This window comes from Pseudomonas sp. R28(2017), from assembly GCF_002112505.1.
GTDB lineage: Bacteria > Pseudomonadota > Gammaproteobacteria > Pseudomonadales > Pseudomonadaceae > Aquipseudomonas.
On the sequence record NZ_NEHW01000008.1, the window covers coordinates 1 to 56,730 of the forward strand.

Annotated in this window: 54 protein-coding genes and 1 tRNA gene; 16 read left to right on the top strand and 39 right to left on the bottom strand. The window is 63.7% G+C overall.

The features are described from left to right. From CAF78_RS15095 to CAF78_RS15110, 4 genes are all read left to right on the top strand, one after another. Positions 1-795 (top strand): nuclear transport factor 2 family protein (locus tag CAF78_RS15095; RefSeq protein WP_256576937.1); only part of this gene is annotated, 795 nt, incomplete at its 5' end. 64 nt (positions 796-859) lie between these two features. Further along, complete coding sequence (locus CAF78_RS15100) at positions 860-2,266, top strand: FAD-binding oxidoreductase (RefSeq protein WP_085673659.1); 1,407 nt, start codon at positions 860-862, stop codon at positions 2,264-2,266. Positions 2,267-2,298: 32 nt separating this feature from the next. Next, positions 2,299-2,640 carry a cupin domain-containing protein gene (locus CAF78_RS15105; RefSeq protein ID WP_085673661.1) on the top strand — a complete coding sequence of 114 codons (342 nt, stop codon included), beginning with the start codon at positions 2,299-2,301 and terminating at the stop codon, positions 2,638-2,640. A 52-nt stretch (positions 2,641-2,692) separates the two neighbouring features. Then, positions 2,693-3,772, top strand: a complete 1,080-nt coding sequence (locus CAF78_RS15110; protein ID WP_085673663.1) for a polyamine ABC transporter substrate-binding protein — start codon at positions 2,693-2,695, stop codon at positions 3,770-3,772. A gap of 130 nt (positions 3,773-3,902) precedes the next feature. On the opposite strand, the gene CAF78_RS15115 is transcribed toward CAF78_RS15110, so the two are convergent. Beyond that, a complete protein-coding gene (locus CAF78_RS15115) occupies positions 3,903-5,486 on the bottom strand; it encodes a peptide chain release factor 3 (protein ID WP_085673665.1) in 1,584 nt (527 codons plus the stop codon). A 556-nt stretch (positions 5,487-6,042) separates the two neighbouring features. Between CAF78_RS15115 and CAF78_RS15120 the strand changes: the two genes are divergently transcribed. From CAF78_RS15120 to CAF78_RS15135, 4 genes are read left to right on the top strand one after another with little or no spacing between them, the layout of a single operon-like run. Next, positions 6,043-6,756 carry an ABC transporter permease gene (locus CAF78_RS15120; RefSeq protein WP_085673667.1) on the top strand — a complete coding sequence of 238 codons (714 nt, stop codon included), beginning with the start codon at positions 6,043-6,045 and terminating at the stop codon, positions 6,754-6,756. A 13-nt stretch (positions 6,757-6,769) separates the two neighbouring features. Continuing rightward, entirely contained in the window at positions 6,770-7,684 is a 915-nt protein-coding gene (locus tag CAF78_RS15125; RefSeq protein WP_085673669.1) for a glycine betaine ABC transporter substrate-binding protein, read from the top strand. Further along, positions 7,681-8,334, top strand: coding sequence for an ABC transporter permease (locus CAF78_RS15130; protein ID WP_054901077.1), 654 nt, complete (start codon positions 7,681-7,683; stop codon positions 8,332-8,334). Before CAF78_RS15125 ends, CAF78_RS15130 begins: the two co-directional genes overlap by 4 nt. Next, positions 8,331-9,488: a betaine/proline/choline family ABC transporter ATP-binding protein gene (locus CAF78_RS15135; protein WP_085673672.1), complete on the top strand. Its 1,158-nt coding sequence runs from the start codon at positions 8,331-8,333 to the stop codon at positions 9,486-9,488. Before CAF78_RS15130 ends, CAF78_RS15135 begins: the two co-directional genes overlap by 4 nt. Positions 9,489-9,601: 113 nt before the next feature. On the opposite strand, the gene CAF78_RS15140 is transcribed toward CAF78_RS15135, so the two are convergent. The 3 genes from CAF78_RS15140 to CAF78_RS15150 form a co-directional block, all read right to left on the bottom strand. Continuing rightward, on the bottom strand, positions 9,602-12,031 hold the full coding sequence (locus tag CAF78_RS15140) for a TonB-dependent receptor (protein ID WP_085673674.1): 2,430 nt from the start codon (positions 12,029-12,031) through the stop codon (positions 9,602-9,604). Positions 12,032-12,138: 107 nt separating this feature from the next. Then, on the bottom strand, positions 12,139-13,101 hold the full coding sequence (locus CAF78_RS15145; protein ID WP_085673676.1) for a FecR family protein: 963 nt from the start codon (positions 13,099-13,101) through the stop codon (positions 12,139-12,141). A 17-nt stretch (positions 13,102-13,118) separates the two neighbouring features. Continuing rightward, complete coding sequence (locus CAF78_RS15150; RefSeq protein ID WP_085673678.1) at positions 13,119-13,607, bottom strand: sigma-70 family RNA polymerase sigma factor; 489 nt, start codon at positions 13,605-13,607, stop codon at positions 13,119-13,121. A 505-nt stretch (positions 13,608-14,112) separates the two neighbouring features. On the opposite strand from CAF78_RS15150, the gene CAF78_RS15155 reads away from it, so the two are divergent. Next, positions 14,113-15,276: a type III PLP-dependent enzyme gene (locus CAF78_RS15155; protein WP_025337787.1), complete on the top strand. Its 1,164-nt coding sequence runs from the start codon at positions 14,113-14,115 to the stop codon at positions 15,274-15,276. A gap of 28 nt (positions 15,277-15,304) precedes the next feature. Here CAF78_RS15155 and CAF78_RS15160 read toward each other — a convergent pair whose 3' ends face one another. Beyond that, the gene (locus CAF78_RS15160) at positions 15,305-16,075 is read right to left on the bottom strand and encodes a tetratricopeptide repeat protein (protein ID WP_085673680.1); all 771 of its coding nucleotides are present in this window, start codon (positions 16,073-16,075) and stop codon (positions 15,305-15,307) included. Between the two features lie 3 nt (positions 16,076-16,078). Next, positions 16,079-16,759 carry a Fe2+-dependent dioxygenase gene (locus CAF78_RS15165; protein WP_085673682.1) on the bottom strand — a complete coding sequence of 227 codons (681 nt, stop codon included), beginning with the start codon at positions 16,757-16,759 and terminating at the stop codon, positions 16,079-16,081. A 220-nt stretch (positions 16,760-16,979) separates the two neighbouring features. On the opposite strand from CAF78_RS15165, the gene CAF78_RS15170 reads away from it, so the two are divergent. Both CAF78_RS15170 and CAF78_RS15175 read left to right on the top strand, forming a co-directional pair. Beyond that, entirely contained in the window at positions 16,980-19,289 is a 2,310-nt protein-coding gene (locus CAF78_RS15170) for a TonB-dependent siderophore receptor (RefSeq protein ID WP_085673684.1), read from the top strand. A 102-nt stretch (positions 19,290-19,391) separates the two neighbouring features. Then, positions 19,392-21,947, top strand: coding sequence for a sulfite reductase flavoprotein subunit alpha (locus CAF78_RS15175; protein ID WP_085673686.1), 2,556 nt, complete (start codon positions 19,392-19,394; stop codon positions 21,945-21,947). A 128-nt stretch (positions 21,948-22,075) separates the two neighbouring features. Here the strand turns inward: CAF78_RS15175 and CAF78_RS15180 are convergent, their stop codons facing one another. From CAF78_RS15180 to trmJ, 21 genes are all read right to left on the bottom strand, one after another. Next, positions 22,076-22,867, bottom strand: coding sequence for an amidohydrolase (locus CAF78_RS15180; RefSeq protein WP_085673688.1), 792 nt, complete (start codon positions 22,865-22,867; stop codon positions 22,076-22,078). Beyond that, entirely contained in the window at positions 22,855-24,003 is a 1,149-nt protein-coding gene (locus CAF78_RS15185; protein ID WP_085673690.1) for a pyridoxal phosphate-dependent aminotransferase, read from the bottom strand. Before CAF78_RS15185 ends, CAF78_RS15180 begins: the two co-directional genes overlap by 13 nt. Positions 24,004-24,214: 211 nt before the next feature. After that, complete coding sequence (gene der / locus CAF78_RS15190) at positions 24,215-25,678, bottom strand: ribosome biogenesis GTPase Der (RefSeq protein WP_085673692.1); 1,464 nt, start codon at positions 25,676-25,678, stop codon at positions 24,215-24,217. 115 nt (positions 25,679-25,793) lie between these two features. Beyond that, complete coding sequence (gene bamB, locus CAF78_RS15195) at positions 25,794-26,936, bottom strand: outer membrane protein assembly factor BamB (RefSeq protein ID WP_085673694.1); 1,143 nt, start codon at positions 26,934-26,936, stop codon at positions 25,794-25,796. Continuing rightward, the gene (locus tag CAF78_RS15200; RefSeq protein ID WP_085673696.1) at positions 26,937-27,575 is read right to left on the bottom strand and encodes a tetratricopeptide repeat protein; all 639 of its coding nucleotides are present in this window, start codon (positions 27,573-27,575) and stop codon (positions 26,937-26,939) included. 39 nt (positions 27,576-27,614) lie between these two features. Next, positions 27,615-28,904 carry a histidine--tRNA ligase gene (gene hisS / locus CAF78_RS15205; protein ID WP_085673698.1) on the bottom strand — a complete coding sequence of 430 codons (1,290 nt, stop codon included), beginning with the start codon at positions 28,902-28,904 and terminating at the stop codon, positions 27,615-27,617. A gap of 24 nt (positions 28,905-28,928) precedes the next feature. Then, entirely contained in the window at positions 28,929-30,038 is a 1,110-nt protein-coding gene (gene ispG, locus CAF78_RS15210) for a flavodoxin-dependent (E)-4-hydroxy-3-methylbut-2-enyl-diphosphate synthase (RefSeq protein ID WP_027920273.1), read from the bottom strand. Positions 30,039-30,041: 3 nt separating this feature from the next. Further along, a complete protein-coding gene (locus tag CAF78_RS15215) occupies positions 30,042-31,070 on the bottom strand; it encodes a RodZ domain-containing protein (RefSeq protein WP_085673700.1) in 1,029 nt (342 codons plus the stop codon). After that, entirely contained in the window at positions 31,067-31,828 is a 762-nt protein-coding gene (gene pilW, locus CAF78_RS15220) for a type IV pilus biogenesis/stability protein PilW (RefSeq protein ID WP_085673702.1), read from the bottom strand. Before pilW ends, CAF78_RS15215 begins: the two co-directional genes overlap by 4 nt. Positions 31,829-31,841: 13 nt before the next feature. Then, positions 31,842-32,987 carry a 23S rRNA (adenine(2503)-C(2))-methyltransferase RlmN gene (gene rlmN / locus CAF78_RS15225; protein WP_027920276.1) on the bottom strand — a complete coding sequence of 382 codons (1,146 nt, stop codon included), beginning with the start codon at positions 32,985-32,987 and terminating at the stop codon, positions 31,842-31,844. Positions 32,988-33,015: 28 nt separating this feature from the next. Next, the gene (gene ndk / locus CAF78_RS15230) at positions 33,016-33,441 is read right to left on the bottom strand and encodes a nucleoside-diphosphate kinase (RefSeq protein ID WP_011532343.1); all 426 of its coding nucleotides are present in this window, start codon (positions 33,439-33,441) and stop codon (positions 33,016-33,018) included. Positions 33,442-33,530: 89 nt separating this feature from the next. Further along, on the bottom strand, positions 33,531-33,731 hold the full coding sequence (gene iscX, locus CAF78_RS15235; protein WP_027920277.1) for a Fe-S cluster assembly protein IscX: 201 nt from the start codon (positions 33,729-33,731) through the stop codon (positions 33,531-33,533). Positions 33,732-33,741: 10 nt separating this feature from the next. Continuing rightward, positions 33,742-34,083 carry an ISC system 2Fe-2S type ferredoxin gene (gene fdx / locus CAF78_RS15240; protein WP_054887566.1) on the bottom strand — a complete coding sequence of 114 codons (342 nt, stop codon included), beginning with the start codon at positions 34,081-34,083 and terminating at the stop codon, positions 33,742-33,744. A 3-nt stretch (positions 34,084-34,086) separates the two neighbouring features. Beyond that, positions 34,087-35,949: a Fe-S protein assembly chaperone HscA gene (gene hscA / locus CAF78_RS15245; RefSeq protein WP_085673704.1), complete on the bottom strand. Its 1,863-nt coding sequence runs from the start codon at positions 35,947-35,949 to the stop codon at positions 34,087-34,089. A 42-nt stretch (positions 35,950-35,991) separates the two neighbouring features. Beyond that, on the bottom strand, positions 35,992-36,513 hold the full coding sequence (hscB, locus tag CAF78_RS15250; protein WP_027920280.1) for a co-chaperone HscB: 522 nt from the start codon (positions 36,511-36,513) through the stop codon (positions 35,992-35,994). Positions 36,514-36,521: 8 nt separating this feature from the next. Next, the gene (gene iscA / locus CAF78_RS15255; RefSeq protein WP_023630636.1) at positions 36,522-36,845 is read right to left on the bottom strand and encodes an iron-sulfur cluster assembly protein IscA; all 324 of its coding nucleotides are present in this window, start codon (positions 36,843-36,845) and stop codon (positions 36,522-36,524) included. A gap of 35 nt (positions 36,846-36,880) precedes the next feature. Then, positions 36,881-37,267 carry a Fe-S cluster assembly scaffold IscU gene (gene iscU, locus CAF78_RS15260; protein WP_007929523.1) on the bottom strand — a complete coding sequence of 129 codons (387 nt, stop codon included), beginning with the start codon at positions 37,265-37,267 and terminating at the stop codon, positions 36,881-36,883. A 46-nt stretch (positions 37,268-37,313) separates the two neighbouring features. Continuing rightward, positions 37,314-38,528: an IscS subfamily cysteine desulfurase gene (locus tag CAF78_RS15265; protein WP_027920282.1), complete on the bottom strand. Its 1,215-nt coding sequence runs from the start codon at positions 38,526-38,528 to the stop codon at positions 37,314-37,316. Positions 38,529-38,573: 45 nt separating this feature from the next. Then, on the bottom strand, positions 38,574-39,065 hold the full coding sequence (iscR, locus tag CAF78_RS15270) for a Fe-S cluster assembly transcriptional regulator IscR (protein WP_008092572.1): 492 nt from the start codon (positions 39,063-39,065) through the stop codon (positions 38,574-38,576). A gap of 180 nt (positions 39,066-39,245) precedes the next feature. Then, complete coding sequence (gene cysE, locus CAF78_RS15275; protein WP_027920283.1) at positions 39,246-40,031, bottom strand: serine O-acetyltransferase; 786 nt, start codon at positions 40,029-40,031, stop codon at positions 39,246-39,248. A gap of 3 nt (positions 40,032-40,034) precedes the next feature. Then, positions 40,035-40,805: a tRNA (cytosine(32)/uridine(32)-2'-O)-methyltransferase TrmJ gene (gene trmJ / locus CAF78_RS15280; RefSeq protein WP_085673706.1), complete on the bottom strand. Its 771-nt coding sequence runs from the start codon at positions 40,803-40,805 to the stop codon at positions 40,035-40,037. A 151-nt stretch (positions 40,806-40,956) separates the two neighbouring features. On the opposite strand from trmJ, the gene suhB reads away from it, so the two are divergent. Continuing rightward, entirely contained in the window at positions 40,957-41,775 is an 819-nt protein-coding gene (gene suhB / locus CAF78_RS15285; protein ID WP_085673708.1) for an inositol-phosphate phosphatase, read from the top strand. A gap of 186 nt (positions 41,776-41,961) precedes the next feature. Here the strand turns inward: suhB and CAF78_RS15290 are convergent, their stop codons facing one another. The 6 genes from CAF78_RS15290 to queA all read right to left on the bottom strand — a co-directional run bounded on the left by CAF78_RS15290 (position 41,962) and on the right by queA (position 48,026). Beyond that, positions 41,962-42,504: a glycine zipper 2TM domain-containing protein gene (locus CAF78_RS15290; protein ID WP_085673710.1), complete on the bottom strand. Its 543-nt coding sequence runs from the start codon at positions 42,502-42,504 to the stop codon at positions 41,962-41,964. 118 nt (positions 42,505-42,622) lie between these two features. Continuing rightward, the gene (gene secF, locus CAF78_RS15295; RefSeq protein ID WP_085673712.1) at positions 42,623-43,531 is read right to left on the bottom strand and encodes a protein translocase subunit SecF; all 909 of its coding nucleotides are present in this window, start codon (positions 43,529-43,531) and stop codon (positions 42,623-42,625) included. 10 nt (positions 43,532-43,541) lie between these two features. Continuing rightward, a complete protein-coding gene (gene secD / locus CAF78_RS15300; RefSeq protein ID WP_085673714.1) occupies positions 43,542-45,404 on the bottom strand; it encodes a protein translocase subunit SecD in 1,863 nt (620 codons plus the stop codon). 64 nt (positions 45,405-45,468) lie between these two features. Further along, positions 45,469-45,804, bottom strand: a complete 336-nt coding sequence (gene yajC / locus CAF78_RS15305; RefSeq protein ID WP_008092587.1) for a preprotein translocase subunit YajC — start codon at positions 45,802-45,804, stop codon at positions 45,469-45,471. 42 nt (positions 45,805-45,846) lie between these two features. Beyond that, positions 45,847-46,962, bottom strand: a complete 1,116-nt coding sequence (tgt, locus tag CAF78_RS15310; protein WP_177408547.1) for a tRNA guanosine(34) transglycosylase Tgt — start codon at positions 46,960-46,962, stop codon at positions 45,847-45,849. A 14-nt stretch (positions 46,963-46,976) separates the two neighbouring features. Next, a complete protein-coding gene (queA, locus tag CAF78_RS15315; RefSeq protein WP_085673718.1) occupies positions 46,977-48,026 on the bottom strand; it encodes a tRNA preQ1(34) S-adenosylmethionine ribosyltransferase-isomerase QueA in 1,050 nt (349 codons plus the stop codon). A 108-nt stretch (positions 48,027-48,134) separates the two neighbouring features. Between queA and CAF78_RS15320 the strand changes: the two genes are divergently transcribed. Further along, positions 48,135-48,219 (top strand) — tRNA-Leu (locus tag CAF78_RS15320). A gap of 147 nt (positions 48,220-48,366) precedes the next feature. Here the strand turns inward: CAF78_RS15320 and CAF78_RS15325 are convergent. Continuing rightward, complete coding sequence (locus CAF78_RS15325) at positions 48,367-49,698, bottom strand: Fic family protein (protein WP_085673720.1); 1,332 nt, start codon at positions 49,696-49,698, stop codon at positions 48,367-48,369. 348 nt (positions 49,699-50,046) lie between these two features. Between CAF78_RS15325 and CAF78_RS15330 the strand changes: the two genes are divergently transcribed. Further along, the gene (locus CAF78_RS15330) at positions 50,047-50,694 is read left to right on the top strand and encodes a trypsin-like peptidase domain-containing protein (RefSeq protein WP_085674109.1); all 648 of its coding nucleotides are present in this window, start codon (positions 50,047-50,049) and stop codon (positions 50,692-50,694) included. Here CAF78_RS15330 and CAF78_RS15335 read toward each other — a convergent pair. Then, positions 50,667-51,737, bottom strand: a complete 1,071-nt coding sequence (locus tag CAF78_RS15335) for a diguanylate cyclase (RefSeq protein WP_085673722.1) — start codon at positions 51,735-51,737, stop codon at positions 50,667-50,669. The genes CAF78_RS15330 and CAF78_RS15335 overlap by 28 nt on opposite strands. Before the next feature lie 178 nt (positions 51,738-51,915). Here CAF78_RS15335 and CAF78_RS15340 point away from each other — a divergent pair, with 178 nt between their 5' ends. Beyond that, positions 51,916-52,395, top strand: coding sequence for a GNAT family N-acetyltransferase (locus CAF78_RS15340; protein WP_085673724.1), 480 nt, complete (start codon positions 51,916-51,918; stop codon positions 52,393-52,395). 80 nt (positions 52,396-52,475) lie between these two features. Beyond that, positions 52,476-53,366 carry a bestrophin family protein gene (locus tag CAF78_RS15345; RefSeq protein ID WP_085673726.1) on the top strand — a complete coding sequence of 297 codons (891 nt, stop codon included), beginning with the start codon at positions 52,476-52,478 and terminating at the stop codon, positions 53,364-53,366. Positions 53,367-53,396: 30 nt separating this feature from the next. Here CAF78_RS15345 and phnE read toward each other — a convergent pair whose 3' ends face one another. From phnE to CAF78_RS15365, 4 genes are read right to left on the bottom strand one after another with little or no spacing between them, the layout of a single operon-like run. Further along, on the bottom strand, positions 53,397-54,164 hold the full coding sequence (gene phnE / locus CAF78_RS15350) for a phosphonate ABC transporter, permease protein PhnE (RefSeq protein ID WP_085673729.1): 768 nt from the start codon (positions 54,162-54,164) through the stop codon (positions 53,397-53,399). Then, the gene (locus CAF78_RS15355) at positions 54,161-54,988 is read right to left on the bottom strand and encodes an ABC transporter permease (protein WP_085673731.1); all 828 of its coding nucleotides are present in this window, start codon (positions 54,986-54,988) and stop codon (positions 54,161-54,163) included. Before CAF78_RS15355 ends, phnE begins: the two co-directional genes overlap by 4 nt. Beyond that, a complete protein-coding gene (locus CAF78_RS15360) occupies positions 54,982-55,779 on the bottom strand; it encodes a phosphonate ABC transporter ATP-binding protein (RefSeq protein ID WP_085673733.1) in 798 nt (265 codons plus the stop codon). The genes CAF78_RS15355 and CAF78_RS15360 overlap by 7 nt, the downstream gene beginning before the upstream one ends. Beyond that, complete coding sequence (locus CAF78_RS15365) at positions 55,776-56,630, bottom strand: putative selenate ABC transporter substrate-binding protein (protein WP_085673734.1); 855 nt, start codon at positions 56,628-56,630, stop codon at positions 55,776-55,778. Before CAF78_RS15365 ends, CAF78_RS15360 begins: the two co-directional genes overlap by 4 nt. Between the last annotated feature and the right edge of the window lie 100 nt (positions 56,631-56,730).

The window sequence follows — 56,730 nt, forward strand, 5'->3', positions numbered from 1 at the left end:
CTCCCCGACGGCCCCGAGCAGACCCCGCTCACCGCCGACACCGTGCTGCGCTACCACCTGTGCTGGAAGCACCGTGACCTCGACGGCGTGATCGCGCTCTACCACCCCGACATCCAGTACCACGACTTCTTCCAGAACCGCGTGCTCGGCTATCAGGAGCTTCGCGACTACGTGCGCGCCTGCCTGCCCCATGAAGCCGGCGAGGACATCGTCCACAGCGACCGCATCCGCGTCGACGGGTGCACCGCCTTCATCCAGTATCAGGTCACGGTGCAAGGTGGCGACGGGCTGGTGGCGTTCCAGTCCAGCGAAGCGATCACCGTCAAGGACGGGCTGATCTGGCGGGTCAACGAATATGCCACCCTGGTTCGCCAGAACGGCAACGGCCTGGCCAGCAGCGGCCCGCGCCCGGCCACCAGCCGCCTGGGCCTGTCGCCCAGGCAGCTGTCGACCATGGCCCAGGACCTGGAGCACTACTTCCAGCGCCAGCGCCCCTACCTCGACCCGGAACTGGACCTGCAGCAGGTGGCCGACGCCAGCGGCTACAGCCGCAACCAGATCTCCTACTTGCTCAACCAGGTGCTCGGGCAAAGCTTCTACCGCTACGTCAACCAGGCGCGCCTGCATCACCTGATGGCCAGCCTTGACGATGACAGCGTCGAGGCGCCGATCGACGAGCTGGCGTTCAACGCCGGCTTCAACTCGCTCTCGGCGTTCTACAAGTGCTTCCGCGAGCACACCGGCCTCACCCCCAAGGCCTACCTGAAGCAAATTTCCCTGCGTGCACGCACGTAAGACAGGCACTGGCCGACACCACTAGCATCGCCCACAGACCTTGACGGATGTGGAGCAAAACCCGATGCAACCCCTGCGCACGCTCAGCCTGTGGATGGACCAGCTCGACGAGCCGCTGTGCGCGCGCCCGGCCCTGCGCCAGGACCTCGAGGTCGATGTGTGCATCATCGGCGCCGGCTACACCGGCCTGTGGACCGCCTACTACCTCAAGCGCCAGGCGCCGCAACTGAACATCGCGGTGATCGAGGCCAACATCGCCGGCTTCGGCGCCTCCGGGCGCAATGGCGGCTGGCTGATGGGCAATTTGCTCGGCGAAGACCGCCTGCTCGCCACCCTGTCGCCGCAGCAGCGCCGCGCCAGCATCGACCTGCTGCACGGCATTCCCGATGAAGTGCACAGCGTGCTGCAGCGCGAGGGCATCGACTGCGACTACCGCAAAGGTGGCGTGCTGTATTGCGCCGCGCGTTACCCGGAGCAGGAACGCAGCCTGCGTGCTTACCTGGACGACCTGTACCGCCAGGGCATGACCGAGGACGACTACCGCTGGCTGCGCCCCGAGCAACTGGATGCGCAACTGCGGGTCAGCAATGCCTACGGCGCCATCTACAGCCCGCACACCGCGACCATCCACCCGGCCAAGCTGGCCCGTGGCCTGGCCCGGGCGGTGGAGGCGCTGGGGGTGACGATCTACGAGAACACCCCGGCCATCGACTGGCAACCCGGTGAAGTGCGCTCGCCCCTGGCGCGCATCCGCTGCCAATGGATGGTACCCGCCGTCGAAGGGTACGCCGCCAGCCTGCCGCCGCTGGGCAAGCACCAGTTGCCGGTGCAGAGCCTGCTGGTGGCCACCGAGCCGCTGCCGGAGTCGACCTGGGAGCAGATCGGCCTCAGCCAGGGCCAGGCCTTCAGCGAAAGCAGCCGCCAGGTCACCTACGGCCAGCGCACCGCCGACAACCGCCTGGTGTTCGGCGCCCGCGGCGGCTACCGCTTCGGCGGCCGCCTGCGCGAGAACTTCAACCTCGACGAGCACGAAATCGAGCTGCGTCGCTACCTGTTCAGCGAACTGTTCCCGCAGCTCAGGCACGTGCGCATCACGCATTCCTGGGGCGGCAACCTGGGCATGGCGCGGCGCTTCCGCCCGCACATGCTGTGCGACCGCCAGCGCGGCATCGCCCTGGCCGGTGGCTATGGCGGTGAAGGTGTCGGTGCCACCAACCTCGGCGGCCGAACCCTCGCGGCGCTGATCCTGAACCAGCACAACGCACTGACCGCGCAACCCTGGGTGCTCGACAACCGCCCGGTTTCGAGCCTGGCCAGCTGGCCGCCCGAGCCCTGCCGCTGGCTTGGCTACAACGCGATCATCCAGAGCTTCGTCCACGAGGACCGGACCCTCGCCAACCCCGCCAGCGCGCCCTGGAGGCGGCGCCTGGCCAGCTCCCTTGCGGACTTCATGGAAGGCTTCATGCACTGACTTCCCTTTCCCTGACACAGGATCCACCGGTCATGAGCATCACCCAGTTCAAACACACAGGCACTGCCTTGCTCGACAGCTCCAACCCGGTCGCGGTGCCGCTTGGCGACCCCGTTGCAGTGACTTCGGTCACCTGCGTGGAACGCAGCGACGGTGTCGAAACCGGCATCTGGGAGTGCACCCCCGGGCGCTGGCGGCGGCAGATCGTGCAGCAGGAGTTCTGCCATTTCATCAAGGGCCGCTGCACCTTCACCCCCGACGGTGGCGAGCCCCTGTTCATAGAAGCCGGAGACGCACTGATGCTACCGGCCAACAGCACCGGCACCTGGGACATCCAGGAGACCGTGCGCAAGACCTACGTTCTGATTTTCTGATCCGCTGATCGCCTGCCTTCGATAACAACAGACAAAGCAAGGTAAACCCGACATGCGCACGCTCCTTCTCGCTCCCCTGATGCTGGCCGCAAGCTTCGCCAGCGCCGCCGAAACGGTGAAGATCTACAACTGGTCCAGCTACGTCGCGCCCGACACGCTGAAGAACTTCCAGCAGGCCAGCGGCATCGTGCCGACCTACGACGTGTACGACAGCAACGAGACCCTCGACGGCAAGCTGATGACCGGCAACTCCGGCTACGACGTGGTGTTCCCGTCCAACCACTTCATGGCCCGGCAGATCCAGGGCAAGGCCCTGAAGCCGCTGGACAAGTCACAGCTGCCCAACTGGCACAACCTCAACCCGGTGTTGCTCAAGGCACTGGAGGTCAACGACCCAGGCAACCAGTACGGTTTCCCGTACCTGTGGGGCAGTACCGGCATCGGCTACAACATCGACAAGGTCAAGGCAGTGCTGGGCGACAATGCCCCGGTGGACTCCTGGGACCTGATCTTCAAGCCCGAGTACATGAGCAAGTTGAAAAGCTGCGGCGTCGCGGTGCTGGACAACGGCCCGGAACTGCTGCCAATCGCCCTGCACTACCTGGGCCTGCCGCATCACAGCCAGGACCCGAAGGACTACGAGAAGGCCAAGGACTTGTTGATGAAGGTGCGCCCGTATATCAGCTACTTCCACTCGTCCAAGTACACGGGTGACCTGGCCAATGGCGACATCTGCGTGGTGGTGGGCTTCTCGGGGGATGTGCTGCAGGCGAAGAACCGCGCCGAAGAAGCGAAGAACGGGGTGAAGGTGGGGTATTCGATACCCAAGGAAGGCGCGCCGATGTGGTTCGACATGGTCGCCATGCCGGCCGATGCGCCGGATGAGAAGGCCGGGTATGCCTACATGAACTACCTGCTGCAGCCGGAGGTGATGGCCAACATCAGCAACCATGTGCAGTACGCCAACGGCAACCTCAAGGCTGACGGGCTGGTGGAGCCGGCGATGAAGGGCAATACGATGATTTACCCGAGCGAGGACGTGATGGGCAAGCTGTATGCGCTGGAGGCGATGCCGGCAAAGATCGACCGCATCAGAACCCGGATCTGGACCAGTATCAAAGCCGGTAACTGAATTGGGGCCGCTTTGCGGCCCTTCGCGGGCAAGCCCGCTCCCACAGGTATCTCACAACCTTCAGGTGCAGTGATTTCCTGTGGGAGCGGGCTTGCCCGCGAAGGGCTGCAAAGCAGCCCCAACTCAGTAGTCAGTGGTGCTCGCGGGTCGCGCGGAACTTGATGTCCGGCCAGCGCTCTTCCATCAGCGCCAGGTTGACCCGGGTCGGCGCCAGGTAGGTCAGGTGACCGCCACCGTCGATGGCCAGGTTTTCCATGGCCTTGTTCTGGAATTCCTCGAGCTTCTTCTTGTCGTCGCAACCGATCCAACGGGCCGACCACACGGTGATCGGCTCGTAGGCGCACTCGACCTTGTACTCTTCCTTCAGGCGGCTGGCGACCACGTCGAACTGCAGCACACCGACCGCGCCGAGGATGATGTCGTTGCTGCGCTCGGGGAAGAACACCTGGGTCGCACCTTCTTCGGCCAACTGCTGCAGGCCCTGACGCAGCTGCTTGGATTTCAGCGGGTCTTTCAGGCGCACGCGGCGGAACAGCTCCGGGGCGAAGTGCGGGATACCGGTGAAGCCCAGCGCCTCGCCTTCGGTGAAGGTGTCGCCGATCTGGATGGTGCCGTGGTTGTGCAGGCCGATGATGTCGCCGGCATAGGCTTCTTCCAGCTGCTCACGCTCGGAGGAGAAGAAGGTCAGCGCGTCGCCGACACGCAGGTCCTTGTTGATACGCACATGGCGCATCTTCATGCCCTTCTCGTACTTGCCCGAGCAGATGCGCATGAAGGCGATGCGGTCGCGGTGTTTCGGGTCCATGTTCGCCTGGATCTTGAACACGAAGCCGGTGAATTTCTCTTCCACAGGCTCGACGGTACGCTCGTGGGCCACGCGGCCCAGCGGGCGCGGTGCCCAGTCGACGACGGCGTCGAGCACGTGGTCGACACCGAAGTTGCCCAGCGCGGTACCGAAGAACACCGGGGTCAGCTGGCCGTTGATGAACTCTTCCTGGTTGAACTCGTGGCAGGCGCCCTGCACCAGCTCCAGTTGCTCGACGAACGAATCGTACTGGTCACCCAGGTGAGCACGGGCTTCGTCCGAGTCCAGCTTCTGGATGATCTTGGCTTCGGTACGCTCGTGGCCGTGGCCCGGGGTGTACACCACGATGTAGTCGCCGGTCAGGTGGTACACGCCCTTGAAGTCGCGGTAGCAACCAATCGGCCAGGTGATCGGCGCGGCCTTGATCTTCAGCACCGCTTCGATCTCGTCGAGCAGTTCGATCGGGTCGCGGATATCACGGTCGAGTTTGTTGATGAAGCTGACGATCGGCGTGTCGCGCAGGCGGCACACGTCCATCAGGGCGATGGTCCGTGGCTCAACGCCTTTACCGCCGTCGAGCACCATCAGCGCCGAGTCCACCGCGGTCAGGGTGCGGTAGGTGTCTTCCGAGAAGTCTTCGTGGCCGGGGGTGTCGAGCAGGTTGATCATGTGCTCGCGGTACGGGAACTGCATCACCGAGGTGGTGATGGAGATGCCGCGCTGCTTCTCCATTTCCATCCAGTCGGAGGTGGCGTGGCGGTCGGACTTGCGCGACTTCACGGTACCGGCGACGGCAATGGCCTTGCCCATCAGCAGGAGCTTCTCGGTGATGGTGGTCTTACCGGCGTCGGGGTGGGAAATGATTGCGAAAGTGCGGCGCTTCGCGACTTCGGCGGCCTGGTTGGTCATGGGAAATCGCCTGACTGGGGATCGAAAAAGGGGCGATATCATACCTGAAGTTGGGCCTGGACCAAAATCTGCTGAATGAGTGGTTGCAGGTCCGCCCTCTTCGCGGGCAAGCCCGCTCCCACAGGTGTTGCACAGCTTTCACATGCGGTGAGATTTCTGTGGGAGCGGGCTTGCCCGCGAAGAGGGCGGCTCAGGCAAGACAAATTCACCAGACAATCGCTTTATCACGACAAATGGCCACAGGGCAGTTATTTCAACGCCTGCAGAGAATTAACCCGATGTTTTTTCTCGCCATTTTTCAATCCACCCAGTGATTAACGCTGGCCAAATGCCGCCCCGGATGGGAACCTTTACGCCCACGGAGACGTCCACTCCCCTGCAACCCGCTTCGGTTGGGGACTGGTTTCATCAGCATTTTCGGGCCCGACGGGGTTCGGCTCATGGCCTGATCGCAGCCTTCGGTTGCCTCACGCTGCTACTCGCGAACACACCACCCGCCGCCAGGACTGGCCGGCTACCAAGAAGTGTGCTCGCCGACAACACAAGGAGTCCGCCTGTGGCTACACGCTACGGAAAAGGGCTGTTGGGATGCGCCACCGTGCTCGTCATCCTGGCCCTGCTGATCCACTGGATCGGCACCGACACGATCGCGCGTTATCGCGACGATCTTGGGTTCTACCTGCAAGCGCACCTGGTACTGGTGCTGGCTTCGATGGCGGCGGCGCTGGCCGTGGGCATCCCCGCCGGCATTGCCTTGAGTCGACCGCACCGGGTCGACAAAGCCGAGCGCTTCATGCAGTTCTTCAACGTTGGCAACACCATTCCCCCGCTGGCCGTTCTGGCCATCGCCCTGAGTATCCTCGGCATCGGCGCCGGACCGGCGATCTTCGCGCTGTTCCTCGCCTCCCTCCTGCCCATCGTGCGCAACACCTACGAGGGCCTGAAAAACGTCCCCGCCTCGCTCAAGGAAGCCGCCACCGGCATCGGCATGACCCCGCGCCAGCAACTCTGGCAGGTGGAACTGCCCAACGCCGTGCCGATCATCGTCGGCGGCGTGCGCGTTGCCCTGGCGCTGAACGTCGGCACCGCACCGCTGGCCTTCCTGATCGGCGCCAACAGCCTGGGCAGCCTGATTTTCCCCGGCATCGCCCTGAACAACCAGCCACAGCTGCTGCTGGGTGCCGCCTGCACCGCGTTGCTGGCGCTGGTGCTCGACGCAGCGGTGAGTTTCTCCAGCAAGCGCTGGCTGGAACGTGGCCTGGCTGGATAACGAGAGGGAACGTATGAACAAGAGAATCGCCTTGCTGCTGGGCGCGGCCCTGCTGTTCGCAGGATTTGCCCAGGCAGCGGAAAAACCGCTTATCCGCATCGGCGCGCGGGTGTTCACCGAACAGACCGTGCTCGCCGAAATCACCGCGCAATACCTGCGCGCCAACGGCTTCGACGTGCGCGTCACCAGTGGGCTTGGCAGCAGCATCGCGCGCCAGGCCCAGGAAACCGGCCAGCTCGACCTGATGTGGGAATACACCGGCGTGTCGCTGGTGTCGTACAACCATATCGAGGAGCGCATGCCCAGTGCCGAGGCCACCTACGCCAAGGTCAAGGCATTGGACGCGAAGAAGGGCCTGATCTGGCTGACCCCGTCGAAGTTCAGCAACACCTACGCGCTGGGCTTGCCCAAGCAGGTCGCCGAGGCTTATCCACAGGTCAACTCGATCAGCGACCTCAACCAGGTGCTGCGTGACGAAAGCCAGCGCAACCACCTGGTGGCACTGGACACCGAGTTCGCCAACCGCCCGGACGGCCTGGTCGGCCTGAAGCAGATGTACGACCTGCAAGTGGGCCGCGCCAACATCCGCCAGATGGATGCAGGCCTGGTCTACACCGCCATGCACAACAACCAGGTGTTCGCGGGCCTTGTGTACACCACCGATGGCCGCCTGAGCGCGTTCAACCTCAAGCTGCTGGCGGACGACAAGCACTACTTCCCCGACTACACCGCCGCCCCGGTGGTGCGCAAGCAGGTGCTGGACGCCAACCCGAAACTGGCCGGCCTGCTCAAGCCACTGGCCGAGCAACTGGATGACGAAACCATGCGCCAGCTCAATGCCAAGGTCGACGTCGAACACCAGAACCCGACCACGGTGGCCGCCGCTTTCCTGCGTGAGCACCCTATGCCTAGCGAGGTACAGCCATGAGCCTGCTCGACACGTTCGCCCACCTCGACTGGGCCCAGGTGCTGCAGCTGACCTGGCAGCACATCATGCTGGTCGGCGTGGCCGTGGGCCTGGCGATCATCGTCGGCGTGCCGCTGGGCATCCTGATGACCCGCTTCCCGGCCGTCGCCGGCCCATTGCAGGCCAGCGCCACAGTGTTGCTGACCATCCCCTCGATCGCCCTGTTCGGCCTGCTGCTGCCGTTCTACTCCAAGTTCGGCCAGGGCCTTGGGCCACTGCCGGCGATCACCGCGGTGTTCCTTTACTCGCTGCTGCCGATCCTGCGCAACACCTACCTGGCCCTGACCAACGTCGAGCCCGGCATCCGTGAAGCGGCCCGCGGTATCGGCATGACCTTCGGCCAGCGCCTGCGCATGGTCGAGCTGCCCATCGCGGTGCCGGTGATCCTCGCCGGCGTGCGCACCGCCGTGGTGATGAACATCGGCGTCATGACCATCGCCGCCACCATCGGCGCCGGCGGCCTGGGTGTGCTCATCCTCACCTCCATCAGCCGCAGCGACATGTCGATGCTGCTGGTCGGCGCCGTACTGGTCAGCCTGCTGGCGATCATCGCCGACCTGCTCCTGCAAACCCTGCAACGTGCCCTGACTCCAGAAGGACTGCGCTCATGATCGAACTCAAGAACCTCAGCAAGACCTTCAACGTCAACGGCAAGGACGTCAAAGCCGTCGACGCGGTCAGCCTCACTGTCAACGAAGGCGAAATCTGCGTGTTCCTCGGCCCGTCGGGCTGCGGCAAGAGCACCACGCTGAAGATGATCAACCGCCTGATCACGCCGACCTCCGGCCAGGTGTTCATCAATGGCGAAGACACCAGCGCGCTGGACGAAGTGACCCTGCGCCGGCACATCGGCTACGTGATCCAGCAGATCGGCCTGTTCCCCAACATGACCATCGAGGAGAACATCACCGTGGTCCCGCGCCTGCTCGGCTGGGACAAGCAGAAGTGTCACGAGCGCGCCCGCGAACTGATGCACATGATCAAGCTCGAACCCAAGCAGTACCTGCAGCGCTACCCACGTGAGCTGTCCGGCGGCCAGCAGCAGCGCATCGGGGTGATCCGTGCGCTGGCGGCGGACGCGCCGGTGCTGCTGATGGACGAGCCGTTCGGCGCGGTCGACCCGATCAACCGCGAGATGATCCAGAACGAGTTCTTCGAGATGCAACGGGCGCTGAACAAGACCGTGATCATGGTCAGCCACGACATTGACGAGGCGATCAAGCTGGGCGACAAGATCGCCATCTTCCGCGCCGGCAAGCTGCTCCAGCTGGACCACCCGGACACCCTGCTGGCGCACCCGGTGGATGACTTCGTGAGCAACTTCGTCGGCCAGGACAGCACCCTCAAGCGCCTGCTGCTGGTGCGTGCCGAGGATGCGGCGGACAACGCGCCGTCGGTGAGCCCCGGGACGCCGGTGAGCGATGCCTTGGAACTGCTCGATGAGCACGACCGCCGTTATGTGGTGGTGACCGACGGGCAGAACAAGGCGCTGGGCTATGTGCGCCGGCGCGACATGCACCGCCAGCAAGGCACCTGTGGCGACTTCCTGCGGCCGTTCAATGCCACGGCGTCGCATGACGAGCACCTGCGCATCCTGCTGTCGCGGATGTACGAGTTCAACCGGGCGTGGTTGCCGGTGCTGGATGCCGAGCAGGTGTTCCTGGGGGAGGTTACCCAGGAGTCGATAGCCGCTTACCTGAGCTCGGGGCGTTCGCGCGGGGCCAAGACCAGCATTGTCTCGCCGGCCGAGGCGGTGGTTTCCTGAAGGACCGAGTATGTCTTTTCGCGGGCAAGCCCGCTCCCACAGGTTCGGCGCTGCGTCCTGGCTTGCGCAGAAATCTGTGGGAGCGGGCTTGCCCGCGAGCAACCGACGCGGTATCAGAACCCTACACTGGCCTGCACATAGAAGGTCCGCGGCTCACCCACATAAATGCCGGCATTGTTGTCGCTGGAGCGGGTGAAGTATTGCTTGTCGAACAGGTTCTTCACCCCCGCCGCGAGCTTCAGGTTGGACATGTCCGGCCCGAACTCGTACCCGCCACGGGCATGCCAGGTCACGTAGCCCGGAATGTCGCCATACTGTCCATCAGCGCTCGGCTCGGTGATGTAGTCACCATTGAAGCTGCCATCGGCGTTGATCCCGGTCCCCGGCGCGCGCTGCTTGGACTGGGCGTAGGCATCCAGATTCCAGGTCCAGCGGTTGATCGCATAGCGCACCCCGGCGGTGGCCACCTGACGTGAATAAAACGGCAGGTCACGGCCCTTGAAGCCCGGGATATCCCCTTCATAGGTTGCGCGGGTATAGGTGTAGCCACCATTCACCGACAACCCTTCCAGACGCGGGTCGAGCCCCGCCAGGTCGTAGCGCACCGAAGCCTCGATACCCTGGTGCTTGGTCGCGCCGAGGTTGGTCCAGCCCACATCGTTGCTGATGTACTGCAACTCGTCATCGAAGTCGATGTAGAACGCGGTCAGCTCACCGGCGAAACCACCGTTGTCATAACGCGTACCGAGCTCGTAGGTCTTGGCCTTCTCCGGCTCCAGGCCGTTGGCGGTGCTGTTGCCGGTACCGCCCTGGCCCAGCTGGAAGTACTGCAGGCTGCCGAACGAGGTCTCGTAGTTGGCGAACAGCTTCCAGGCATCGGAGATGTGGTACATCACGCTCAGCGCCGGCAGTGGCTCGTTGCTGGTGATGCTGCGCTTCTTCTCCGGCACCGGCTGGCCATTGGTACCGAGCACCGGGCGGTCGCGCCAGTCGGTATTGATGTGCTCGAAGCGGATGCCCGGGGTGATGGTCCAGTTGCCGACATCGATCTTGTCGTCGATGTAGTAGGCGCTGGCCTCGGTGCCGCCGCTGCGGTCCTGGAACACGTGGCCGTCGGAGGTCGGGGTGGGCGTCGGTACATTGTCGATCAGCGCCAGGCGGGTCGACTGCTCGCGCATGGCTTCCTTCAGGTAGCGATAACCGACGCTGACTTCCTGGGTGGTGGGGCCGGCGAAGAAGATCCGCGACACCCGCGGCTCGATGGCGAAGGTGTGGTAGTTGCGCGGGTACGACGACAGGGTCTTCATGTCGCGCGCGGCGATGGCGCTGCCACGGAAGCTGTCGGTGTAGTAGGTCAGCACTTCGAACTGGGTGGCATCGTCGAGCTGGCGCTGCCACTTGAACGACACGTCCTTGCGCCGGCCGGCGAAGTAGTCGTAATCGCGCAGCGACTGGTACGGGTTGCTGTCGTACTGGGCCTGGGTCAGGCCGCCGGGCATGTCGGCACGGCCATCGTAGTAGTGGAAGTTGAGCCAGAACTCGTCAACGTCGGTCGGCGCCCAGTGGGTCTTGAGGATGACGTCGTCGATGTCGTTGCCGTTGTTGCTCTCGCGGTAACCATTGCCGTTCACGCCGGTGTACAGCAAGGCCACGCCCATGCCGTTGTCGGCGGTGCCACCGGCGAACGCCGACTCGGTGTGCTTCCAGCCGCCGTGCTGGGAGGTTTCCAAGGTGGTGGACAGCTCCGCCGAGGCCTTCTCGGGGATCGCGCGGGTGACGAAGTTGATCACACCGCCGACGTTCTGCGGGCCATAGCGCACCGAGCCGGCTCCGCGCACCACGTCGATGCTGTCGAGGTTGCCCGAAGAGATCGGTGCCATCGACAGCTGCGGCTGGCCGTAGGGCGCAAAGGCTGCCGGAATGCCGTCGATCAGCACGGTCGAGCGCGGCGACAGGCGCGAGGTCAGGCCACGCACGCCAACGTTCAACGACAGGTCACTGCCACCGGTGCCGTTGCTGTCCTGCACCTGCACGCCAGGGATGCCACGCAGCACATCGCGCACGTTCATCGCGCCCTTCTCCACCATCGCCTCGCGGCGCACCACGGTGCGCGCGCCGGGGTGGTTCTGCACCACGGCCTGGTCAGCATCGCCCAGCCAGTCACCGACCACCTTCACGTCGGTGGGCGCCAGCTCCAGGCTGCCGGTGCTGAGCGTGCCGGCAGGCTGGGCCGGCTTCACCACCACCGTGTCTTGCGACTTCTCGTAGGTCAGCCCGCTACCTTGCAGCAGTTGCTGCAGTGCCTGCTCGGGTGCCAGGTTGCCGGACACCGCCGGGGCCTGCTTGCCAGCCACCAGTTCAGGGCTGAAGAACAGCTGCAGGTTGGTCTGCTGACCCAACTGGCTCAGCGCCGAAGCCAAAGGCTGTGCCTGGATCTGGATCGCGGTGCCGGCCTGCTCGGCCTGGGCGTTGACGGCTGCGGTGCTGACCGCCAGGGCCAGTGCCAGGGCGCTCAGGCGTGGAAAAGGTTTGTTGTTGTTCACGTCGTCGAAACATCCGGAAGAAGGAATGAACGCCAACTGCATGCAAATGAAAATGCTTGGCAGTTGCAGCTGGCGGGGAAGACGAACGAGCGGAAAAAAACCTGAATCTATTTCGCGATTATTTCGCGGGAGCCGTCTTCATGGGCCTTGATCGCCACCGGCAGGATGCTCGGCAAGGCGCGCAACAGCGCGTCGGTGTCATCGGTGCTGAAGGTGCTGGAGATACGCATCTGGGCAACCTTGCCAGGCGCCACGCGCAGTGGCTGGGCGCGGTAGCGCGACACTTCGGCCACCACGTCGGCGAGGGTGGCGTTGTCGAACACCAGCTTGCCCTGGCGCCAGGCCGTCAGGGCTGCGGCATTGACGGCATAAGGTGCAGCGACCTGGCCGTGCGCGTCGATGTAAGCGCCCTGGCCGGCGCCCAGTTGCGCCAGCGAGGCGTCGCTGCCCTGCACCCGCACAGAACCCTGCTCGACCGCCACCCGGGTAGTGGCCGGGTCCAGACGCACATCGAAACGGGTGCCGGTCACGGTCACGCTGCCCTGGGCGGTATCGACCACGAACGGGCGGCTGCTGTCGTGGGCGACGATGAACATCGCCTCACCGGCGTTCAGTTGAATGTGACGGCGGCCCGGGCTGTAATCGACGTGCAGCTCGGTAGCGCCGTTGAGTTCAAGGCGCGATCCATCTGGCAGCTCGACCTGGCGGCGCTCGCCAAAGGCAGTGTGCAGCTGATCCTGGTGATTGAGCTGTTGGTAGTGCCAGCCCGTCCAGCCGAGCCCCAGCGCCACCACCGCCACACTCGCCGCCAAAGCCTGGCGCAGCAGGCGCCGCTCCGGCAGTTGGCGTACCGGGTCGGGCTCGCACAGCGCTTCGAGGCGCTGGCGCGGGATCAGCTCCGCCGCGCTCCAGACCGTGGCCAGTGCATCGTACTCGGCACGGTGGCTGGGGTCGGCGGCCAGCCAGGCACGTAGCTGCTTGTGCAGCGCGGCATCGTGCGGCGCATCCTGGATGCGGACGAACCATGCGGCCGCCTGCTCACGGACGGTCTCGGAACCGTGCTGTTTCATGGGAAAGGTCTCCTGACTCATCGTGCCGACACATCCAGGTGCTCACGCAGATGCCGGAGCGTGCGAATCATATACTTTTCGACCATGTTCTTGGTCAAACCCATGCGCTCGGCGATCTCGGCCTGGCTCAGGCCTTCGAGCTTCTGCCAGATGAACACCCGGCGGCAGTTCAGCGGCAACTCGGCCAGCGCCCGCTCGACGCTGTCGGCCAGCTCCAGGGCATGCACATAGGCTTCCGGGTCGTCGCTGGTAGCCACGCCTTCGTCAAAGGCTTCCAGCGCCAGTGCCTGGCGTCGGTCCTCGCGGCGGAAACCATCCACGGCGATGTTGCGGGCCGTCTGGTGCAGGTAGGCGCGCGGCTGCTCGACCTGCTCGCGCGGGTTTTCCAGCACCCTGACAAAGGCATCGTGGGTGAGGTCCTCGGCCTGCTGACGACTGCGCAGCTTGCGCGTCCAGGTGCCGATCAGCTCATGGTAGTGGTCGAGGAAGCCTTTGTGTCCGGACACGTTCGGGGTCGTCAGGGAGGCGGATGAGGGTGCGAATAGTAATGTTTCTCATCAAAACCAGCAAATCCGCCAGTCGGTAACAAAAAATTTATGACTGATTTCATGTACGTGAGTACCAGTAAGCGTGGCCATAAATATGAACACCTCTGGCCCTTTCGCGGGCAAGCCCGCGCCCAGAAAAACCGCGTGATGCCTATAGAAACGGGCTTGCCTGTGAAGGGGTCAGCGGGGTCCATTCCACAATTTTTTACGGTTGAAACATGGCGGGGAACATCAGGCGGTCACGTGAGTCGGTTATTCAACGGGTAGGGCGCCAATCCACGACGATCGCACCCGGATTGCCTGTTGATTCTGCATTCTTCACGCCCTAAAGTGCGCGCCGAACGTCCATGCTGGAAACGATCCATCCGGCTCAAGTACTGAGTAGGCGAACCAAAGTGGGGATACGGAGGACGTTCAGTTTGCAGCCACTTATTCTTTCAGTTTGCCCATGGAGTCCCTGAGCATGTCGATCCAGGTCGAAGACTATTTCGCGCGTGATACCTTCCAGAAAATGAAGGCGTTCGCCGACAAGCAGGAAACCCCGTTCGTACTCATCGACACCCAGATGATCAGCCAGGCCTATGACGACCTGCGTGCGGGTTTCGAGTTCGCCAAGGTGTACTACGCGGTCAAGGCCAACCCGGCCGTCGAGATCATCGACCTGCTCAAAGAGAAAGGTTCGAGCTTCGACATCGCCTCGATCTACGAGCTGGACAAGGTCCTGGGCCGTGGTGTCAGCGCCGACCGCATCAGCTACGGCAACACCATCAAGAAGTCCAAGGACATCCGCTACTTCTACGAGAAGGGCGTGCGCCTGTACGCCACCGACTCGGAAGCCGACCTGCGCAACATCGCCAAGGCCGCGCCGGGCTCGAAGGTCTACGTGCGTATCCTCACCGAAGGCTCGACCACTGCCGACTGGCCACTGTCGCGCAAGTTCGGCTGCCAGACCGACATGGCCATGGACCTGCTGATCCTTGCCCGTGACCTGGGCCTGGTGCCTTACGGCATCTCCTTCCACGTCGGCTCCCAGCAGCGCGACATCAGCGTGTGGGACGCGGCCATCGCCAAGGTCAAGGTGATCTTCGAGCGCCTGAAGGAAGAAGACGGCATCGAGCTGAAGCTGATCAACATGGGTGGCGGCTTCCCGGCCAACTACATCACCCGTACCAACAGCCTCGAGACCTACGCCGAAGAGATCATCCGCTTCCTGAAGGAAGACTTCGGTGACGACCTGCCGGAAATCATCCTCGAGCCAGGCCGTTCGCTGATCGCCAACGCCGGTATCCTGGTCAGCGAAGTGGTGCTGGTCGCACGCAAGTCGCGCACTGCCGTCGAGCGCTGGATCTACACCGACGTGGGCAAGTTCTCCGGCCTGATCGAAACCATGGACGAAGCCATCAAGTTCCCGATCTGGACCGAGAAGAAAGGCGAGGCCGAAGAAGTGGTCATCGCCGGCCCGACCTGCGACAGCGCCGACATCATGTACGAAAACTACAAGTATGGCCTGCCGCTGAACCTGGCCATCGGTGACCGCCTGTACTGGCTGTCGACCGGTGCCTACACCACCAGCTACAGCGCTGTGGAGTTCAACGGCTTCCCGCCGCTGAAGGCTTACTACCTGTAATGCGAAACGGGGCCGAAAGGCCCCGTTTTCATTTGTGCTTTCCGGTACTGGCCTCTTCGCGCCGAGCCAGCTCTTCAGCATAGCTCCCGGCAAAGGCCATCAACGCCGGCCCCGCCCCCTGCAGGGTCACCAAGGCACTGCGCAGGAAATTCAGGTTCCCCTCGACCTTGGCTTTCTCCAGCCAGGTCCCGGCCTCCGCTAGCTCCCCCCGCTCGGTCAATACCATCGCAAGGCTGAACATCCCGCGAAAATCCCCCGCCTCGGCCGAGCGCCGATACCAGCGCACCGCCCGCACCGGGCTCGGTGCGGTGGCGATGCCATGCTCCAGGTAGCGCCCATAGAGGTTCATCGACTTGGCATGGCCCATCTGCGCGGCCTTCTCGTAACAGGTCAGCGCCTGGGCCTGATTGGCCGGCAGGCCGCGCCCGGTGGCCAGCAGGTTGCCCAGGTTGTACAACCCCCAGTCCAGCCCGGCATCGGCCGCCCGTGCGTAGTGGATGGCCGACTGCGCCAGGTTCACCTCGCCCCCCCAGCCATGTTCCAGGCAACGCCCGAGCATGTTGTGCGCCATGGCACTGCCGCCCTGCGCCGCAATGCCGAACCAGCGCCGGGCGACACCGGCATCCTGCTCGATGCCACGGCCATCGAGCAGGATCTGCCCGAGCAGCAACTGGGCCTCGACCATACCCTCCCCCGCCGCTGCCAGGATCGCCTGGGCCGCCTTGCCGGGGCTGTGCTCGAGCATGGCCTGCAGGCCGGCAGCATCCACCACTTCTTCACGACGCAGCTGATAGGACATGGCTCAGACCTCGGCCCAGCGGCGCAGCAGGTTGTGGTAGGTGCCGGTCAGTTGCAGCAACGACGGGTGGTCCGGCACATCGGCGGTGAGCTGCTGGATGGCATTGTCCATCTCGAACAGCAACGCCCGCTGGCTGTCCTCGCGCACCAGGCTCTGGGTCCAGAAGAACGCCGCGTAGCGCACACCACGGGTCACCGGGTTGACCTTGTGCAGGCTGGTGCCGGGGTACAGCACCAGGTCGCCGGCCGCCAGCTTGACCTGCTGCACGCCGTAGGTGTCCTGGATCACCAGTTCACCGCCGTCGTAGCTGTCCGGGTCGCTGAGGAACAGGGTCGAGGACAGGTCGGTGCGCACCCGTTCCGGGCTGCCCTTGGGCTGGCGCAGGGCATTGTCGATGTGGAAGCCGAAGTTGCCGCCCTCGCGGTAGCAGTTGATCAATGGCGGGAACACCTTGTGCGGCAAGGCCGCCGACATGAACCGCGGGGTCTGCCACAAGCGCTCGATCAATGCGCTGCCGAGCTCCTTGGCCAGCGGGTGCCCTTCCGGCAGCTGCAGGTTGTGCTTGGCCTTGGCCGACTGGTAACCGGCCGTGACTTTGCCATCGGCCCAGTCGGTCTGCTCCAGCGCCTCGCGGATACGGGCCAGTTCATCGGCGTCGAACAACCCTGGGATATGAAGCAGCATGGCGGCGGCACCGTTAAGATCTGTAAAGCGTCAATGATATTGATTCCCTTTTACGCTGTACAAGCCCTGGCTGCGCCTTAGACGATTCAGCGTCCACAAAACGTAAAGAGAATTTGTAAAGATTGTAAATTTCTAGCGAATGGTAACGAGTCTCAATTGTGCCTTACAAATCCTTACATTAACATCCGCGGCCTTAACACCTTGGGGAAGGCCTACAACAATGCGTCACGTACCATCTGCAGTGAGCTCACCACGCCTGATCGTCTCGGCCATCGGGGTCGCGCTGAGCGCTAGCGGCGCCTACGCCGCCGACCCGGCTGCCAGCAATGCCGTCACCCTCGACGCCACCAGCGTCAATGGCAAGGCTGAGCAGGCCAGCACCGACTACAAGGTCGAGAAGGCCTCCTCGCAGAAGTACACCGCACCGCTGGTGGACACCCCGCGCTCGGTCACCGTGATCCCGCAGCAAGTGATCAAGGACACCAACGCCCTGACCCTGCAGGATGCCCTGCGCACCGTGCCCGGCATCACCTTCGGTGCCGGCGAAGGCGGCAACCCGCAAGGCGACCGCCCGTTCATCCGCGGCTTCGACGCCCAGGGTGACACCTACCTGGACGGCGTGCGCGACACCGGCGCCCAGACCCGCGAAATCTTCGCCATCGAATCGGTCGAAGTGGCCAAGGGCCCGAACTCGGCCATCGGCGGCCGCGGCGCCGCCGGCGGTACCATCAACCTGGTGAGCAAGCGCGCGCACCTGGGCAACTCGCTCGACGGCGCCTGGACCTGGGGCAGCGACCAGACCCAGCGCTACACCTTCGATGGCAACTACCAGTTCAGCGACACCGTTGCCGGCCGCCTGAACCTGATGACCCACGAAAGCAACGTCGCCGGCCGTGACAAGGTCAACTACGACCGCTGGGGTATCGCCCCGTCGCTGGCCTTCGGCCTGGGCACCGCGACCCGCGTCAACCTCGACTACTACCACCTGGAAAGCGACGACCTGCCAGATTCGGGCATTCCGTACACCATTCCGACCGCTGGCAGTGCCGCGCGCACCTCGGCTCACCCGAGCAAGCCGAACGACGGCGGTGACAGCGACAACTTCTACGGCCTGACCGACCGCGACTTCCGCAAGACCCGCGTCGACATCGCCACCTTCGCCATCGAGCACGACCTGAGCGAAGCGCTGACCATCAAGAACACCTTCCGTCACGGCAACAGCATGCAGGACTACATCCTGACCCAGCCCGACGACAGCAAAGGCAACGTCAACAACGGCAGCGTCTGGCGCCGTGCCAACACCCGTGTGGGCAACACCGCCACCACCACCAACCAGACCGACCTGTTCGGCGAGTTCTACCTGGGCGGCCTGAAGAACAGCTTCTCCACCGGTATCGAATTGAGCCGTGAAGAAAGCGACCGCGAAACCTACAACGTCGACACCGACACCGTCCCCGGTGGCACAGCGAACACCAACTGCACCCCAGGCATGATCGGTGCCACCAGCGGCTACAACTGCACCTCGCTGAGCAACCCGAACCCGGATGACCCATGGAACGGTGCGATCTCGCGCAACTATGCCGGCATCAACACCAAGAGCAACACCCGGGCCATCTACGTATTCGATACCCTCGAACTGTCGCCACAGTGGCTGCTGAACATGGGCCTGCGTTACGACCATTTCGACACCCAGTACCGTGGCTACAACGCCAACGGCAGCACTGCCGTCAGTACCAAGGGCATCGTCTCCAAGGGCAAAGACACCAGCGAGTTCGTCACCGGCCAGCTGGGCCTGGTGTGGAAGCCGGCCGACAACGGCAGCATCTACGTATCCTACGCCACCTCCGCAACCCCACCAGGTGCGATGCTCGGTGAAGGCACTGAAGGCAACCCGCTGGGCAACACCACCGATCGCAGCGGCAACCTGCTGAGCAGCGACATGGAGCCGGAAGAAACCACCAACTACGAAATCGGCACCAAATGGGACCTGCTCGACGAGCGCCTGTCCCTGGCCGCCGCGCTGTTCCGCACCGAGAAGGAAAACGCCCGCGTCCAGGTGAACACCACCACCTACGAAAACGTCGGCGAAACCCGCGTGCAAGGCATCGAGCTGTCGGCCAGCGGCAAGATCACCGACAAGTGGCAGGTGTTCGCCGGCTACACCTACATGGAAGCGCGCCAGATCGACGGCGGCCCGCTGGGCAAGGCCAACGACGGCAACCAGCTGCCGAACACGCCGAACAACAGCGCCAGCCTGTGGACAACCTACTCGATCACGCCGAAGCTGACCGTCGGTGGCGGTGCGTTCTACGTGGATGACGTGTACGGCAGCGTGGCCAACACCACCATGGTCGACCGCTATGTACGCTACGACGCCATGGCCGCCTACAAGCTGACCAAGAACGTCGACCTGCAGCTGAACGTGCAGAACCTGACCAACGAGGTGTACTACGACAAGGCCTTCTCCACCCACTTCGCCAACCAGGCGGCCGGGCGGACGGCATTGCTGACCACCAGCGTCCACTTCTAAGGAAACACCGCCGAGCCCCGTTCATACCTGTGAGCGGGGCTTTTGCGTATCAAGGCATAATGCACGCCGCGCGGTCTGTGGCAGCAACACAAGGTGAGAGATGTGGTGAAGAAGACGCTGTTCCAGCTGCACTGGTTCTTTGGCATTACCGCCGGCCTGGTGCTGGCCTTGATGGGCATCACCGGGGCGCTGTACTCGTTCCAGGAGGAGCTGCTGCGCGCCTTCAACGCCGATGTGCTCAAGGTCGAGGTGCGCGCCGAAGGCGTGCTGCCACCGGCCGAGCTGGTGCGCCGGGTCGAGGCCGAGCAAGGCGACAAGGTGTCGATGCTGTGGGTGGACGTGCGCGAAGGCAACGCCGCGCGGGTGTTCTTCACCCCGCCACCGGGTGAGCGCCGCGGCGCGCTGCGCTATGCCGACCCGTATACCGGCGAGTTCAAGGGCGAGGCCAGTGGGCAAGGCTTCTTCAACCTGATGCTGACCCTGCACCGCTTCCTCGCCATGGGCGACACTGGCCGCCAGATCACCGGTGCCTGCACCCTGATGCTGGTGTTCTTCTGCCTGTCCGGCCTGTACCTGCGCTGGCCGCGCAAGGCGCTGAACTGGCGCACCTGGCTGACCTTCGACTGGGCCAAGAAAGGCCGCGCCTTCAACTGGGAGCTGCACGCGGTGGCCGGTACCTGGTGCCTACTGTTCTATCTTCTGTTCGCGCTGACCGGGCTGTTCTGGTCCTACGAATGGTACCGCTCGGGCCTGAACAAACTGCTGGCTGACGAACCCGCCGCCGGCCAGCAGCAGAAGCGCGGCGAAGGACGTGGCCGCCATGGGCCGCCCAAGGTCGACAAGAACGCGCCGCCGCTGGTGGTCGACTACGACGCCATCTGGGCCAACCTCAAGGACGCTGCCGGCCCGGGCCTGGCGATTTACAACCTGCGCCTGCCGCCGGCCGGCGGCCAGCCGGCCAACCTGTTCTACCTGCTGGAAGACGCCGCCCACCCGCGCGCGTTCAACACCCTGGTGCTCGACCCGGCCACCGGCCAGGTCAAGAGCCACGACCGCTACACCGACAAGTCCTTCAAGGCGCAGTTGCTGCAGAGCGTCTACGCCCTGCACGTCGGTGAATACTTCGGCCTGCCGGGTCGCATCATCGTCACCATTGCCAGCCTGACCATGCCACTGTTCTTCGTCACCGGCTGGCTGCTGTACCTCGACCGCCGACGCAAGAAGCGCCAGGTACGCGCCGCCCGTGGCACTGTCGACAGCAACCAGGCCAGCGGCGACAGCTGGCTGATCGGCTTCGCCAGCCAGAGCGGCTTTGCCGAGCAGCTGGCCTGGCAAAGTGCCGGGCAGTTGCAGGCCGCCGGCTTGCCGGTACAGGTACGCGCCCTGGCCGATCTAGGTGAGGAAGACTTGCGCCAGGCGCGCCGTGCCCTGTTCGTGGTCAGCACCTTCGGCGACGGCGAAGCGCCCGACAGCGCCCGCGGCTTCCAACGCAAGATCCTTGGCCAACCCTGGGCCCTGAACAACCTCAACTATGCCCTGCTCGCCCTAGGCGACCGCCAGTATCCGCACTTCTGCGGCTTCGCCCGGCGCCTGCAGGCGTGGCTTGGCGAGCGTGGCGCCAGCAGCGCATTCAGCCCGGTGGAAGTGGACAACGCTGACCAGGCCGCCTTGCAACAGTGGCAGCAGGAACTGGCGCAACTGACCGGAGCCCAGCCCGTCAGCGCCTGGCAGCCGCCGAGTTTCGGCAACTGGACCCTGGTGCAACGCGACCTGCTCAATCCAGGCAGCCAAGGCCAACCGGTCTACCTGCTGGGCCTGCGGTCCGAGCAACCGGCCAGCTGGGAAGCCGGTGACCTGGTGGAAATCCTGCCACTCAATGGCCAGCCACGGATCGATGCGTTCCTCCACGGCATGGCACTGGACGCCAAGGCCATCGTCCACGTCGAAGGCCTGCAGCAAACCTTGGGCCAGGCATTGGCTGGCCGCCAGTTGCCAGGCCGTCGCGATCACCTGCTCGGCCTGCACCCGCAAGCGTTGGTCGATGCATTGGTGCCCATCGGCAGCCGCGAGTACTCGATCGCCTCGATCACCAGCGATGGCGTGCTGGAGCTGATCGTGCGCCAGGAGCGCCATGCCGACGGCAACCTTGGCCTGGGTTCTGGCTGGCTGACCGAGCACCTGCCACGGGGTGGTACCTTGAGCCTGCGCCTGCGCCGCAACAGTGGTTTCCACCTACCCGAAGCCGCTGCACCCATGATCCTTATCGGTAACGGCACTGGCCTGGCTGGCCTGCGCAGCCTGATCCGGGCGCGGATCAATGCTGGCGAACAGCGCAACTGGCTGCTGTTCGGTGAACGCAACCGGGCGCATGACCTGCTGTGTGGCGCAGAGCTGGAGGGCTGGCTCGACAGCGGCGACCTGGCGCGGCTGGAGCTGGCGTTTTCGCGGGATCAGGCCGAGAAAGTGTATGTGCAGGATGTGCTGCTGCAGCACGCCGAGGCATTCAAGCGCTGGATGGCTGACGGGGCTTGCGTGTATGTCTGCGGTAGCCTGCAAGGCATGGCAGCAGGCGTGGATGCGGCGCTCAAGGGCTTGCTGGGGGAAGACGCTGTGCAGCAGCTGATCGAGGATGGGCGGTATCGGCGGGATGTGTACTGATCGGAAGTTGATGTAACCAAGGGCCGGCCTCTTCGCGGGCAAGCCCGCTCCCACAGGTGACTCACAGATCTCGAAGGCTGTGCATCACCTGTGGGAGCGGGCTCGCCCGCGAAGAGGCCGGCCCTGCCTTAGTGCAGCTCGAAGGTATCAGCATCCAGGTTGGCCGGGAACTTGGTGCGGTAGGCCGCCAGCTCCGTCGCGCTCAACACCGCGGTGAACACCCCGTCCGCCTCCCCTGCACTGAGCAGGCTCTCGCCCTGGTAGTCCAGCACCTGGCTGTCGCCGGAATAGGCAAAGCCTTTGCCGTCCGTCCCCACCCGGTTCACTGCGGCCACATAGCACAGGTTCTCGATACCCCGCGCCGGCAACAGCCGGTTCCAGTGCTGGCGCCGTGCCGCGGGCCAGTTGGCGGTGTACAGCAGCAGGTCGGTGTCCTGGGCATCACAGCTCCACACCGGGAAGCGCAGGTCATAGCAGATCAGCGGGCGCACGCGCCACCCCTTGACCTCGAACTGCACCTGGCGCTCACCGGGGGTGTAATGCTTGTGCTCGCCCGCCATGCGGAACAGGTGACGCTTGTCGTAATGCAGGATCTCGCCATCCGGCCGTGCCCACAGCAAACGGTTGCGGTGGCTGCCATCGGCGGCCTGGATGATCACACTGCCGGTGATTACCGCGTCGATACGTTTGGCCTGGGCCTTGAGCCACTTGTAGGTCGGGCCGTTCTCCGGCTCGCACAGGGTTTCCGACTGCATCGAAAACCCCGTGGTGAACATCTCCGGCAGAACCACCAGGTCGCTGCCGCGAGCCTGGTCCAGCAGCACCTCGAAATGCGCGTAGTTGGCCTCACGGTCATGCCAGGCCAGGGTGGTCTGGACCAGGGCGACTTTCAGGTTGGGCAGTGCACTCAGATCGCGCATAGTTTTTCCGCTGCCTGACGCAGCGTCTCCTCACGTTTGGCAAAGCACAGGCGCACCAGGCGTTGCTCGGGGATGGGTTGCTGGTAGAACACCGACACCGGGATGGTCGCCACACCGTGCTCACGGGTGAGCCACAGGGCCATGTCGACATCGTTCAGGTCGGGGCGGATCTGCGAGTAGTCCACCAGCTGGAAATAGGTGCCCGCAGTGCGGGTAAAGCTGAAACGTGAGCCTTCGAGCAGGTCGCAGAACAGATCGCGCTTGGCCTGGTAGAAGGCAGGCAGCTCATCAATGTGCTGCGGGTGCTCGGCCATGAAGTCGGCCAATGCGCATTGCAGCGGCGTCACGCCGCAGAAGTTGACGTACTGGTGCACCTTGCGCAGCTCGGCGCTCAAGGCCGGTGGCGCGATCACGTAGCCGGTTTTCCAGCCGGTGACGTGGTAGGTCTTGCCAAACGAGCTGATGACGAATGCCCGCTGGTACAGCTGCGCGTGGGCCAGCACGCTGGCATGGCGCACGCCGTCGTAGACCAGGTGCTCGTACACTTCGTCGCTGACCAGGTAGATATCGCGGTCGGCGATCAGCCGGGCCAGCTGGTCGAGGTCTTCACGGCTGATCAACGCACCGCTGGGGTTGTGCGGCGAATTGAGGATGACCATGCGCGTGCGCGGGCTCAGGGCATCGCTGAATTTCTGCCAGTCGATGCGGAAGTCGCCGTCGCTCAGCTGCACATGCACACAACGCCCGCCCGCCAGCTCCACGGAAGGTTCGTAGCTGTCGTAGCAGGGGTCGAAGACGATCACCTCGTCACCCGCATGGATTACCGCCTGGATGGCGCAGAAGATCGCTTCGGTAGCGCCCGGGGTGATGGTCACTTCCTGGTCGGCATCGACCTGCGCGCCATAGAGCCGCGCGACCTTCGCTGCCACCTGCTGACGCAGGGCCGGCAGGCCGGTCATCGGCGAATACTGGTTATGCCCGGCGGCCACATGCCGGCCCACTGCATCGAGCAGCGCCTGCGGGCCGTTGAAGTCGGGGAAACCCTGGGACAGGTTGAGCGCGCCGGTCTGCACGGCGAGCTGGGACATGGTGGTGAAGATGGTCGTGCCGACATTCGGCAGTTTGCTGCGGATCATGGAGCCCTCTTTCCTGGGGTGTATCCGGCACGGGGTGGAGTCCGAGCATAGCGGATCGAGCAGTCAGGAAAAAGGTTGAAACAATAGGGGGATTGCGCTGGATCAAAGGGCCCATTCGCGGGCAAGCCCGCTCCCACAGGAACCTCACAGATGTCGAATACTGTGCATTACCTGTGGGAGCGGGCTTGCCCGCGAAGAAGCTGAAGCAGAATCAGCGCTTGTCGCGGCGCTTCTTCTCGGCTTTCTTGTGGTGCGACATCAGGCGGCGCTTCTTGTTGACCTGGCGATCGGTGAGGGTGTTCTTCTTGCCCTCGTACGGGTTCTCACCACCTTTGTACTCGATGCGGATCGGCGTACCGACCAGTTTCAACACGCGGCGGTAGGTGTTTTCCAGGTAACGCGAGTACGACTTCGGAATCTTGTCGGTCTGGTTGCCGTGGATCACGATCAGCGGCGGGTTGGCACCGCCAAGGTGGGCATAGCGCAGCTTGATGCGGCGGCCGTTGACCAGCGGCGGCTGGTGCTCGCTGACGGCATCTTCGAGGATCTGCGTCAGGCGGCTGGTCGGCCAGCGAGTGACCGCCGACTTGAACGCGGCCTGCACCGACTTGTACAGGTGGCCCACGCCGGTGCCGTGCAGGGCAGAGATGAAGTGGATGTCGGCGAAGTCGACGAAGAACAGCCGGCGCTCCAGCTCGGTCTTCACGTAGTCGCGTTCGCCCGACTCCATGCCATCCCACTTGTTCAGGGCGATGACGATGGCGCGGCCGGCTTCCAGGGCGAAGCCCAGCAGGTTGAGGTCATGGTCGACCACACCTTCGCGGGCATCCATGACGAAGATCACCACGTTGGCGTCCTTGATCGCCTGCAGGGTCTTCACCACCGAGAACTTTTCGACTTCCTCGTGGATCTTGCCGCGCTTGCGCACACCGGCGGTGTCGATGAAGGTGTACTTCTCGTCATCACGCTCGAACGGGATGTAGATACTGTCGCGGGTCGTGCCCGGCTGGTCGTACACCACCACGCGCTCTTCGCCGAGCATGCGGTTGACCAGGGTCGACTTGCCCACGTTCGGCCGGCCGATGATGGCGATCTTGATGCCATCCTTTTCGCTCGGGCCTGGAATGCGCACCGCTTCCTCGCCTTCGGCGACTTCGGCGTCCAGCGCCTCCTCGACCTGGTCACGCGGGATGTGGCCGAGTACCGACTCCATCAGCGCGTTGATGCCACGGCCCTGGGAGCCGGCCACCGGAATGGCGTTGCCCATGCCCAGCGGCGAGAACTCGGCGCGGGCGACGTCGGCGTCGATGTTGTCGATCTTGTTGGCCACCAGGATGGCCGACTTGTTGCGCTTGCGCAGGTGCTCGGCAATCATCTGGTCGGCGGCGGTCATGCCGGCGCGGGCGTCGACCAGGAACAGCACATAGTCGGCTTCTTCGATGGCCATGAGCGACTGCTCGGCCATCTTCTCGTCCATGCCCACTTCGTCACCGGTGATACCACCAGTGTCGATGAGGATGAAGGAACGACCCTGCCAGGTGGCATCACCGTACTGGCGGTCACGGGTCAGGCCCGACAGGTCACCGACGATGGCATCGCGGGTCTTGGTCAGGCGGTTGAACATGGTGGATTTGCCGACGTTCGGGCGGCCCACCAGGGCAATTACGGGAACCATCGGCTCTCCACTCTTGAATTCTTGAAAATGCAAAGGCCGCTGCAAGGCAGCGGCCGGAGTTCGGGCGGCGTGTCCTACGCCGCGGCCTGAAGCCGGCAAGGCTTCAAGCATAGCTTCAGCGGATGGTCAGTGCCTCGAGCTTGCCGCTGTTGCCGTAGACGTAGATGGTGTCGCCGACCACAAGTGGGCGGGCGCGCAGGCCATCGCTGTCGATACGCTCACGGCCGACGAAACGGCCATCGACCTGGCTCAGCAGGTGCAGGTAACCCTCGAAGTCACCCACCGCCACGTAGCTGGAGAACACTTCAGGCGCGGTCAGCTGGCGGCGGGCCATCGAATCGTTGGTCCACAGGGCGCTGGAAGAGCGCTCGTCGACGCTTTCAACGGTACCGGTGGCTTCGCTGACATAGACGTTGCCGTAGCCCTGGGCGACACCCACGTAGCTGGAAGCATCGCGCTGCCACAGCACGCGGCCGCTTTCCAGGTCCAGGCCCGCGACGCGGCCCTGGTAGGTGCTGACGTACAGGGTACCACCGGACAGCAGCAGGCCACCGTCGATGTCGACCACGCGGTCCAGCTCGGAACGGCCCTGCGGGATGGCCACGCGGCTCTCCCACACCGGCACACCGTTGTTGATGTCCACCGCCACCACCTTGCCGGTGGACAGGCCGGCGACGGCCAGGCGGTTGGTGGCGATCGGCGCACCGGTGCCACGCAGGGTCAGCACGGCCGGGGTGTTTTCGTAGATCCAGCGGCGGTCGCCAGTGGCGGCGTCCAGGCCGATCAGGCGGTCGTCCTGGGTCTGCACCACCACCACGTCACCGTTGTTGGCGGGCGGAGCCAGCACTTCGCTGGTGACGCGCGCCTTCCAGCGCTCCTCACCGGTGCTGGAGTCCAGGGCGATCACTTCACCCTTCAGGGTGCCGAGCATGACCAGGCCATAGCCGACACCGACCGCGCCGGAAACCGGCTTGTCCAGGTCCTTTTTCCACACCACGTCACCGGTGATGCGGTCGAGGGCGAAGACTTCGCCGTTGACGTCGGAGGCGTAGATGCGGTCGTTCTCGATGGCCGGAACCAGGGTGTTGTAGGTTTCACCCTGGCCGTCACCGATCGAACGGCTCCACTGCTTTTTCAGTACCACTTCTTCGGTGAACTTGGTCAGCTCGGCCGGAGGCAGTTCCTTCTTGCTGTTGCTGCTGCAACCTGCGGCCAGCACGGCCAGGGTCAGCACTGCTGCTTGTTTCCAACCGATCACTTACGCGTCCCCTTTGGCCAGGTCATCCAGCTTCAGTTGCAGGCCACCGACCGCTGCTTCGTCAGACAGCGCGGCCTTGGCTTTTTCGTAGGCACTGTGGGCATCGTCGCCGCGACCCAGTTGCACCAGCAGGTCACCCTTCAACTCTTCACGGCTGGCCAGGAACGCCTTGTCAGCGTCGCCGTCGAGCAGCTTGAGGGCCTCTTCGGCCTTGTTCTGGGCGGCGAGCACGCGCGCCAGGCGCTGGCGCGAGATTTCACCCAGGGTGACGTCGGCCGGCTTGTCCAGCACGCTCTTCAGCTCGGCAGCGGCGTCGTCGAGCTTGCCGCTCTCGACCGCGACCTTGGCCACGAACAGGCTGCCGTACTGGGCGTACGCCGTACCGCCGAACTCGCTCTTGAGCTTGCCGGCCAGTTCCGCGACCTTGGTCGCGTCGGGCTGGCCATTCGGCGTCAGGCTGGTCTCAAGCAAAGCCTGATACAGCTGCGAGGCACCTTGCGACTGGTTGTTCTGGTACTTGTGCCAGGTATTCCAGCCCAACACCACCACGCCAGCCAGCAGGGCACCGGTCAGCAGCGGCTTGCCGTTGCGGTTCCACCAGTCCTTGACCCCTGCCAGTTCATCATCGGTACTCGACACCCCAATACTCCTTTTCGCCTATTCGCTTGTTGAACCGCGTTACGCCTGAGCGATCGCGGTTTCCAGGTGCTCAGCCAGAGCATCCCAGGCAATGTTCTGTTGTTCGCCCTGACCACGCAGGGGCTTCAAGCCGATCTCTTGCTTGGCCAGCTCGTCGTCGCCGAGGATCAGGGCGAACAGCGCGCCGCTCTTGTCGGCTTTCTTGAACTGGCTCTTGAAACTGCCACCACCGGCATTGACCGCCAGGCGCAGGCCCGGCAGGCGGTCGCGCAGGCCTTCGGACAGGCGCAGGCCAGCCAGTTCCGCCTGCTCGCCAAAGGCGCACAGGTAGACGTCGATGGTGCGGTTGATCGACTCCGGGACCTTGCCGAGGGTTTCCAGCAGGAGGATCAGGCGCTCGATACCCATGGCGAAACCAACGCCAGTGGTCGGCTTGCCGCCCATCTGCTCGACCAGGCCGTCGTAACGGCCACCGGCACACACGGTGCCCTGGGCGCCGAGCTTGTCGGTCACCCACTCGAACACGGTCTTGCTGTAGTAGTCCAGGCCACGTACCAGCTTGGTGTTGATCACGAACGGGATGCCGGCGGCATCGAGGCGCGCCTTGAGGCCCTCGAAGTGCACGCGGGAATCTTCGTCCAGGTAGTCTTCCAGCTTCGGCGCGCCGACCAGCACCGCCTGGGTGCCCTGGTCCTTGCTGTCGAGGATGCGCAGCGGGTTGCTCTTGAGGCGGCGCTGGCTGTCTTCGTCGAGCTGCTCCAGGCGCGCCGAGAGAAACTCGACCAGCGCGTCACGGTAGCGGGCACGGGCTTCACTGGTGCCCAGGCTGTTGAGCTCGAGCTTGACTGCGTCCTGGATGCCCAGCAGGCCCCACAGGCGCCAGGTCAGCATGATCAGCTCGGCGTCGATGTCCGGGCCGTCCAGGTTGAACACCTCAACGCCAATCTGGTGGAACTGGCGGTAGCGGCCCTTCTGCGGGCGCTCGTGGCGGAACATCTGGCCGATGTACCAGAGCTTCTGCACCTGGCCGTTGCCGGTGATGCCATGCTCCAGCACAGCGCGCACGCAGGCGGCGGTGCCTTCAGGGCGCAGGGTGAGCGAATCGCCGTTGCGGTCCTCGAAGGTGTACATCTCTTTTTCGACGATGTCGGTGACTTCACCGATCGAGCGCTTAAACAGCTCGGTGAACTCGACGATCGGCGTGCGGATCTGGCTGTACCCGTAGGTGTCCAGCAGGCCGGCGACGGTGCCTTCGAAGTAGCGCCAGAGCGGCGACTGCTCTGGCAGGATGTCGTTCATGCCACGGATGGCTTGCAGCGATTTGCTCACGAAAAGTCCTTACGAATCTGTGTGTCAGCTGCGGGCGATCAGCGCCGCGTCAGCCTCGACCTTTTCGGCCGCTTTCTGGCGGATGAGCTTCTCCAGCTCATCGACCAGGTTGTCATTGGTCAGCTTCTGCGCCGGCTTGCCGTCGATGTAGACCAGGTTCGGCGTACCGCCGGTCAGCCCCACGTGGGACTCCTTGGCTTCACCCGGGCCGTTGACCACGCAACCGATCACCGCCACGTCCAGCGGTACCAGCAGGTCTTCCAGGCGGCCTTCCAGCTCGTTCATGGTCTTGACCACATCGAAGTTCTGCCGCGAGCAGCTCGGGCAGGCGATGAAGTTGATGCCACGCGAACGCAGGTGCAGCGACTTGAGGATGTCGTAGCCGACCTTCACTTCCTCGACCGGGTCAGCCGCCAGCGAGATACGGATGGTATCGCCGATGCCTTCGGCCAGCAGCATACCGAGGCCGACGGCGGATTTCACCGTCCCCGAGCGCAGGCCACCGGCTTCGGTGATGCCCAGGTGCAGCGGCTGGATGATCTGCTTGGCCAGCAGGCGGTAGGCTTCGACGGCCATGAACACGTCGGAGGCCTTGACGCTGACCTTGAAGTCCTGGAAGTCCAGGCGGTCGAGGTGCTCGACGTGACGCAGGGCCGATTCGACCAGCGCGGCCGGGGTCGGCTCGCCGTACTTCTTCTGCAGGTCCTTTTCCAGGGAACCGGCGTTGACGCCGATGCGGATCGGGATGCCGCGGTCGCGGGCGGCGTCGACCACCGCGCGCACGCGGTCTTCACGGCCGATGTTGCCCGGGTTGATGCGCAGGCAATCGACGCCAAGCTCAGCCACGCGCAGGGCGATCTTGTAGTCGAAATGGATATCGGCAACCAGCGGCACGCTGACCAGCTGCTTGATCTTGCCGAACGCCTCGGCGGCGTCCATGTCCGGCACCGAGACGCGGACGATGTCGACACCGGCATCGACCAGGCGCTGAATCTGCGCCACGGTGGCCATGACATCGTTGGTGTCGGTGTTGGTCATGCTCTGCACCGCGATGGGGGCATCACCACCCACCGGCACATTGCCGACCCAGATTTTGCGGGATTCGCGACGTTTGATCGGAGATTCGCCGTGCATGACTTACTGTCCCAACTTCAGGCGAGCGGTCTCGCCACTGGTGAACGGGGCAACATCGACGGCCTGGCCGTTGTAGCTGACCTGGGCGCCACGGGCAAAGCCCAGGCGTACCGCGAATGGCGGCTTGCCGGTCAGCTCGAGGTTGTCCCCCTTGCGCTTGATGGCGCTGAACAGCACCTTGCCGTTGCCATCGGACACCTGGGTCCAGCAATCGGCGGTGAACTGGATTGCAACCTTGGCGCTGCCAGCCGGCACGGCCGCAGGGGCGGCAGGCTCGGCGGCGGCGACGGCGGGCACGCTGGCCGCTGGTGCGGCCGGTGCGACCGGAGCCGCAGGGGCCGGGGCTGGCGCGACAGTCTGGACCGGTGCCTGCTGGACCGGTGCCTGCTGAACCGGAGCAGGAACAGGTGCAGCAGCGGCCGGCGCGGCTTCGCCGGTGGTTTCGGCAGCTGCCTCGGCAGGGGCCTGTTCCAGCGGCAGCGGCGCGCTTTCAGGCTGCTGGCCTGCCGTCACGGCCTGGTCTTCAGGCTCGTCCAGCGGGTGGATCTGGGTGGTGCCGTCGGCACTTTCGACTTCTACGTGCTCGAGGGCGATCTTGGCCAGGTCCTTGCCCTTCAGGCTGCCCTGGTCCTGCCACCAGATGAAGCTGCCGCCGACCACGGCGACCAGCAGCAACAAGGTGACACCGCGCATGATGTTGTGCGAAAGACGCACCGGCTCTTCGATTCGCCCCAGCGAATGCACTTCGCTGCCCTTGGCGTGAGTGCCGGTGTACTGGTCGAACGCCTCGACCAGCGGAGCCTGGTCCATGTCCATCAATTTGGCGTAGGCGCGGATGTAACCACGGGCGAACGTGTGCCCGGGCAGCTTGTCGAAGGCGCCGGTTTCCACGTGGTTCAGCGAACTTACGGTGAGGTTGAGCTTGCGGGCCACCTCGGCTTGCGACCACTCGCGTTTCTCGCGGGCCTGGCGCAACAGCTCACCGGGGTTCTGGCCAGTCGCTGCTGCTACTTCGGGATGCGCGGCTTTCATCGTTGCTCCGACAGGTATTGCTGATATTCCGGCGTACCGGGATAAAGTCGTTGTAATTGCTGACCCACATCGGCCAGGGTGCCCTGCTCGTCGAACACCCGGGCAAGGCGGCTGCCCAGCAGAAGGCTACGGGCGTTGTGATCGCTCAACTGGCTGAAACGATCGTAGTAGTCACGGGCCGGCACATAATGCCTGTTTTCGTAGGACAACTCAGCCATTTCCAGCAACGCTCTGGGCTGGCGCCGGTTAAGTTGCAGGGCCTTGGTCAGATACGCATGTGCCTGGTCGCGATCGTCGAGCTTCAGGGCCGTCAGGCCAAGGTTCTCGAACACCCGCGAACGTTCAGGATACAGGGTATCGGCACTGGCCAGGCGAAACATCTGCTCGGCTTCGGCAAAACGTTGCTGAGCATATAGGAAACTGCCGTAGTTGTTGCGAATTCGCGCGTCGCCCGGGCGGGAAGCCAGCGCTTTTTTGAAGTGTGCCTCGGCCAGGGCAGGTTCACCTTCGGCCTGGAACACCAGGGCCAGGGCCGTGTGGGCGTCAGCGTCACCGGCATCCAGCGCCAGGGCCTTGCCCAACGGGGCCTTGGCCTGTTCGGTCAAACCTTGTTGCAAATATCCCAGGCCAAGTTGCGTAAACGCCCGCCCCGCCTCCGTGCGCCCCTGGCGGTTGGCCAGGGGGTCGCTCGCGCCGCCCGACACGCAGCCGGCCAGCAGCGAAAGCGCAAGGATCGACAGCGCGGCGCGCAGGGTCATGGCAAGGCCGTACTCAGTGGCGCACGGCGCTGTCTTGCAGCTCGGCGTCAGCGGACAGCTGGCGGACGGCGATGTAGCGCTCGCTGCGGCGGGTACGGTCGTTGACCTGGCCGACCAGCTGGCCACACGCGGCGTCGATGTCGTCGCCACGGGTGGTACGGGTGGTGACGTTGAAACCGCCGTGGTGCAGCAGATCCTGGAAGCGCCGGATCGCGTTGTTGCTCGGCCGCTCGTAGCCGGAGTGCGGGAACGGGTTGAACGGGATCAGGTTGATCTTGCACGGTACGTCGCGCAGCAGCTCGATCATCTGTGCCGCGTGCTCAGGCTGGTCGTTGACATCCTTGAGCAGGGTGTACTCGATGGTCAGCACACGCTTGCCACCCAGGGTCGACATGTAGCCCATGCACGACTCGAGCAGCATCTTCAGCGGGTACTTCTTGTTGATCGGTACCAGCTGGTTGCGCAGTTCGTCGTTCGGCGCGTGCAGCGACAGCGCCAGGGAGACGTCGATGTGCTTGGCCAGTTCGTCGATCATCGGCACCACGCCCGAGGTGGACAGGGTGACGCGACGCTTGGAAATGCCATAGCCGAGATCTTCCATCATGATCTTCATGGCGGCGATGACATTGTCGAAATTCAGCAGAGGCTCGCCCATGCCCATCATCACCACGTTGGTAATCGCGCGGTCGATCTTGGCAGGGACGGTCCCGAAGGATTTGTTGGCAAGCCACACCTGGCCGATCACTTCGGCGGCGGTGAGGTTGCTGTTGAAGCCTTGCTTGCCGGTGGAGCAGAAGCTGCAGTCCAGGGCACAGCCGGCTTGCGACGAAACGCAGAGCGTGCCGCGGTCGTCGGTGGGGATGTAGACGGTTTCGACACAGCTGCCGGAGGCAACGCGAACCACCCACTTGCGGGTACCGTCGGCGGAAATGTCTTCGCTGACCACCTCAGGCCCCCGAATCTCGGCAACGGCCTCGAGCTTTTCGCGTAGGACCTTGCCGACATTGGTCATGGCGGCGAAATCGTCGACGCCAAAATGGTGAATCCACTTCATCACCTGGCCGGCGCGAAAGCGCTTCTCCCCGATCGAGTCGAAGAACTGTTCCATTTCCTGCAGGGTCAGCCCCAACAGGTTGATTTTGCCGGTAGATGTCGTCATGGATTCACCTTCACCCTTAAGCTTTCGCTTAGCGAGTGGTTACCTCGGTAGCAGCGAAGAAGTAAGCGATTTCGCGAGCAGCAGCAGCTTCGGAGTCCGAACCGTGAACGGCGTTGGCGTCGATCGACTCGGCGAAGTCAGCACGGATGGTGCCTGGAGCAGCTTCTTTAGGGTTGGTGGCGCCCATCAGTTCACGGTTCAGAGCGATGGCGTTTTCGCCTTCCAGAACCTGAACGACGACCGGACCGGAAGTCATGAAGGCAACCAGGTCACCGAAGAAGCCACGAGCGCTGTGCTCGGCGTAGAAGCCTTCGGCTTCGGCTTTGGACAGTTGCTTGATTTTCGAGGCAACGATTTTCAGGCCAGCTTCTTCGAAGCGGGTGGTGATCTTGCCGATCACGTTCTTGGCAACGGCGTCAGGCTTGATGATCGAGAAAGTACGTTGAACAGCCATGGAAAACTCCAGAATATGAGTGTTACGAAAAATTAAACCCGCGAATTATACGCGGGTTCCAGGGGATTGCCTAACCTGCAGCGTCACGCTTAGTCGGCTTCTTCGATCCAGGCCGCCTGGATGGCCTCGAGCACTTTCTCACCGCCACGTGACGGATCGTCGCTGAACTCTGGCAAGGCCAGCACCCAGCGGTGCAGATCGACGAAATTCACATATTTAGGATCGACGTCCGGCTTGCTTTCCGCAAGCTGGATGGCGATCTCAAGTACATCAATCCATTTCAGGCTCATGGGGCAAACCTCAGTGCGGCGCTTCGGCAGCGTGGTTGAGCGAATACTTCGGAATCTCGATGGTGAGGTCGTCCTCACCGACGATCACCTGGCAGGCCAGGCGCGATTGCGCCTCCAGGCCCCAGGCCTTGTCCAGCATATCCTCTTCCAGCTCGTCGGCTTCCTCGAGCGAGTCGAAGCCTTCGCGCACGATGCAGTGGCAGGTGGTGCAGGCGCACACACCACCACAGGCGCTTTCCATCTCGATGTGGTGCTCGTGGGCCAGTTCCAGGATGTTGGTCCCTGGCTCCACCTCAACCACCAGCCCGTCCGGGCAGAACTTCTCGTGCGGCAGGAAAATCACCTGGGGCATCGGTTACTCCTCGATCTCATTCAGGTTGCGCCCGGCCAGTGCGGCTTTGACCGTCGAATCAAGGCGACGGGCGGCAAAGGCATCGGTCACCTGCGACAGACGCTTGGTCTGTTGCTCGATGGCCGCGCCATCGGTGCCGCTGAGCAAATCACGCAATTCTTGCATCTGGTATTCGATGGCGACCCGCTCGTCTTCGCTGAGCAGGCGCTCGCCGTCGGCATCCAGGGCGCCCTGCACCGCTTCGAGCAGGCGTTCGCCGTCGACCTGGTGCTCGCGCAGCTGGCGCGCCTGCTTGTCTACGCCTGCGTGCTCGAAGGAGTCCTTGAGCATGCGGGCAATCTCGCCGTCGGTCAGGCCGTAGGACGGCTTGACCTGGATGCTGGCTTCCACGCCCGAGCCCAGTTCACGGGCGGCAACGCTGAGCAGGCCGTCGGCATCCACCTGGAAGGTCACGCGAATCTTGGCGGCGCCGGCCACCATGGCCGGAATGCCGCGCAGCTCGAAGCGCGCCAGGGAGCGACAGTCGCTGATCAGCTCGCGCTCACCCTGCAGGACGTGGATCATCATGGCCGACTGGCCATCTTTATAAGTGGTGAATTCCTGGGCGCGGGCCACCGGAATGGTGGTGTTGCGCGGAATCACCTTCTCCATCAGCCCGCCCATGGTCTCAAGGCCCAGGGACAGCGGGATGACGTCGAGCAGCAGCAGTTCGCCACCTTCGCGGCGGTTGCCAGCCAAGGTATCGGCCTGGATGGCGGCGCCGATGGCCACCACCTGATCCGGGTCGATCGAGGTCAGCGGGGTGCGGTCAAACAACGCGCCCACCGCCTCACGCACACGCGGCACGCGGGTCGAACCACCGACCATCACCACGGCACCCACCTCTTCCAGCTCGATACCGCTGTCGCGCACGGCGCGGCGGCAGGCTTTCAGGCTGCGGGCAACCAGCGGCTCGATCATGGCTTCGAAGGCGGCGCGGCTCAGCTCGCCCTGCCAGGCGCCATGGCTGACGCTGACGCTATCAGCATCGGTCAGGGCCTCTTTGGCGGCGCAGGCGGCCTGCAGCAGCTGGCGCTGGGTGGCCGGGTCGAGGTCGGCGGACAGGCCGGCCTGCTCGATGATCCAGCCAGCGATGGCGTGGTCGAAATCGTCGCCACCCAGGGCGGTATCGCCACCGGTCGCCAACACTTCGAACACACCGGCTGTCAGGCGCAGGATGGAAATATCGAAGGTACCGCCACCCAGGTCATAGATGGCCACCAGGCCTTCGGCGTTCTGGTCCAGGCCATAGGCCACGGCAGCGGCGGTCGGCTCGTTGAGCAGGCGCAGCACGCTCAGGCCGGCCAGGCGCGCGGCATCCTTGGTGGCCTGGCGCTGGGCGTCGTCGAAATAGGCCGGCACGGTGATCACCGCACCCACCAGCTCACCGCCCAGGGTGGCTTCGGCACGCTCGCGCAGCACCTTGAGGATGTCGGCAGACACTTCCACCGGGCTTTTCGGCCCCTGGACGGTGTCGATGAACGGCATGTGCGACTCGCCGCCGATGAAGCGGTACGGCAGTTGCTCGCCGAGCTGCTTGACGTCAGCCAGGCCACGGCCCATCAGGCGCTTGACCGACAGCACGGTGTTCAGCGGGTCGCTGGAGGCCGCTTCGCGCGCGGCCAGGCCGACTTCGCTGTGGCCAGCCAGGTAACGCACTGCCGACGGCAGAATGACGTTGCCCTGCGCATCGGGCAGGGGCTCGCTGCGACCGCTGCGCACGGCAGCGACCAGAGAATTGGTGGTACCCAGGTCGATCCCCACCGCCAGGCGGCGCTGGTGCGGCTGAGGGCTTTGACCGGGTTCGGCGATCTGCAGTAGGGCCATGCTTATCTGAATACCTTAGGCGTCATCACGGGCGACACCGGGTTAATCGTCGAGGCGCTCTTCCAGTTGGCGCACTTCTTGGGCGAGCTTGTCGAGGAACTGCATGCGGCGCATCAGGCGCTCGGCCTTGTCGCGCTCGGCAGGCACATCCCAGCAGGCGGCGAAATCCTCGTTGAGCGTGTCCTGAGCAGCCTTCAGGCGCTTCTTGAACACGGCCACGCCATCGAGGTCGGCTTCGTCCTGCAGCTCTTCGAGCTCTTCGCGCCACTGCATCTGCTGCAACAGGAAGTCAGGGTCATGGACCGTGACTTCCTGAGGCACTTCGTGGCCACCGATGGCCAGCAGGTAGCGGGCACGGCGCGGCGCACTGCGCAGGGTCTGGTAGGCGTCGTTGAGGGCCGCGGACTTTTCCAGCGCCACCCGCTGCTCGCGCTCGGAGGCGTCGGCGAAGCGGTCCGGATGGACCTCGCGGGCCAGCTCGCGGTAGCGAGTGGCCAGTTTGTCGAGGTCCAGGCGGAAGCAGGGCTGGAGGTCAAACAGAGCGAAATGACAAGGAGTACCCACGGCCAGCCTCAGACGTTGAAGCTTTCGCCGCAGCCACACTCACCGCGCACGTTGGGGTTGTTGAACTTGAAGCCTTCGTTCAACCCTTCCTTGACGAAGTCCAGCTCGGTGCCGTCGAGGTAGACCAGGCTCTTGGGATCGATGATCACCTTGACGCCATGGTTCTCGAACACCTGGTCCTCTGCGGCGAGCTCGTCGACGAACTCCAGCACGTAGGCCAGGCCCGAGCAGCCGGTGGTGCGCACGCCCAGGCGAATGCCCTCACCCTTGCCGCGCCCGTCGAGGGAGCGGCGAATGTGGTTGGCGGCGGCTTCTGTCATGCTGATAGCCATCGGAACTCCTTCAGTCTTACCTTGCAACGGGCGGCTTAGATCAAGCCTTTCTTCTGCTTGTAGTCGCGAACGGCTGCCTTGATGGCATCTTCGGCGAGTACCGAGCAGTGGATCTTCACTGGCGGCAACGCCAGTTCTTCCGCCAGTTGGGTGTTCTTGATGGTTTCGGCTTCGTCCAGGGTCTTGCCCTTCATCCACTCGGTGGCGAGGGAGCTGGAGGCGATGGCCGAACCGCAGCCATAGGTCTTGAACTTGGCGTCTTCGATGATGCCTTGCTCGTTGACCTTGATCTGCAGACGCATCACGTCACCGCACGCTGGGGCGCCGACCATGCCGGTACCGACATCCGGGTCCTCGGCATTCATCTTGCCGACGTTGCGTGGGTTTTCGTAGTGGTCGATGACCTTTTCACTGTATGCCATGGTGCAATTCCTTCCTCATCAGGGAGCCGCTCTTGCCGGCGACTGCTTAGTGGGCGGCCCACTCGATCTTGGAGATGTCAACGCCGTCTTTGTACATGTCCCACAGCGGCGACAGCTCACGCAGTTTGTTAACGGCCATGCAGACTTGCTGCGCGGCGTAGTCGACTTCTTCTTCGGTGGTGAAGCGGCCGAAGGAGAAGCGGATCGAGCTGTGCGCCAGCTCGTCGTTGCGGCCCAGAGCGCGCAGTACATACGACGGCTCGAGCGAAGCGGAGGTACAGGCCGAACCGGACGATACGGCGATGTCCTTCAGGGACATCAGCAGCGACTCGCCTTCGACGTAGTTGAAGCTCAGGTTCAGGTTGTGCGGCACGCGGGCAGTCTTGCTGCCGTTGACGTAGAGCTCTTCGAGGTCCGAGACCTGCTTGAAGAAGCGGTCGCTCAGGGCCTTGATGCGCACGTTCTCGGCGGCCATTTCCTGCTTGGCAATGGCGAAGGCCTCGCCCATGCCGACGATCTGGTGGGTCGGCAGGGTACCCGAACGCATGCCGCGCTCATGGCCACCGCCGTGAATGATGGCTTCCAGGCGCACGCGCGGCTTGCGGCTGACGTACAGCGCGCCGATACCTTTGGGGCCGTAGACCTTGTGCGCGGAGAACGACATCAGGTCGACCTTCAGCTTCTGCAGGTCGATTTCGACCTTGCCGGCCGACTGAGCGGCGTCGACGTGGAACAGCACGCCGCGCGAGCGGGTCAGTTCACCGATGGCGGCGATGTCGTTGATCGAGCCGACTTCGTTGTTCACGTGCATCAGCGAGACCAGAATGGTGTCGTCGCGCAGGGCGGCCTCGACCATGGCCGGGGTGACGATGCCGTCTTCGCCCGGTTCCAGGTAGGTGACTTCGAAACCTTCACGCTCGAGCTGGCGAGCGGTGTCCAGGACCGCCTTGTGCTCGATCTTGGAGGTGATGATGTGCTTGCCCTTGGTCTGATAGAAGTGCGCCACGCCTTTCAGGGCGAGGTTGTCGGACTCGGTGGCACCGCTGGTCCAGACGATTTCGCGCGGGTCGGCGTTGATCAGCTCGGCGACCTGGCGACGGCCGTTCTCGACCGCTTCCTCGGCCTTCCAGCCGAACACGTGGGAACGCGAGGCCGGGTTACCGAAGTTGCCGTCGACCAGCAGGCAGTCGGCCATCTTCTGGGCGACGCGAGGGTCGACCGGCGTGGTAGCGGAGTAATCGAGGTAGATCGGCAACTTCATGGATATCTCCTATCAGGCGGTGGCGTCGCTCGTCACTGCAAAAGGTCAGTCGACGGCTGACGTCTCAATCTTGTCCAGCTGGGCGGTACGGCCTGCGACACGCCGCAGGTCCTGGCGCTGGGCGACTTCCTGCACTTCACGGCGCATGACGAGGTCGGCCAGGCTGATGCCGCTGAGGAATTCGTGGATCTGCTGGCTGAGGTCGCACCACAGGTGGTGGGTCAGGCAGGTGTCACCGGCATGGCAATCCCCGAGGCCCTGGCAACGGGTGGCATCGACCGATTCGTTGACCGCGTCGATGACCTGGGCCACCTGGATGGTTTCCATGCCGCGCGACAGCTGGTAGCCCCCGCCCGGACCGCGCACGCTGGAGACCAGGCTGCTGCGGCGCAGCTTGGCGAACAGCTGTTCCAGATAAGAGAGGGAAATGCCCTGGCGCTCGGAAATGTCGGCCAAAGACACCGGCCCATGCTGCGCGTGCAATGCCAGGTCGAGCATGGCAGTGACGGCGTATCGGCCTTTGGTAGTCAGTCGCATGGCTAATGGGTACCACGGGAGTTACGGGATGTGTGCGAGTATGCGATTCCCGAGCATTTAAGTCAACTATTAGACCTACTGCTTTAGTCGGGTTTGCAACGGGGAGGCGGGCGCGAGTGTAGCAGCAAAAGGGGCGTGAGCACACGCCCCATATGTCAGAGTGAATTCACCGCGGCGCAATCAATGCGACTGAGTGTCGCGCTGGGCAGCCTGGGTTTCGACCGCGAAGTCATCTTCCGGCAGCTTCGGCAGCTCCTTGGCACAGTAGTCACTGCCCATCTTGGTCAGCGCGCCACACATGCCCTCCAGGCGCTCGTCGACGGCCTGCAGGTGGTCGAGCATCTGCCCGATGGCGCGGGCCACCGGGTCCGGCATGTCGCCACTGACGCCGTAGGCATCGAAACCGATCTTTTCGGCCATGGCCTTGCGCTTGGCCTCGACTTCGCTGTCTTCGCTCTTGACGATGATCCGCCCCGGGATGCCAACCGCAGTGGCACCCGCCGGCACCGCTTTGGTCACCACCGCATTGGAACCGATCTTGGCCCCGGCACCGACCGTGAACGGGCCGAGCACCTTGGCGCCCGCCCCTACCACCACGCCGTTCTCCAGGGTCGGGTGGCGCTTGCCTTTGTTCCAGCTGGTACCGCCCAGGGTGACGCCCTGGTAAAGGGTGACATCATCACCGATCTCGGCGGTTTCGCCGATGACAATGCCCATGCCGTGGTCGATGAAGAAGCGCCGACCAATGGTCGCACCGGGGTGGATCTCGATACCGGTCAGCCAGCGGCCGAAGTTCGACACCAGCCGGGCCAGCCACTTGAAGTCGCGCTTCCACAGGGCATTGCCCAGGCGGTGCAGCCAGATGGCGTGCATGCCGGGGTAGCACGTCAGCACCTCGAAGGCGTTGCGCGCCGCCGGGTCACGATGGAATACGCTCTGGATATCTTCACGCAGACGCTCGAACATCTGTCAGTCCTTCCGTTTATGCGGCTCGCCCCGTACGACCTTCTGGGTCTCGGTGAGGATGCCGCGCAAAATGCTCATTTCCGAACGATTGACCGAGCTGCGCCCGTACAGCCGGCGCAGGCGCGGCATCAGGTGCTTGGGTTTCTCAGGGTCGAGGAAGCCAATGTCCACCAGGGTTTTCTCCAGGTGTTCATAGAACAGCTCCATTTCGTCCATGGTCGCCAGCTCGTTGCTGCGCAGCGAGTTGGCGTCGAACTTCTCGACTTTCGAAGGCGCGCCTTCGGCTGCCAGCCAGGCCATGCGCACCTCGTAGGAGAGCACCTGGACCGCGGCGGCAAGGTTCAGCGAGCTGAAGTCGGGGTTCGAGGGAATGTGCACGTGGAAGTGACATCGCTGCAGTTCTTCGTTGGTCAGGCCGGCGTGCTCGCGCCCGAACACCAGGGCGATCTCTTCACCGCCGCTGGCGTGCTCCACGGCCTTGGCCCCGCATTCGCGCGGGTCGATCAACGGCCAGGGGATGCTGCGCTCACGGGCACTGGTGCCCATGACCAGGCTGCAGCCGACCAGCGCGTCTTCAAGGCTGTCGACCACCTGGGCACTGGCCAGGATGTCGTCGGCGCCCGAGGCACGCGCGGTGGCGTCGCCGGACGGGAACTCTTTTGGCTGCACCAGCACCAGACGCGACAAGCCCATGTTTTTCATGGCACGCGCAGCGCCGCCGATGTTGCCGGGGTGGCTGGTATTGACCAGAACAACACGAATATTTTGCAGCAAGGTGTTGTGCTCACAGATGCAGGTTTGGGGGAAATCGATCTTACAGAACCGACCAGCGTAACGCCATGAAAGCAAATGTGACACTTCTGCCGCCAAACTTTTCTGCTAGAATGTTCGGCTTTCTTCTTTAACATCTCCAGGTGACCCGCCCATGCAGCCTATGCTGAATATCGCCCTGCGCGCCGCTCGCAGCGCCAGTGAACTGATTTTCCGCTCCATCGAACGCCTGGATAGCATCAAGGTCGACGAGAAAGAGGCCAAGGACTACGTCTCCGAAGTGGATCGCGCCGCCGAGCAGAGCATCGTCAACGCCCTGCGCAAGGCCTACCCGAACCACTCCATTCAAGGTGAAGAAACCGGCCTGCACGCCGGCACCGGCGAAGAAGGCAAGGACTACCTGTGGATCATCGATCCGCTGGACGGCACCACCAACTTCCTGCGTGGCATCCCCCACTTCGCTGTCAGCATCGCCTGCAAATACCGTGGCCGCCTCGAGCACGCCGTGATCGTCGACCCGGTTCGCCAGGAAGAATTCACCGCCAGCCGTGGCCGTGGCGCCCAGCTCAATGGCCGCCGCCTGCGCGTCAGCTCGCGCACCAGCCTGGAAGGCGCCCTGCTGGGCACCGGCTTCCCGTTCCGTGACAACCAGATGGCTGACATGGACAACTACCTGGGCATGTTCCGCGCCCTGACTGGCCAGACCGCCGGCATCCGCCGCGCCGGCTCCGCCAGCCTGGACCTGGCCTACGTGGCTGCCGGCCGCTTCGACGCCTTCTGGGAGTCGGGCCTGTCCGAGTGGGACATGGCGGCGGGCGTACTGCTGATCCAGGAAGCCGGCGGCCTGGTGAGCGACTTCAACGGTGGCCACGACTTCCTCGACAAAGGCCACATCGTTGCAGGCAACATCAAGTGCTTCAAGGCCGTACTGACCGCTATCCAGCCGCACCTGCCAGAGCACATGAAGCGCTAAGCGCGGATTGCAGGCAAAAAAAAGCACCCCTCGGGGTGCTTTTTTTTGCCTGATGGCTTAGCGCTGCTTGTGCCGGCCCCTTCGCGGGCAAGCCCGCTCCCACAGGTACAGCACAAACCTTGAGACCTGCATCATACCTGTGGGAGCGGGCTTGCCCGCGAAGAAGCCAGCACAGGAATAGTCAGATCACTGCCCGGCTTCGCTCAGGATCAGCTTGCCATTCTTGTCCACAGGAATGGTCGAACCCGGCTCATGATCCATCTTCACCTGCCCGGCCTTGTCGCCGAGGGTGTACTTCACGTTGTACCCAACGACCTTCTCGCTGATGTCGTTGACCGTGTTGCAGCGGGTTTGCGTGGTGGTATAGGTGTCACGCTGCTGCATGCCTTCCTGCACCTTGTTGCCAGCATAACCACCACCGACCGCACCGGCCACGGTGGCGATCTTCTTGCCGGTGCCGCCGCCGATCTGGTTGCCCAGCAGGCCACCGGCCAGGGCACCGACCACGGTACCGGCGATCTGGTGCTGGTCCTTGACCGGCGCCTGGCGGGTCACGGCGACATCCTTGCACACTTCACGCGGCGTCTTGATCTGCTGTTTGATCGGTTGCACGTCGGTGACCTGGGCGTATTCAGGCCCCTTGTTCACCAAGCTGTAGGTGGCGACAGCACCTCCGGCAGTAACACCGACAGCACCCAACACAGCGCCTACGAGCATTGATTTGTTCACATGAACCTCCTGTTGTACCTGCAGGGCTAACCTGCTTTCTCCAAGCCTTGGAGCAAAAAAAAAGGCGCGAGTTCAACACTCGCGCCTTTTTGGCCGCCGAACGGCGTAGGGCTAAGCCTTAGGGGCGGTCATCCACGCCTTCGTTCTTCGCCGGTGGGATCAGGTCTTCGCTGTTCAGGTTCAGCCAGATCAGCACCACGTTGGCGATGTAGATCGACGAGTAGGTACCGGCCATGACACCGATGAACAGCGCCAGGGAGAAGCCGAACAGGTTGTCGCCACCAAAGAACAGCAGCGCGGCGATCGCCAGCAAGGTCGAAACCGAGGTGGCAATGGTGCGCAGCAGGGTCTGGGTGGTCGAGACGTTGATGTTCTCGATCAGCGAGGCCTTGCGCATCACGCGGAAGTTCTCACGCACCCGGTCGAACACCACGATGGTGTCGTTCAGCGAGTAGCCGATGATCGCCAGCACCGCCGCCAGCACCGTCAGGTCGAAGGTGATCTGGAAGAACGACAGGATACCCAGGGTCACCACCACGTCGTGGATCAGCGAGACGATCGCACCCACGGCGAACTTCCACTGGAAGCGGAACGCCAGGTAGATGAGGATGCCGCCCAGTGCCAGGAGCATGCCGAGGCCGCCCTGGTCACGCAGCTCTTCTCCCACCTGCGGGCCGACGAACTCGACGCGCTTGAGGGTGGCCGGGTTGTCGCCGCCAGCCTTCTGCAAGGCCGCGCCAACCTTGGCACCCAGCTGCGGGTCATCGCCCGGCATGCGCACCAGCAGGTCGGTGGTGGCGCCAAAGCTCTGCACCACGGCCTCGTGGAAGCCGGACTCGACCAGCTCGGCACGCACCGCCTTGAGGTCGGCCGGGCGCTCGTAGGTCAGCTCGATCAGCGTACCGCCGGTGAAGTCCAGGCCGAAGTTCAGGCCCTTCTGCCACCAGCTGAACAGCGCCAGCACGGTGAGGAGCACGGTAACGGCGAACGCGACATTGCGCACGCCCATGAAGTTGATGGTTTTCATCGCAGCTCCCTCAAACCCACAGCTTCTTGATGTCACGCCCGCCGCAGGTCAGGTTGACCATTGCACGGGTCACCATGACGGCGGTGAACATCGAGGTGAAAATCCCGAGGGACATGGTGACCGCGAAGCCCTTGACCGGGCCGGTACCCATGGCGAACAGGATGCCGCCGACCAGCAGGCTGGTCAGGTTGGCGTCGATGATCGCGGTGTAGGCGCGGTTGAAGCCTTCGTGAATGGCGCGCTGCACCGACATGCCGGCATTCAGCTCCTCGCGGATACGCGAGAAGATCAGCACGTTGGCGTCCACCGCCATACCCATGGTCAACACGATACCGGCGATACCCGGCAAGGTCAGGGTGGCGCCCAGCAGCGACATCAGCGCCAGCAGCAGCACCATGTTGCCTGCCAGGGCGACGGTGGCGATCACGCCGAAGCCGCGGTAGATGGCGATGATGAACAGCGAGACGAACAGCATGCCCCACAGCGACGCATCGATACCCTTGGTGATGTTGTCGGCACCCAGGCTTGGGCCAATGGTACGTTCTTCGGCGAAGTACATCGGCGCAGCCAGACCACCGGCACGCAGCAGCAGGGCCAGCTCGGACGATTCACCCTGGCCGTTCAGGCCGGTGATGCGGAACTGGCTGCCCAGCGGCGACTGGATGGTCGCCAGGCTGATGATCTTCTTCTCTTCCTGGAAGCTCTGTACGGCAACGTCCTTCTCGACGCCGTCGACGGTCTGCTTGACGTAGCGGGTGACCGGCTTCTGCTCGATGAAGATCACCGCCATGCTGCGGCCGACGTTGCTGCGGGTCGCGCGGCTCATCAGCTCGCCACCGTGGCCATCCAGGCGGATGTTCACCTGCGGGCGGCCGTGCTCGTCGAAGCTGGCCTGGGCGTCGGTGACCTGGTCACCGGTGATGATCAGGCCACGCTCGACCGCGGCGGAACGGTTGCCTTCACGGAACTCGAAGACCTCGGTAGTGGCCTTGGAAGCGCCCGGCTCGGCACCGAAGCGGAACTCCAGGTTGGCAGTCTTGCCGAGGATACGCTTGGCTTCGGCAGTGTCCTGCACGCCCGGCAGCTCGACCACGATGCGGTTGGCGCCCTGGCGCTGCACCAGCGGTTCGGCCACGCCCAGCTCGTTCACACGGTTGCGGACGGTGGTCAGGTTCTGCTTGATCGAGTATTCGCGGATCTCGGCGACTTTCGCCTGGGTCAGCGCCAGACGCAGCACGGCAAGCTCGTTGCGCTCGGTGGTGGTCAGGTCGAAATCATTGAAATTCTTGCGGATCAGGGCACGTGCCTGTTCGCGGGTAGCATCGTCAGCGAAGCCCAGCATCACACCGCCATCCTGCTGCGGCAGGCTGCGGTAGCGGATGCGCTCTTTGCGCAGCAAGGTCTTGACCTCGCCTTCGTAGACTTTCATGCGGGCGCTCATGGCCTTGTCCATGTCCACTTCCAGCAGGAAGTGCACACCACCGGACAGGTCCAGGCCCAGCTTCATCGGGCTTGCACCCAGGTTACGCAGCCACTGCGGGGTAGTCTGGGCCAGGTTCAGGGCCACGACGTAATCATCGCCCAGTGCCTTGCGCACTACATCCTTGGCTGGCAGTTGATCTTCCTGGTTGGTCAGGCGAATCAGCCCACTGCCCTTCTCACCCAGGCTCGCGCCCTTGACGGTGATACCGGCATCGACCAGTGCCTTGCTGACGCGGTCGAGGTCGGCCTGGTTGACTTGCAGCGCCGAGCTGGCACCGCTGATCTGCACCGCCGGATCATCCGGGTAGAGGTTGGGAGCGGAATAAATGAAACCGATCGCCAGTACCACCAGGATCAGTGCGTATTTCCACAGAGGGTATTTGTTCAGCATCACGCCGCCCGTTCAAGACGCGGGGCGCTTTGCGCGCCCCGACTGGAAAAATGAAACCGGTAACTCAGATAGCCTTGAGCGTACCTTTTGGCAGGGTGGCCGCGATGGCACCCTTCTGGAACTTCAGCTCGACGGTGTCGGAAACTTCCAGGACCACGAAGTCATCGGAAACCTTGACGATCTTGCCGGCGATACCACCGTTGGTGACAACTTCGTCACCTTTCTGCAAGTTGCTCAGCAGGTTCTTCTGCTCTTTGGCACGCTTGGCCTGCGGGCGCCAGATCATCAGGTAGAAGATGACCAGGAAACCGACCAGGAAAATCCACTCGAAACCGGTGCCGGCTGGGCCAGCGGCGGGTGCAGCAGCGTCCGCGTATGCGGCGGGGATCAAGAAGCTCATTGGGCACTCCTAATGTAATTTTCTAATAATGGATGCGAACAGTCAGTCCAAAGGCGGCACAGGCAGCCCGCGCTTGGCGTAGAAGGCGTCGACAAAGGCGGCCAATTTACCCTGTTGAATAGCCTCGCGTAAACCGGCCATCAAGCGCTGGTAATGGCGCAAGTTGTGGATGGTATTCAGCATGCTGCTCAGCATTTCGCCACACTTGTCCAGGTGATGGAGATAAGCGCGGGAGAAGTTGGTGCAGGTGTAGCAGTCACAGGTCGGATCCAGCGGCGAATCATCATGGCGATGGAACGCGTTGCGGATCTTGATCACCCCTGTATCGACGAACAGGTGGCCGTTGCGCGCGTTGCGCGTGGGCATCACGCAGTCGAACATGTCGACGCCGCGGCGCACACCCTCAACCAGATCTTCCGGTTTGCCTACCCCCATAAGGTAACGAGGTTTGTCAGCCGGCATCTGGTCCGGCAGGTAGTCGAGGACCTTGATCATCTCGTGCTTGGGCTCGCCGACCGACAGGCCACCGATGGCCAGGCCGTCGAAACCGATGTTTTCCAAGGCTTCCAGCGAGCGCATGCGCAGGTCCTGGTACATGCCGCCCTGAACGATACCGAACAACGCCGCCGTGTTGTCGCCGTGGGCATTCTTCGAACGCTGGGCCCAACGCAGCGACAGCTCCATGGAGGTGCGCGCCACGTCGTGCTCGGCCGGGTACGGCGTGCACTCGTCGAAGATCATGACGATGTCCGAGCCCAGGTCGCGCTGAACCTGCATGGACTCTTCCGGGCCCATGAACACCTTGGAACCGTCGACGGGCGAGGCGAAGGTCACCCCCTCCTCCTTGATCTTGCGCATGGCGCCCAGGCTGAACACCTGGAAACCACCGGAATCGGTGAGGATCGGGCCCTTCCACTGCATGAAGTCGTGCAGGCCGTTGTGCTTCTTGATCACCTCGGTGCCCGGGCGCAGCCACAGGTGGAAGGTGTTGCCGAGGATGATCTCGGCGCCGATGGCCTCGATGTCACGTGGCAGCATGCCCTTGACCGTGCCATAGGTGCCCACCGGCATGAACGCCGGGGTCTCGACCGTGCCACGGGGGAAGGTCAGCCGGCCACGACGGGCCTTGCCGTCGGTGGCCAGCAGTTCGAACGACATTCGACAGGTGCGACTCATGCTTGATCCTCTGGGCCGCGTGGCGCCGGATTGCGGGTGATGAACATGGCATCACCGTAACTGAAGAAGCGGTACCCGTTGTCGACCGCCGCCGCATAGGCAGCCATGGTCTCGGGGTAACCGGCGAAGGCCGAGACCAGCATCAGCAGCGTGGACTCCGGCAGGTGGAAGTTGGTGACCAGGCCATCGACCACATGGAATGGCCGACCTGGGTAGATGAAGATGTCGGTGTCACCGCTGAAGGCCTTGAGCACGCCATCGCGCGCCGCGCTCTCCAGCGAGCGCACGCTGGTGGTACCGACCGCGATCACCCGGCCGCCACGGGCGCGGCAGGCCTCAATGGCGTCGACCACGTCCTGGCTCACTTCGAGCCATTCTTTGTGCATGTGGTGGTCTTCGATCTTGTCGACCCGCACCGGCTGGAAGGTGCCAGCCCCCACGTGCAGCGTGACGAAGGCGCGCTCGACGCCCTTGGCTGCGATCTTCTCCAGCAGCGCTTCGTCGAAGTGCAGGCCGGCAGTCGGCGCAGCCACGGCACCGGCGCGCTCGGCGTACACGGTCTGGTAGCGCTCACGGTCGGCGCCTTCGTCCGGGCGGTCGATGTACGGCGGCAGCGGCATGTGGCCAACGCGGTCGAGCAGCGGCAGCACCTCTTCGGTGAAACGCAGCTCGAACAGCGTGTCGTGGCGGGCGACCATCTCGGCCTCGCCACCGCCGTCGATGAGGATCACCGCGCCTTCTTTAGGGGCCTTGCTGGCACGCACATGGGCCAGCACGCGGTGGCTGTCGAGCACGCGCTCGACCAGCACTTCCAGCTTGCCGCCGGAGGCTTTCTGGCCAAACAGCCGCGCCGGAATCACCCGGGTGTTGTTGAACACCATCAGGTCACCCGGCTGCAGGTAGTCGAGCAGATCCGGGAATTGCTTGTGCGCCAGCGCCCCGCTCGGCCCATCGAGGACCAGCAGTCGGCTGCCATGGCGCTCGGCCAGAGGGTGGCGGGCGATCAGGGAATCGGGGAGTTCGAAGGAAAAATCGGCGACGCGCATGATGATGTTCGGGTTCGACAGGGCCGGGAAGTTTAGCCCAATGCGTGAAAATTGACCATGAAAGCCGATTGACCGACCACGGGCACCTCTCTATACTGCGCGCCACAAGCCCTGATGGCGGAATTGGTAGACGCGGCGGATTCAAAATCCGTTTTCGAAAGGAGTGGGAGTTCGAGTCTCCCTCGGGGCACCAAGATCCGGAAAAAACCGACCTTATGGTCGGTTTTTTTGTGCCTTTGATTTGATGTTTCCCTAAAGGCTGACGCGACCTGTAGAACAGCGTTCAGCCCTATTGAACACGCCAGCGAGTCCATGACGTGCTCTCTGCCTGGGTAGATTCTCAGCAGGGGCGCCCTGCATCAATCCATGCCTTCACCTGCTTCAAGGTAAGCCGATAACGGGCACAGTTGTGCAGTGCGAGGATATCCAGTTCGTTGCGCAACAGCGGTTCGAACTGCACGTTTTCTTCCGCTGGAAGATCCAGCCCAGCCACCACTCGTTCCACCGTCATGCGCTCACGAACGACCGCATTGATCGCCTCGTTCAGCAGCTCTCGATAACGCAGACGAACCGGATCGGGAACACCCATCGCTTCGAGCATCACCCCATACTTGCTGATGGAGCGGCGATACACCCAGACGAACAGGTCCGCCGCCATGGCCATGTCACGCTGCTCGTAAACGCCCATCATGGCCAACGCATAGTCCTGCGGATTCACATCCAGAAACGATAACGGCGAGCAGTTGTAGAGCATCAACGGAATATTGGCCGCCAGCCGGCTCGTGCGTTTGTTGCCATCCTCGAAAGGTTGCAAGTAAGCAAGATTTACCCAGAGGAAGAAGGCTGCCTCGATCGGGTTCTTCACCTGTCGCGCCTTGTCCAGCACCTGTTCGAACATCTCTTCCAGTAGCGAAGGCACCTGGGTCGGAAAGTACGTGGTACCACTGATGTTCACAACGGTCTGGCGAATGCTGCCCAACGCCGTGCCATCGGCAAGCAGGTCCTGCATCAACAGGGCATGCAGGTTGCTGATCACTGCCGCGTTCAGCCCATACTCGGGCACCGCATCGACCATGAACTCGATGGCGGCCTTGTGGTTGAGCAGCATGACCGCATCTAGATCACCGTCCGTTACACCACTTTTGAACAACCTTTCCGCGTCGAGCAGCGTGTACCGGTTACCTTCAAGGTGTGAGGAAGACCACGAGAGGTCGATCAACAAGGGCTCCAGCACCTTGCGCGCATAGGTGCCTGCCGGTTGCTGCCCCCGCATCCGCCCCTCGACTTCAAGCGCGGCAGCCAGCGCGGTAGGCAACCACGCAGTCTGGTTCGGTTGATAGCTGTCAACCAGGCCACGCTGATAGGTGACCGCTTCGCGCATTGCCAGAGGACGAAGCAGCGATGCACGAAGCACGCGGCTTTCCGGTGACCAGGGGATTGCGGCCGAGGCGCCCCGCTCCACTGGGTTTTCGGCGAGCTGGGTTGCTGCAACCGCCTGCCGGTAACGCGTGGTGCGCCCGTCTTTCTCACGCTCGACCTGGCCCGACTTGAGCAATACCTCAAGATGGCGCTTGACCGTCGACCAACTTGCGTCAACGCGCTCGGCTAGTTCACGAGAACTGAGGGCCTCGCCGCCCTGCAAAGCGACCAGAATCCTGTTTGGCAAACTCATGACATCTCCGGATATAGCTCAATGCAGCTCAATATAGCTCAATGCAGCTCAATGCAGCTCAATGCAGCTCAATGCAGCTCAATGCAGCTCAATAGAGCTCACCTGCGATCACTCCCCTCACAAGCCCTCTTTCCCACCCGTTTTTGACGCCAACCCAACGGCCATGGGCCCTCCCGCGTTCCGCTCAATCTATTGGCCAAGCCTTGAGTGATAGCAATAAGCTGTCATTCGTCGGATATATAGTCCGAAAGCATTGATGGCTTAATGACATCTAGCCATAGTTGCGCTCCCTTACGGCCAACCACCGCGTGCCCCATGAACAGAACCGCGCCCTGTCTGGCAGCAATGATGCTGCTGAGTGGGTGCAATGGAATGCCAACCGCATACGTTTCAGACCCCGTCTACGACCAGGCTTTTGTCGTCACCTCCGGTGCCCCCCTCCCGTTGCTGCTGATGGCCACCGCCATCCAGTGGAACGAAGACTATGCCGTCACCGCCAAGCACACGCCGTTCCTGCCCAATGTGGTGCACGAAGGCCTGGGTGACGTGGTGTTCTTCAAGCACAAGGCCAGCAAGGTGCCGCAGTGGCGCCAGTTCGTGCCGGGCGAGTCGGTGACTGCGGTGGGCTTCAACAGCTTCATGATGCCGGTGCAAGGCAAGGGCCGCACGCTCGACTCGCTGGTGCGCCTCGAAGGCACCCCGGGGAGCGTGTTCTACTCGGTGCATGATGGCCCTATCACCAAGGGCATGTCCGGCGGCCCGGTGTTCGCAGACGATGGCAAGGTGGTCGGGATGAACGTCGCCTTCATCGCCAAGGACGGGATCGACGCCCGCAACCGCCCGGACCTGGCCGACAAGGCGCGGGTCAGCGTGTTCATGTCCTACAGCGAAATCGACAAGGAATGGCGCCGTTTCCAGTACCTGGCGCACAAGGGCAAACCGCAGGGCGCACCTGCTGCGATCAAGGGCTATGTGGCGGTAGCGAGCAAACCCTGACCCTCTGCGCCGGCCAGCATGATGCGGTTGCGGCCGGCGCTCTTGGCAGCATACAACGCCATGTCTGCAGCATGCAGCCAGGCTTCGGCGTTGGCCAGCCCTGCGCTGAAAGGCGCGACGCCGATGCTCACGGTCAGTGACAACTGCGCCAGGGCCGGGTCGTGGAAGGCTTCGACGGCCCGGCGCAGGCGCTCGAGAATCTCCATGGCCTGTTCAGTCGTGGTGTCGGGCAACATCACACAGAACTCGTCACCACCGTAACGTGCGGCCGGGTCACGCTTGCGCAGGTGCAGCGACAACGTCGCACTGAGGACCCGCAGGATGTTGTCGCCGACCAGGTGGCCGTGACGGTCGTTGATCAGCTTGAAGTGATCGATATCGATGAGTGCCAGATGGCTGCTGGCCAGGCTCCCCCGGCAACGCCCGAACTCGCGCAGCAGCAGGTTCTGCCAGGCCCCGTGGTTGCTCAGCCCGGTCAGGCTGTCGGTTTCGCTGAGCCGGGCCAGCGCGCGCTTGTGCTGGGCCAGTTGCACGGTGACCTGGTAGCAGATCATGCCGATGGCCATGGGGTAGATCAGCAGAATCGGCAGGCAGGCGAGCATCTGCGCCTGAGACGTCTGGGGGAACAACGGTGGCGCGTACAACCACAGGCCCAGGCCAATACCAATCGTTTGCGCCAGCAAAGTCTTGAACAGCATGTGCCAGCCACCGGCGGCGATTTTGTCCATGGCGATCATCGACAGGATGATCACGCTCGGCAGCGGGTTCAGGCCCATTGCCCCGGCCCAGCAGCCACCGGCGAAACCATCGAAGATCAGGTTGCGCTGCTCGGCACGGAACGGGTGAGCGGATGAACGCGCAATCAGGTAGGCCAGGTGCGGCCAGACAAAGCCATGGGCAGCCAGCACGACCCACACCCACAAACCCGGCTCCAGCGGGGCGATACCGATCAGCACGCAGAAGAAGCCCAACCCCGTACCGATGGCGCGGGGGATATGCATGCGTTTGGCGAAAGAGAGGCCCTTGCCCCGGCGCTCGTTCATGGCGGGATCACCGATAGGTTGCTGTCCTGGAAGTGCACCGGACAGGCTGCGAGGCGAGGAGCGCCCGACGGTTCGGCGACCAGGGCATTGTGCCATCATTTATTTCGCGGCATCAAACCGGGCGGACGAAATGCCCACTATGATGGTGTGGCCATCCCCCCATGCAAAAGGACCTGCCATGCAACTTGTTCACCGCCCCGTCCAGCCCAGTGACATCCCGGCCATCTGCTGCTTCCCGCAAGGCCCGGATGAGCTGTTCTACATGTTCCCCAAAGCCACGTACCCGCTCACACCCGCGCAACTGACCGATGCCATCACCCAGCGCAGCGGTTCGACCGTGGTCGAGGGCGATGGCCTGGTGCTGGGTTTCGCCAACTTCTACAAGGCCGAGCACGGCGGTATCTGCGCCCTCGGCAACGTGGTGGTCGACCCCGCCGCTCGCGGTCAGGGCGTGGCGCGTTACCTGGTGCAATGCATGGTCGACCTGGCCCGCGAGCAGTTCGCGGCGCGGGAGGTCTGGGTGTCGTGCTTCAACCACAACACGGCGGGTTTGCTGCTTTATCCACAGCTTGGCTTTGTACCTTTTGCCATCGAAGAGCGGCAGGCTCGGGATGGCAAGCGGGTAGCGTTGGTGCAGATGAAACAACACGTTCAGTAACACCCCTTAACGATCAGCGCCGAACCATACCCGCCCCTCGACGTCCCATCCTGCATCCCCGGCTTTTCGAGGCAGCTCGTGTGAAAGACGTCATCGCCCGCAAATACCGCCTGATCGTGAAGACCTTTGGCTACATCGGCTGGTCGCTGTTCTGGCTGCTGCTCTGGGACGTGCTGGTCACCATCGATTTCATGCTGTTCTTCAACAGCAAGTTCACCCTGCCGCTGATCCCACTGACCTTGCTGGGTTCGGCGCTGGTGGTGCTGGTGAGCTTTCGCAACAGCAGCGCCTACAACCGCTGGTGGGAAGCCCGCACCTTGTGGGGGGCGCTGGTGAACAGTTCGCGCAGCTTCGCCCGGCAGACGCTGACGCTGATCGATGACGGCGAAGATGGCCTGAACCCGGTCAAGGCGACCTTGCTGCGCCGCCACATCGCCTATGTGAACTGCCTGGCGGCGCACCTGAAGGGTGAAGCCTGCCCGGACGAGCTGATGGCGTTCATCCCGCCGGCGGAGTTCGAGCGGCGCAACCGTTCGAACAACTTCGCCAACGACATCCTCAGTGGCTCGGCGGCGTTGCTGGCCCGGGAATACCAGGCGGGAAGGCTCGACAGCATTCGCCTGGCGCGGCTGGAGTCGACGCTGGTGGACCTGTCCAACGCCCAGGGCGGCATGGAGCGGATCGCCAATACGCCACTGCCCTACCCCTACGTGTATTTCCCACGGCTGTTCATCACACTGTTCTGCCTGATCGTACCGGTGGGGCTGGTGGAGTCGCTGGGCTGGTTCACGCCGCTGGCGTCTACGGTGGTGGGGTTCATGCTGCTGGCGATCGAGCGGATCGGGACGGACCTGCAGAGCCCGTTTCGCTTCAGTGAGCATCAGATTCAGATGGATACGATTTGCGAGACCATCGAGCGCAATCTGGAATCGATGCAGCGGGAAGCGCAGTGTGGGGAGCTGGTGCAGTGAATGGGGCTGCTTTGCAGCCCCGGCGATCTGTCAGGCCCGCACATACCGCTGGCGCAACACGTCACTGAAGGCATCCACCAGTAACACCAACACCAGCATTGCCATGATGACCGTACTGGCCTGGGCCTCCTGGAACAGGCTCAGCGTGGTATAGAGCATCTGCCCCAACCCACCTGCCCCAACAAACCCCAGCACACTGGCCATGCGGATGTTGTTCTCCCAGCGGTACAGGCTGTACGCCAGCAATTGTGGCCACAGGTTCGGCAAGGTCCCGAAACAGAACGCCGCCACCTGCCCCCCGCCTTGCAGGCGAATCGCCGCAGCAGGCTCTGCCGGCGCATTCTCCAGCGCCTCGGCGAACAGGCGCCCGAGCACCCCGGACGTGTGCAGCGCCAGGGCCAAGGTACCGGCATTGGGCCCCAGACCCGCCGCCAATACCGTCAAGGCAGCCCACACCAACTCCGGAATGGCCCGCAAGGCATTGAGCAGCAACCGCGCCAGCGATTGCAGCGGCCAACCGAAGCGCCCCGCCGCCGGCAAGGCCAGCAGCATGCCGAGGAACATCGCCAGCAACGTGCCCAGCCCTGACATGGCGAGGGTCTCCAGGGCCCCTCGCACTACGGCTTGCAGGTGCTCGACTGAAAAGTCCGGATGCAGGAAGCGGGCGGCATACTCGCCCATCTGCCCCAATCCGCCATCACCCACCAGGGCATGCAGGTCCAGCTCCAGATAACCGAACGACGCCACCACTGCCGCCAGGATGGCAACGATCACCAGCAGGTTGATCACCCGGTTCATGCCAGCCTCCCGCGCAGGAAGCGGCTGAGCAGGTCAGCCAACAGCACCAGGCCGAGGAACGCCAGCAACATGCTCGCCACCTCGCCCCCGGCGAACATGCGCATCGACAGGTCGATCTGCTGCCCCAGCCCGCCGGCACCGACAAAGCCCATCACCACCGAAGCACGCACCGCACATTCCCAGCGGTAGACGGTGTACGACACCACCTCCGCCGACGCACTGGGCAGGATGCCGTAGAAGAATGCCGTCAAACGGCCGCTACCACCCTGCAACAAAGCATGCGCCGGGCGCTGGTCGACCGATTCGAAGATTTCCGCGTAGACCTTGCCGAGCATGCCGCTGTAGGTAATGGCGATGGCCAGCACCCCGGCCGTCGGCCCCAGGCCCACGGCCCGCACGAACAGCAGCGCCCAGACGATCTCCGGCACGCTGCGCAGGAAAATCAGCAAGCCGCGAACGGGCAGGCGCAGCACGCGCGACCACAACCCTGCCCGGCCACCACGGGAGGCGGCGCGCAGTGACAGCGCACGGCTGGCCAGCAGGCTGGTCGGGACCGCCAGCAACAGCGCCAGGGCCATGCCGGCAGTGGCCACGGCCAGGGTCTGCAAGGTGGATTCGTACAACAACGTGAGGAATTCGGCACTGTGCGCCGGCGGCCAGAACGCACGGGTGAAGCTGGCGATCTGCTGACGGTTTTCCGCCTGCAGTAAAACCCCCGGGTTCAGTTCGCTCAATTGCAGCCCTGGCCACAGCACGGCCAACGCCAGCAAAGTCAGCAGCAACCGCGGCAACGCGGCCGGGTCGCGGGCGTCGGCCTTCAGCATCGCGGAATCTGCACAGTCAGGGTCGGCCCCTGGTCTTGCGCTGGCGAACCCAGTTGCTCGTTGGCGTACAGCGCCTCCAGCAATTGCTCGGTCACCGCCTCGGCCGGGCAGTCGAACGCCACCTGCCCTTCACGAATACCGATCACCCGCGGAAAGTGCGCCAGCGCCAGGTCCACCGCATGCAGGCTGGCCACCAGGGTCACGCCATGGGCCTGGGCATGGCGATTGAGCAGCGCCAGGCTGTGATCGGCCAACACCGGGTCCATGGCCGACACCGGCTCGTCGGTCAACAGCACTTGCGGGCGCTGATACAACGCCCGGGCAATGCCGACCCGCTGCAACTGGCCACCGGACAACTGCCCGCACTGGACGAACAGCTTGTCGGCCAGGCCCAGCTCGGCCAAGGCCTGGCGCGCCCCCGGCACGTCGGTCGGATACACCAGGTTAAGCAGGCCACGCAGCAGCCCCCACTGCCCCAGGCGCCCCGCCAGCACCGCCGTTACCACGCGCTGGCGCGGCGGCAGAGGCGGCGCCTGGTGCACCAGGCCGATGCGCGCGCGCAGGCGCTGACGCGCCCCGGCAGACAGCGCCCAGGGCTGCTCACCGAACAGCTCCAAGTGCCCGCTGCTAGGTTGCACGGCGGTGGCCATCAGGTGCAGCAAGCTGGACTTGCCGGCCCCCGAGGGGCCGATGATCGCGACCCGCTCACCCTTGGCGATGCTCAGGGTGACCCCATCGAGCGCGCGGACCTGGCCGTGGCGCAGGCCGGCGCCGTGTACATGAATAGTCACTTGAGCAGGCCGGCCTCACGTGCGGCTTGCTCGGTGCCCTCATAGTTCTCGGGCTTGGTCTCGATGAAGCGGCTGGCCGCCTGCAGGTCGAGGATCGCCTTGTGCTCCGGGTTGGCCGGGTCGAGGTCGAGGAAGGCCTGCTTGATCTTTTCTTTCAGCGCCGGGTCCATGTTGCCGCGCACGGTCCAGTTGTAGTCGTAGTAGGCCGGCGTGGTGGCGAACACCTTGACCTTGCTGGTGTCGACCTTGCCGGCATCGACCAGCTTCTGCCAGACGCTGGCATTGAGCACGCCGCCATCGACCTTGCCGGCCTGCACCCAGGCGACAGTGGCGTCGTGGGCACCGGAGTAGGCCACGCGGCTGAAGTAGCTCTCAGGCTTGATGTTGTCTTCCTTGAGCATGAAGTAACGCGGCATCAGGCTGCCCGAGGTGGACGAGATCGAACCGAAGGCGAACGACTTGCCCTTGAGGTCGGCCAGGCTCTTCACGGCGGGGTTGGCGGTGATGAATTTGGAGGTGAACTGGGCGTCCTGCTCACGCTGCACCAGCGGCGTGGCGGTCGGGTCTTTCAGGTGCACCTGGACGAAGGTGAACCCGCCCAGCCAGGCCATGTCCAGGCGGTCGCTGGCCAGCGACTCGACCACCGCCGGGTAGTCGGCCACCGGCACGAACTTCACGTCCATGCCCAGTTGCCTGGACAGGTACTTGCCCAGTGGCTCGAACTTGCGCAGCAGCTCGGTCGGCGCTTCGTCGGGGATGGCACTGACCCGCAAGGTGTCGGCAGCCTGGGCAACTACGGCACAGCAGGACAGCACGAGGCCGGCGGCGAGCGCCAGGGGGCGTTTGAGCATGGGAGTTCTCCGGTTCAATAGCGGGGAAAGTGCCGGCAACGCGCCGACGCTGGGAATTATAAGAGGCGCAGGCACAAAGGCCAGCTTTGCTACAATCGCG

Bases quoted from the DNA above. Each gene is read 5' to 3' on its own strand.
- CAF78_RS15100 (WP_085673659.1), top strand. From the start codon at position 860: ATGCAACCCCTGCGCACGCTCAGCCTGTGGATGGACCAGCTCGACGAG.
- CAF78_RS15105 (WP_085673661.1), top strand. From the start codon at position 2,299: ATGAGCATCACCCAGTTCAAACACACAGGCACTGCCTTGCTCGACAGC.
- CAF78_RS15110 (WP_085673663.1), top strand. From the start codon at position 2,693: ATGCGCACGCTCCTTCTCGCTCCCCTGATGCTGGCCGCAAGCTTCGCC.
- CAF78_RS15115 (WP_085673665.1), bottom strand. From the start codon at position 5,486: ATGACCAACCAGGCCGCCGAAGTCGCGAAGCGCCGCACTTTCGCAATC.
- CAF78_RS15125 (WP_085673669.1), top strand. From the start codon at position 6,770: ATGAACAAGAGAATCGCCTTGCTGCTGGGCGCGGCCCTGCTGTTCGCA.
- CAF78_RS15130 (WP_054901077.1), top strand. From the start codon at position 7,681: ATGAGCCTGCTCGACACGTTCGCCCACCTCGACTGGGCCCAGGTGCTG.
- CAF78_RS15135 (WP_085673672.1), top strand. From the start codon at position 8,331: ATGATCGAACTCAAGAACCTCAGCAAGACCTTCAACGTCAACGGCAAG.
- CAF78_RS15145 (WP_085673676.1), bottom strand. From the start codon at position 13,101: ATGAAACAGCACGGTTCCGAGACCGTCCGTGAGCAGGCGGCCGCATGG.
- CAF78_RS15155 (WP_025337787.1), top strand. From the start codon at position 14,113: ATGTCGATCCAGGTCGAAGACTATTTCGCGCGTGATACCTTCCAGAAA.
- CAF78_RS15160 (WP_085673680.1), bottom strand. From the start codon at position 16,075: ATGTCCTATCAGCTGCGTCGTGAAGAAGTGGTGGATGCTGCCGGCCTG.
- CAF78_RS15165 (WP_085673682.1), bottom strand. From the start codon at position 16,759: ATGCTGCTTCATATCCCAGGGTTGTTCGACGCCGATGAACTGGCCCGT.
- CAF78_RS15170 (WP_085673684.1), top strand. From the start codon at position 16,980: ATGCGTCACGTACCATCTGCAGTGAGCTCACCACGCCTGATCGTCTCG.
- CAF78_RS15180 (WP_085673688.1), bottom strand. From the start codon at position 22,867: ATGCGCGATCTGAGTGCACTGCCCAACCTGAAAGTCGCCCTGGTCCAG.
- CAF78_RS15185 (WP_085673690.1), bottom strand. From the start codon at position 24,003: ATGATCCGCAGCAAACTGCCGAATGTCGGCACGACCATCTTCACCACC.
- der (WP_085673692.1), bottom strand. From the start codon at position 25,678: ATGGTTCCCGTAATTGCCCTGGTGGGCCGCCCGAACGTCGGCAAATCC.
- ispG (WP_027920273.1), bottom strand. From the start codon at position 30,038: ATGCACGGCGAATCTCCGATCAAACGTCGCGAATCCCGCAAAATCTGG.
- CAF78_RS15215 (WP_085673700.1), bottom strand. From the start codon at position 31,070: ATGAAAGCCGCGCATCCCGAAGTAGCAGCAGCGACTGGCCAGAACCCC.
- pilW (WP_085673702.1), bottom strand. From the start codon at position 31,828: ATGACCCTGCGCGCCGCGCTGTCGATCCTTGCGCTTTCGCTGCTGGCC.
- rlmN (WP_027920276.1), bottom strand. From the start codon at position 32,987: ATGACGACATCTACCGGCAAAATCAACCTGTTGGGGCTGACCCTGCAG.
- ndk (WP_011532343.1), bottom strand. From the start codon at position 33,441: ATGGCTGTTCAACGTACTTTCTCGATCATCAAGCCTGACGCCGTTGCC.
- iscX (WP_027920277.1), bottom strand. From the start codon at position 33,731: ATGAGCCTGAAATGGATTGATGTACTTGAGATCGCCATCCAGCTTGCG.
- fdx (WP_054887566.1), bottom strand. From the start codon at position 34,083: ATGCCCCAGGTGATTTTCCTGCCGCACGAGAAGTTCTGCCCGGACGGG.
- hscA (WP_085673704.1), bottom strand. From the start codon at position 35,949: ATGGCCCTACTGCAGATCGCCGAACCCGGTCAAAGCCCTCAGCCGCAC.
- iscA (WP_023630636.1), bottom strand. From the start codon at position 36,845: ATGGCTATCAGCATGACAGAAGCCGCCGCCAACCACATTCGCCGCTCC.
- iscU (WP_007929523.1), bottom strand. From the start codon at position 37,267: ATGGCATACAGTGAAAAGGTCATCGACCACTACGAAAACCCACGCAAC.
- CAF78_RS15265 (WP_027920282.1), bottom strand. From the start codon at position 38,528: ATGAAGTTGCCGATCTACCTCGATTACTCCGCTACCACGCCGGTCGAC.
- iscR (WP_008092572.1), bottom strand. From the start codon at position 39,065: ATGCGACTGACTACCAAAGGCCGATACGCCGTCACTGCCATGCTCGAC.
- cysE (WP_027920283.1), bottom strand. From the start codon at position 40,031: ATGTTCGAGCGTCTGCGTGAAGATATCCAGAGCGTATTCCATCGTGAC.
- suhB (WP_085673708.1), top strand. From the start codon at position 40,957: ATGCAGCCTATGCTGAATATCGCCCTGCGCGCCGCTCGCAGCGCCAGT.
- secF (WP_085673712.1), bottom strand. From the start codon at position 43,531: ATGAAAACCATCAACTTCATGGGCGTGCGCAATGTCGCGTTCGCCGTT.
- secD (WP_085673714.1), bottom strand. From the start codon at position 45,404: ATGCTGAACAAATACCCTCTGTGGAAATACGCACTGATCCTGGTGGTA.
- yajC (WP_008092587.1), bottom strand. From the start codon at position 45,804: ATGAGCTTCTTGATCCCCGCCGCATACGCGGACGCTGCTGCACCCGCC.
- tgt (WP_177408547.1), bottom strand. From the start codon at position 46,962: ATGTCGTTCGAACTGCTGGCCACCGACGGCAAGGCCCGTCGTGGCCGG.
- queA (WP_085673718.1), bottom strand. From the start codon at position 48,026: ATGCGCGTCGCCGATTTTTCCTTCGAACTCCCCGATTCCCTGATCGCC.
- CAF78_RS15325 (WP_085673720.1), bottom strand. From the start codon at position 49,698: ATGAGTTTGCCAAACAGGATTCTGGTCGCTTTGCAGGGCGGCGAGGCC.
- CAF78_RS15330 (WP_085674109.1), top strand. From the start codon at position 50,047: ATGCTGCTGAGTGGGTGCAATGGAATGCCAACCGCATACGTTTCAGAC.
- CAF78_RS15335 (WP_085673722.1), bottom strand. From the start codon at position 51,737: ATGAACGAGCGCCGGGGCAAGGGCCTCTCTTTCGCCAAACGCATGCAT.
- CAF78_RS15340 (WP_085673724.1), top strand. From the start codon at position 51,916: ATGCAACTTGTTCACCGCCCCGTCCAGCCCAGTGACATCCCGGCCATC.
- phnE (WP_085673729.1), bottom strand. From the start codon at position 54,164: ATGAACCGGGTGATCAACCTGCTGGTGATCGTTGCCATCCTGGCGGCA.
- CAF78_RS15355 (WP_085673731.1), bottom strand. From the start codon at position 54,988: ATGCTGAAGGCCGACGCCCGCGACCCGGCCGCGTTGCCGCGGTTGCTG.
- CAF78_RS15365 (WP_085673734.1), bottom strand. From the start codon at position 56,630: ATGCTCAAACGCCCCCTGGCGCTCGCCGCCGGCCTCGTGCTGTCCTGC.